The sequence below is a fragment of the Tistrella bauzanensis genome, assembly GCF_014636235.1.
GTDB lineage: Bacteria > Pseudomonadota > Alphaproteobacteria > Tistrellales > Tistrellaceae > Tistrella > Tistrella bauzanensis.
On record NZ_BMDZ01000012.1, the window covers coordinates 1 to 56620 of the forward strand.

Here is a 56620-nt window from a genome sequence, read left to right on the forward strand (position 1 = left end):
GCGAGACCCCCGCCAAGCTCCCAAGCCGTCAGCAGACGGCGTCAAACCATGGGTAGCGGGCATTCGGCAACAGCCTCTTATGCGATCGCCTTTCGAACGTGGATTCCCGCAAGATGTGGTGCCGATCTAGCGCGTCCGCGACCATGGAAATAGCTTACCGCGTGCTGAATTCCGAATAACTGGAGTAAGCACGCTCTCCTCTTGCTGCGTTCGTTTTGGCTATGATTGTCCGTTCAATCCGCTTCTGGAGATACTGACAAACGGGCTCGAATTCCTCAATCGATAACAAGCGCCATGGCGCTCCGAAATTGTTCTCGACGTTCTTAGAAATGGCTCCATAGTTGAATTTCGACGCCCGCGTCCGATTCGCGCTCGCGAATTTATTATAGCGTTCGATCAGATATTGCACATAACGACTAGCCTCCTGATCAAATCCTATTGTTCCAGGAGGAGCGTTGATCTTCACTGACTGACGACTTGTTCGAATGTGAACTTCATGGGCCTGAATTGCGCCGGGACTGTTGATAGCGACATTGCCTGTGTTCTGTGCAACTGCAATCCGGTTCATGTCATTCAGAAGGATATTTGCGAAGACCATGTCACTGGCTCGTTCCGGACGGCCAGCGACCTTTTCGTGAATTGACTTCATACCTTGGATAGTGTCAGTCGTATAGATTTGGTGTTCCGAGTCAACGACCTTGTGGTGATGCGCACAAAGGAGAATCAAATTGCTGAATCCGTTACGATCACGATCTGATAGTGAATGATCGTAACGCGGGCCGCCTGGTCTTCTGGCTGTGATGTGGCAGATCTCCCCTGTAACCGTCCCGGCCTTGTCGACGATTGGCAACCCGCACCCAGGGAATGCGCAGATGTTTCCGGACAAGGCGAATAATCGCTTTATCGTCTTATCCGTGATCTCTGCCATTGCCGCTCCTTAGAGTCCGCCTCGAAACTGAAAAAGAGATGGATAGCGAGACCCGTTTGTGATTCCAAACGGTTGTCAAAGCCTGTTTGGAGAACCGCATGTGGGCACCTGCCACCCGTCGGTAGTATAGCTGCGATGCCCTGCGTTATGGAAGCGATCTGAGCGGCGCGGATTGGGCAGTCATCGCCCCGTTCATGCCCCCGCCAGCCCGGACAGGCCGCCCGCGTCAGTGGCCGATGCGTGAGATCGTGAACGCAATCTTCTACGTCCTGCGCGGAGGAATCGCGTGGCGCCTGTTGCCGAAAGACCTTCCGCCGGTGACGACGGTCTATGGCTGGTTTCTGCGCTTTCGTCGCGATAGAGTATTCGAGATCATCGATCATCATCTCGTGATGCGCGACCGCGAACGGGTCGGGTGTGAGGCCGGCCCGTCGGCTGCGATCATCGGCAGCCAAAGCGTCGAAACGACGGAATCCGGCGCCCCGCGCTCTGAATATGACCGACACCTAACTCGCGGAGGCCACAACGAGCCAGATCCGCGGGCGAATGAAGATCCAGCCACCACCCAGATCTGGAACGTCCGCGTGCTGTCGCATGGCGCCGGCGGGCGCATCGTTTGCGGGGAAGTGAACGCCAAAAATAGCTATGTCGGTTTTGTTCGGTTCGCCGGCACTCCAATGGAGGTGCAGCTTGAGCCGACCGCCGGTAGCAACTACCTCGCCCGGTCGATGGCCGCCGGCGTTGAGGGTGCCTGCAGTCAGTCACAGGCAAGGTGACAAGGCATACCAAAATCGGTGCCAAACCGTTTCGCGCGCTACAGTCGCGCCCCGTGCGGAAGCGTGGAGTGAAATCGCGTTCGCATGCAGGCACATGACCCGAAGCCCGCCGGCGAGACATTCGCGGGCCGTGAGGCTCACCCCGCAGCCTGCCGCCAGCGCGCCACTGTCAGATATCGCGTCAGGTTGCGCGCGCCATTGGCTGCGGCCTTCAGGTGGCGGTCGCGGTCGTCCGGGGGCAGGTCGGGGCTGTCGGCGATGGCGATGGTGAGGCTGACCAGATAGGCCTGAAACGCGGCGCCGGCCGGTGATGTGGCGGTCAGGTTCAGCGCGTGGGTGGCGATCGCGTTGCGCCATGTGTCGAGCGCCACGCAGATCTCGGGCTCGTTTTCCGGCACAGACCAGTGATCCAGGATCTGATCGTCAAGAATGGCCCAATCGGCGGCCAGCGCCGCGACCGGGCAGGGGGCTGTCTGAGCTATCTCGTCGTCAGGGGCGTGGGGCCAGCTTGGCTTGGTCATGTCGCGGTGTTCCGCTCGATCGTGCCGGAGGGGCGCGCCTTGTGATCACGGCGACGGGCCGTTGATGGCCAGGACAGAAAGTAATTCTTTTCCGGGCATCCGTACAGAGATACGTAAGATATTTTCTTACATATCGTCGCTTAATGGCCCGCGCTCCGCCAGCGGGGTTATTTCCCGGTCCCCGCTGCCAGAAAGGCGGCGACGATCTCGGCGACATGCTCGGCGGGTTGGCCGCGCAGCTTTGCGATATGGCGGCAGACGGTGCGCACCAAGCTGGCCTTGTCTTCCGGGGAGAGCGCGAATCCGCCTTGTCGGACCCATTTTTCAACCGCCAGAGCGGCTGTATAGACCTCGTCGAGGGTGGGTGCTTCGCGCCGTACAGCGGCGTCGGCGATCTCGCTGCCGTCAAGCAGTTGCCACGGTTCCACCTTGAGCGCGCGTGACAGGCCGCGCAGCTTATCGGGGCTGATGCCGCCCTTGCCCTGTTCGAGATGGTGGACCGTCTGCCGCGTCGCGCCGATGGCGTCCGCAAGCTGCTCTTGGGTCAGCCCGGCCTGATCGCGCCAATAGCGGATGCGATTTGGTATCAACATGCGCGGACTATGCGCTGTGGCCCCAGGCGTGGCGAGTTGTAAAATAGCGGACATAAATCATTATATATGTAAGAATTTTTATTGCATCTCTCACCCAGAGATGCTCCACGCTCCGTCCAAATGTGCGGCGACTTTCAAACAATAAAGCAAACCGATCCCGGCGCAGCCGGGACACCGCGCTGCTCATGGCCCCCCACCCATTGCCAGCTATGGGCACTGACCGCCGGTGTTGTCCGCGTCCGGCCTAGTCATCCGCCCACCTCATCCCCCCGGGCCAAAGCCAGGAAAGCCGCGACCATGCCGAGGTCGGCCATGTCGGGGAGGCAGGACAGGCGGACATCGGCTTCCAGGCCGTCGCCTTCGAGGGGGCGGTGTTTCAGGCGGTTGTCGCGGCCGAGTTCGCCGTCGAAGACGATGCCATAGCCGAGGCCGGCGGCGGTGGCTTCGCGGATCATTTCGCGGCTGCCGAGGCTGGCGGCCATGCGGATGGGGATGCCGGCTGTGTCGGCGGCTTTCAGGAACAGCTGGCGGGTGACGGAGCTTGGCTCGCGCAGCAGCAGGGGCAGGTTGGCGAGGGCGTGGAGGGGGAGGGGGTCCGGGGTCGCGGCGAGGGGGTCGCCTTCGGGCACCAGCAGGGTGAGGCGCTGGCGGTCGAGCACCACGCCGGCGAGGCGGGGGTCGGGGTCGATATGGCTGGCGGCGATCAGGTCGACGCGGCAGGCGAGCAGGTCTTCGATGAGTTGTTCGGTGTTGCCGGTGGCGAGCCGCAGCTCCACGCCGGGGTGGGCATCGGCGAAGCGCTTGGCGAGGCCCATGATGGTGGCGGGGGTGCTGAGGCCCAGGCGGACGATGCCGCCGCCGATGGCGGGGTTGCCGGCGACTTCGGCGGCGGTGCGGTCGACCAGCAGCATGATCCGGCGGACATGGGCGAGCAGGGTTTCGCCGGCGGCGGTGGGCACGGCGCCCTGGCCGCGGCGCAGGAACAGCCGCACGCCAAGCTCGGTCTCAAGCCCGCGGATCTGCACGGTGACGGCGGGTTGGGTGACGCCCAGCGCCTTGGCGGCGGCGGAGAAGCCGCCTTCCATGGCGACGGCGTGGAAGGCGCGCATCTGGTTGAAATTCATCGGTCCCCGCTGTGGCCATGCCGGCCGTGCCCTGTGGCTGTCAGTACCAGATTCCATAAGTCACATTCATAAGCATGTCATGTGCCATGTGTATTGTTTATGGAGAAGCCGGGTTATGGCGAAGCCGGGCACGACAAGAGGCCGCTTCGTCATCTGCATCCGATCCTCTCCCCAAGGAGCCAGTCACATGCGCCCCATCCGTCAGCGCGCGGCCGCTTTCGGCCTCGCCGGTCTTGCCCTGCTCAGCGTGTCGGCGCCGGCGGTGGCCGCGACCGAGTTCGATCTGTGGCACGCCCATTCGCCCGACATTACCCTGGGCAAGACCATTGCCCGCTATGCCGATGAGTTCAACGCGTCGCAGCCGGACTATAAGGTGCACGCGGTGTTCAAGGGCAATTATGACGATGTGATCAATGGCGCGATCGCGGCGGCGCGCGCCGGCAAGGCGCCGGCGATCGTGCAGGTCCATGCGCCGGCGGCGCCGACGGTGATCTATTCCAAGGCGGCGAAGCCTGTGGACGAGGTGATGCGCGAGGCCGGCATGGATGTCGACTGGAGCCGCTATATCCAGCCGGTGATCGCGGCCTATCAGGAGAATGGCCGTCAGATCGCGATGCCGTTCAACACCTCGACGCCGCTGATGTGGTTCAACCGCGACCTTCTGACCAAGGCCGGCGTCGCGGCGGTGCCGGTGACCTGGGACGATCTGGAGGCGGCGGCGGTGAAGCTGAAGGCGGCGGGGGTGGATTGCCCGGTGGTGCCGTCGTGGCAGGAATGGACGCTGATCAAGAACTACGCCTTCATCCAGGACATTCCGGTGGCGACGCCGGCCAACGGCATGAACGGCCCCGGCGCGCGGCTGTCGGTGAACGACCCGAAGATGGTGGCCCATCTCGACCGGTTGCAGCGCTGGGTGAAGGACGGGCTGATGCAGTATCAGGGCCGCCAGTGGACCGGCGCGCATGAGGCGTTCTATGCCCGGCGCTGCGCGATCATGCTGGAAAGCTCGGCCGGTTATGGCGGCATCTCGCAGAAGGCCAAATTCCAGTTCGGCGCGGCGCTGCTGCCGGTGGAGGCCGGCACCGCCGACCCGAAGAACAGCTTCATCGGCGGCGCCGGGCTGTTCGTGATGAACGGCCAGACGCCCGAGGTCTACAAAGGTGTCGCGGCGTTCCTGGCGTTTCTGGCCGAAACCCCGCGTCAGGTCGACTGGCACAAGGTCTCGGGCTATGTGCCGATCACGCTGGATGCCTATGAGGCCGCGAAGGCCGAGGGCTATTACGAGAAATTCCCCCATCAGGAACTGGCGATCCGCCAGTTGACCCGCGGCACGCCCACCGACAACACCCGGGGCATCCGGCTGGGCTATCTGGTCCAGATCGACGAGATCCTGAACGAGGAGCTTGAGAACATCTGGTCGATGAAATCCACCGCCGCCGAGGCGATGGACAGCGCCGTCAGCCGCGCCAATCCGCTGCTGGAGCGGTTCGAGCGCACGATCGCGCAGTAACCGGCCCCCTCCATCCACAACCGACACCGACACCCGGCGATGCCGGCGCGTCACCGGTCGCGGAATCGCGGCCGCTGGCGCGCCGGTCATCGGCCTTGTGCCGCCCGAACCCGTCTGGTCCCTGATGTCTGCGTCGTCTGTTTCAACCAATCCGGTCTTCCGGGGCCGCATGCTGCCCTGGCTGCTGCTGGCGCCACAGCTCGCGGTGCTGGCGCTGTTCTTCTTCCGCCCGGCGGCGGAAGGCTTGCGGCAGGCGTTCTATCTGTCCGACCCATTTACCGGTGATGGTATTTTTGTTGGTTTAGACAACTTTCGTATGCTGTTCGCCCAGGCCGAATATGCCGACAGCATCCGGGCCAGCCTGATCTTCGCGGGGCTGGTCGCGGGGGTGTCGATGGCGATCGCCTTCGCGCTGGCGGCGGCCGCCGATCGGGTGCTGGGCGATCGGCCGGGGCTGCGCTCGCTGATCATCTGGCCCTATGCGGTGGCGCCGGCGGTGGCGGGGGTGCTGTGGCTGTTCCTGATGCATCCGGGCTTCGGGGTGCTGGCGCGATTGCTGCATCAGGCCGGCATCGCCTGGAACCCGCTGCTCGACGGCGCCGATGCCATGGCGCTGATCGTGGCGGCGGCGGTGTGGAAGCAGATCTCCTATAACTTCGTGTTCTTCTTCGCGGCGATCCGCTCGGTGCCGCGCTCGTTGATCGAGGCGGCGGCGATCGATGGCGCCGGGCCGTTCCGGCGGCTGCGCGATGTGGTCTGGCCGCTGATCTCGCCGACCAGTTTCTTCCTGCTGGTGATGAACCTGATCTATGCCTTCTTCGACAGTTTCGGCATCGTCGACGCCATCACCAAGGGCGGTCCCGGCGGTGCCACCCGGCTGATGGTCTACAAGGCCTATCGCGACGGCTTCCAGGCCCAGGATCTGGGCGGGTCGGCCGCGCAGTCGATCATCCTGATGGCGCTGGTCGGCGTGCTGACGGTCATTCAGTTCCGCTGGATCGAGAAGCGGGTGGCCTATGCGTAAGCGGCAGGCGCCCTCTCTCCCCGGCGGCATGGTCCGGCGCGATCCGGTGTTCCGGGCGCTGGCCATCTGCCTGTTCAGCATCGGCGCGGTCGCCATGCTGTTGCCGGTCTGGTATGCCGCCGCCATCGCCTCGATGACCGAGGATGGCCGGCTGACCCTGTTCTCGCTGCCCGGGCCGGGGCTGATTGTCACCATCGCCGGCGTGCTGGCCGATCCGTCGGTGCAGCGCCAGTTGTTCAACAGCCTGATCATGGCGGTGGGCATCACCACAGCCAAGATCGCGGTGTCGCTGACCGCCGGCTTCGCCATCGTCTATTTCCGCTTTCGCGGCCGCAATCTGGCGTTCTGGGCGATCTTCTTCTCGCTGATGCTGCCGGTCGAGGTGCGGATCGTGCCGACCTATGCGGTCGCGGCCGATCCGCTGGGGCCGCTGGTGGCGGGCCTGCGGCTGCTGGGCATCGAAATCGGGTTGTCGCCCAGCCTGCTCGACACCCATGCCGGGCTGATCCTGCCGCTGATCGCCTCGGCCACCGCCACCTTCCTGTATCGTCAGGTGTTTCTGAGCGTGCCGGGCGAACTGGTCGAGGCGGCGCGGATCGACGGCGCCGGGCCGCTGCGCTTTCTGCGCGACATCGCCCTGCCGCTGGCGGCGCCGGCCACCGCCGCGCTGACCGTGATCCTGTTCGTCTATGGCTGGAACCAGTATCTGTGGCCGCTGCTGATCACCACCGATGAGCGGATGGCGACGGTGGTGATGGGGGTGGCGCGCACCCTGCCCAGCGACAATGCCGAAACCCGCTGGGGGCTGACCATGGGCCGGGCGCTGGTGGCGATGGCGCCGCCGGTCATTCTGGTGATCCTGCTGCAACGCCGGCTGGTCGCCGGGTTGACCGATGTCGGCAAATAATGCTGTGGCGATGAAACTTGGAGCCTGCGGGCGCAGGGGGTATAGATGGGGCCGAACGCCGCCCCGGGGTGGCACAAGCGCCGCTTTCGAGGTTCCACCGCATGTCACCCTTCGACGTCGACCGTGCCGTTGACCGCCGCCGCCTGAAGCGCGGAATCACCGTCTGGCGGATCGCCGCCATCCTGCTGGCGGCGGTGCTGGGCGCGGTTCTGTTCGACGGCGGCGCCATCGACCGCGCCACCGGCCCGTTCCGGGGCGACCGTTTCGCCGAGCTTGAGATCAGCGGCTTCATCGCCCCCGATGACGATCTGTATGAGCGGCTGGACAAGGTGGCCGAGGACGACGGCATCAAGGCGCTGATCGTGCGGATCGACAGCGGCGGCGGCAGCACAGTGGGCGGCGAGCTGAATTTCGAGGCGCTGCGCCGGGTGGCGGAAGAAAAGCCGGTGGTGGCGGTGATGGAGAGCATCGCCGCCTCGGCCGCCTATATGACCGCCCTTGGCGCCGACCGGATCTTTGCCCATGGCGAGACCCTGACCGGATCGGTCGGGGTTTATCTTCAGGCGGTTGAGGGCACCGAGCTGATGCGCAAGCTTGGCATCGAGGCCGAGCTGATCAAGAGCGCGCCGCTGAAGGCCCAGCCCAATCCGATGGAAGAACTGACCGACGAGGGCCGCGCCGCGCTGCAGGAGGTGGTGGCCGACAGCTATCAGTATTTCCGCGGTCTTGTCGCCACCCGTCGTGCGCTGGAGGGCGAGGCTCTGGACCTTGCCGCCAGCGGCCGGATCTTCACCGGCCGTCAGGCGCTGGCCGCCGGTCTGGTCGATGCGCTGGGTGGCCGGGATGCGGCGCTGGACTGGCTGGATGCCGAAAAGGGGCTGGACGCGGCGCTGCCGATCGAGGATATCACCCCCCGGCCGGATGATGATCGCGGCCTGTTCGCCAGGGCAAGCGATGCAATCGTGCACAGCCTGCTGAAAAATACCGAACTGGCTGAACGGCTTAGTGTTGACGGGCTCGTGTCGGTTTGGCACCCTCGCCCCTGACTTGAACATGACGGATGCATGACTGCCGGCAGCTCTCTTCGCGGGGGCCGCCCTGGCCTGCAATGCAGTGCCGCCATATTCGGCCATCGATACCTGCGGCTCGCCAGAGCCCGGCCAGACATATCGTCTTACCCAAGGACCAAGCATAATCATGACCAAGTCGGAGCTGATCGCCCGCCTCGCCGCGAGCCATCCCCATCTTTATCAGCGCGATGTCGAGCAGATCGTCAGCACGGTGTTCGACGAGATTTCCGAGGCGCTGTCGCGTGGGGACCGGGTTGAACTGCGCGGATTCGGGGCATTCTCGGTGAAGCACCGCCGCTCGCGCACCGGCCGCAATCCCCGCACCGGCGATACGGTCAGCGTGCCGTCGAAATTCGTGCCCTTCTTCAAGACCGGCAAGGAACTGCGCGACCGCCTGAACGGCGAGTGATCACGACCGCGCTGCGGCAGGTTGTCGCGACCGCGCTGCGGCGGGGGGTGATGATCACATCGATGACGCGCGCCACATGGCGCGCGTTTTCGGTTATGATCGCATCTGTTGATGTTTCACCCGCCCCCGGAGGATGCCGGCCCGATGCTGCGTGCCCTGAAATTCGCCCTGCTTGCCCTGATCGCGGTGATCGTTGCCGCCTTTGCGATCGGCAACCGGACGGGTGTGGTTCTGTCGCTGTGGCCCTTCGGCCTGGAACTGGCGCTGCCGCTGTTTCTGGCGCTGGAGGCAACCCTGCTGCTGGGGCTGCTGCTGGGCGGGTTGATCGCCTGGTTGCGCGCCGGCCGGCATCGTGCCCGTGCCCGCAGGCTGGCCCGGCGGGTCGAGGAGCTGGAAGGCGAGATGCACCGGCTGCGCGCCGCCACGGCATCGACCCCGTCCGCCCCTGCCGCCCCTGCGGGGCCGGCCCTGCCGGGCACAGCCGGTTCCGATCTGCGCCTGCCCGGCCGCAGCGCCGCCTGACCCGCACGCCATAGCGCCGGTTGTCGGGCAGCCCGCGTCCCCAGGACTGATGGCTGCCGCCTGCGGCGATGCGCCCGGCATGCCGCCGATGCCGCCGCCCCAATCGCCACGGAGTTCTTCTCACCATGTCCGGCCGTTCCACCACGATCCGCGTCATCGATGCCGATGCCGTTCATGCGGCGCTCAGTTACGACGCGCTGATCGATGCGCTGGGTGCGGCCTTCGCGGCGATGCCCGACGACATTCCGCCGCGTGCCCATCATCACCTGCCGCCGGCCCGGCCCGGTGCCAGCGACGGCACCCTGCTGGTGATGCCGGCCTGGAACCCGCGCGCGATCGGTCTGAAGGTGGTGGGGGTGATGCCCGACAATCCGGGCGTCGGCCTGCCGACGGTGATCGGCAGCTATCTGCTGCTCGACCGCGAGACGTCGGCGCCGCTGGCGCTGCTGGACGGTGCCGCCATCACCCAGCGCCGCACCGCCTGTGCCTCGGCGCTGGCGGCGCGCCATCTGGCGCGGGCCGATGCCCGCACGCTGCTGGTGATCGGCGCCGGTGCCCTTGCCCTGCACCTGATCAGGGCCCATGTCACCTTCCGGCCGGGCCTTGCCCGCATCCGCGTGTGGGCGCGGCGCGCCGATGCCGCCCAGGCGGTGATCGACGCACTGACCCCGGCGGAACGCGCGGCGCTGGACGTGGCTGTGGTATCCCCCGATGCCCTGGACGCGGCGGTGGCCGATGCCTGCATCATTTCGGCCGCGACCCGGGCGACCGTGCCGCTGATCCGGGGGCAGCTGGTGGCGCCCGGCACTCATCTGGACCTCGTCGGCGCTTATATGCCGGCGATGTGCGAGGCCGATGCCGAGGCGGTGGCACGCGCGGATGTGTTTGTCGACGGCCGCGACGGTGCCGCGGCCGAGGCGGGCGATCTGATCCAGGCGGTGGCCGCCGGCCGCTTCGCCATGGACCGGATCGCCGGCGATCTGGCCGATCTGTCGTCGGGCCGTCATCCCGGGCGGCGGGATGGCGGCCAGGTGACGCTGTTCAAATCGGTCGGGCATTCGCTCGAAGACCTGGTGGCGGCCGAACTGGCCCTGCGCCGGGCCACGGGCGGCGCCTGATCACACACCCGGGCACCTGGTCCGGCGGCAACGCCCCCTGGCCGGTGCCCATGCGGCATTCGCGGTGGAAATCGGGTAGGCCCTTCGCGGCCGGCTCTGGTATAAGCCCGGAGGTTTGCGAAATACCGGATGGACATGAGCAAGATCAATCGCCCACGCTTCGATAATCCGCTGTTCGTCGCCATCGACACCATCGATGTGCAGCGCGCGGCATCATTGGCCAAGGCCGTCGCCGCCAGCGCAGGCGGCATCAAGCTCGGGCTCGAATTCTTCATGGCGAACGGCATCGACGGTGTTCACCGCGTGCGCGCGGCAGCACCCGATCTGCCGCTGTTCCTGGACCTGAAGTTTCACGATATCCCCAACACCGTGGCAGGTGCCGTGCGCGCCGTGGCACCGCTGGCGCCGGCGCTGCTGACCATCCACGCGTCGGGTGGCCCCGCCATGATCAAGGCGGCGCGCGAGGCGGCGGCCGAAGCCGCCATACGGCTTGGCATCGACCGGGCGCCGGCGGTGGTGGCGGTGACCGTGCTGACCAGCATGGACGACACCGACCTGATGTCGGTGGGGCAGCGCGGCCCGGCCAGCGACCAGGTGTTGCGGCTGACCGATACGGCGCTTGCCCATGGCGCCGCCGGCATCGTGTGCGCGCCCACGGAACTTGTCCGGCTGCGGGCGCGTTTCGGTGCACAGCCGCTGATGGTGGTGCCGGGCATCCGCCCGGCCGATGCCGCGCGCGGCGATCAGAAGCGGGTGATGACCCCGGCCGATGCCCGCGCCGGCGGCGCCGATGTGCTGGTGGTGGGGCGCCCGATCACCGAGGCGGCCGATCCGGCCGCCGCCGCCGCGGACATCGCCGCCGAGATCGCGGCCGCCGAACTGACGGGAGCCGCCTGACCGATGACCGGCGCCGGGCCAGAGACGGACAGGGCAGGGGCGATCAAGATCTGCGGCCTGAAGGACGCGGCCGCGATCGATGCCGCCATCCGGGCCGGTGCCAGCCATCTTGGCTTCGTGCATTTCGGCCCCTCGCCGCGCCATGTCGACCATACCGATCTGGCCCGGCTGGCGGCGACGCTGCCGGCTGACGGGCCGAATGCCCCGCTGACCCGTGTGCTGCTGACGGTGGATGCCGACTGGCCGGTGCTGGATGCGGCGGTGGATGCGCTGGCCCCCGGCCTGCTGCAACTGCATGGCCACGAGACGCCGGAGCGTATCGCCGTGGTGCGTGCACGCTATGGCCTGCCGGTGATCAAGGCGGCGGGCATCGCCGATGCGGCCGACATCATGGCCTTGCGCCCGATGGCATCGAAGGCCGATCTGCTTCTGCTGGACGCCCGCCCCCCCGTCGATGCCGACCGCCCCGGCGGGCTGGGCCGGTCCTTCGACTGGGATCTGCTCGCCGGCCCCGATTTCACCGCCGCCACCGCCGGCCGCCCGTGGTGGCTGGCGGGTGGCTTGACGCCCGCCACCGTCGCCGACGCCATCATCCGCACCCGCGCCGATGGCGTCGATGTCTCGTCCGGGGTGGAGACCGCCCCGGGGGTCAAGGATCCGGCGGCGATCACCGCCTTCGTCGCGGCCGCCCGCGCCGCCTTTGCCCGGAGGCCAGAGGCCCCCGGCGCCGTCACCAGGGGAACCGGCGCGCCCGGTTCCGACTGAAGCCCAGGAACAGCCGGTTCATGTCGCACACACCCAACACCTTCCGCGCCGGCCCCGACGAGCATGGCCGCTTCGGCCTGTTCGGCGGCCGCTTCGTGGCCGAAACCCTGATGCCGCTGATCCTGGAACTGGAGCAGGCCTATGACGCCGCCCGCCGGGATCCGTCCTTCGCGGCCGAGATGGCGCTGTTCCAGCGCGATTACGTCGGCCGGCCCAGCCCGCTTTATCTGGCGGAGCGGCTGACCGAGCATCTCGGCGGCGCGAAGATCTATCTGAAGCGCGACGAGCTGAACCACACCGGCGCCCATAAGATCAACAATGTGCTGGGCCAGTTGCTGGTGGCCAAGCGCATGGGCAAGAAGCGGATCATCGCCGAGACCGGCGCCGGCCAGCATGGCGTGGCCACCGCCACCATGTGCGCGCGGCTGGGCATGGATTGCGTGGTCTATATGGGCGACACCGACATTGTCCGTCAGAAGCCCAATGTGTTCCGCATGCGCCTGCTGGGTGCCGAGGTGCGTGGCGTGTCGTCGGGCACCGCCACCCTGAAGGACGCGATGAACGAGGCGCTGCGCGACTGGGTGTCGAATGTCGACGATACCTTCTATTGCATCGGCACGGCGGCCGGCCCGCATCCCTATCCGATGATGGTGCGCGATTTCCAGTCGATCATCGGCGAGGAAGCCCGCGCCCAGGTGCTGGAGCGCGAGGGCCGGCTGCCCGATCTGCTGGTGGCCTGCATCGGCGGTGGATCGAACGCCATCGGGCTGTTTCACCCGTTCCTCGACGATCCCGCCGTGCGGATGATGGGTGTCGAGGCGGCCGGCCATGGCATCGACAGCGGCGCGCATGCGGCCTCTCTGGCCGGCGGCACCCCTGGTGTGCTGCATGGCAACCGCACCTATCTGCTTCAGGATGCCGACGGCCAGATCCAGAACGCCCATTCGATCTCGGCCGGGCTCGACTATCCCGGCATCGGCCCGGAGCATTCCTGGCTGCGCGATATCGGCCGGGTGGAATATACCGCGATCACCGATGACGAGGCGCTCGATGCCTTCAAGCTGTGCGCGCGGCTGGAAGGCATCCTGCCGGCGCTGGAGCCGGCCCATGCGGTGGCCCAGGTGATCAAGACCGCGCCGACTCTGGGGCGCGACGCCATTCTGGTGATGAACATGTGTGGCCGCGGCGACAAGGACGTCTTCACCGTCGCCGAAGCGCTGGGAGTGGATCTGTGAGCGCCCTGACCGATAGCCTGCCCGTTTCCCCCGCCGCGTCACCGGCTGCGTCTTCGGCCGCCCTGGCCGGCGGCAGCGCCCGCATCGACCGGCGCTTCGCCAGCCTGAAGGCCGAAGGCCGCGCCGGTCTGGTCACCTTCGTCACCGCCGGCGATCCGGATCTTGAAACCGGCGCCCGGGTCATGGCCGAACTGGCCATGGCCGGCGCCGACGTGATCGAGCTGGGCGTGCCCTTCACCGACCCGATGGCCGATGGCCCGGCGATCCAGCGCGCCGGATTGCGCGCGCTGGCCGCCGGCGTGACCATGGTCAAGGTACTCGATATGGTCCGCGATTTCCGCCGGACCGACACCGACACCCCGGTCGTGCTGATGGGCTACTACAACCCGATCTATGCCTATGGCCCGGAACGCTTCGCAGCCGATGCCATCGCCGCCGGTGTCGACGGATTGATCGTGGTTGATCTGCCGGCCGAGGAAGAGGACGAACTGGTCCGCTTCACCGACCCGGCGGGTCTGGCGCTGGTCCGGCTGGTGGCACCGACCACCTCGGCCGAGCGTCTGCCCCTGGTCGTGGGCCGGGCGAGCGGCTTCCTCTATTATGTCTCGATCACCGGCATCACCGGCACGGCCGCCGCCGATATCTCGAAAGTGGCGCCGTCTGTCGCCAGAATTCGCGCGGCAAGCGAATTGCCGGTCGCGATCGGCTTCGGTATAAGAACCCCTGAACAGGCGGCTGCCTTTGCCGCTATCGGTGACGCGGTCGTCGTCGGCTCGGCGATCGTGCAGGAAGTGGAACAGGCGGTGCTCGACGGCGCGCCCGCGACCGCCCCCGACCGGGTGCGGGCGCTGGTCAGCCGGCTTGCCGGCGGCGTGCGCGGCGCGGCCACGCCGGCCGCATCCTGACCGGTCCGTCCCCGATGATCCCATCCCTCTTGTCCGGCATCCGAACGGAGAGCCCCATCGCATGAGCTGGCTGTCGAACTTCGTCCGCCCCAAGATCCAGGCGCTGGTCCGCAAGCCCGAGACGCCGGACAATCTGTGGCACAAATGTCCATCCTGCGAGCAGATGATCTTCCACCGCGATCTGGTGGAAAACCTGCATGTCTGCACCCATTGCGGGCATCATATGCGGCTGCCCGCGAAGCAGCGGCTGGCGATGCTGTTCGACGACGGCGCCTATGACCGGATCGACACCCCCAAGGTGACCGCCGATCCGCTGCGCTTCCGCGACCGCAAGCGCTATACCGACCGTCTGCGCGAGGCCCAGGCCAAGACCGACGAGGCCGATGCCATCCAGGTGGGCGAGGGCCGGATCGGCGGCGTGCCTGCGGTGTGTGCGGTGTTCGATTTCGAGTTTCTCGGCGGATCGATGGGGCTTGGCGTCGGCGAGGGGCTGGTCAAGGCGGCGGCGGTGGCGGTGCAGAAGAAGCGGCCGCTGATCGTGTTTCCGGCATCGGGCGGCGCCCGCATGCAGGAAGGCGCGCTGTCGCTGATGCAGATGGCCCGCACCACAGTGGCGGTCGACCGGGTGAAGGAGGCCGGCCTGCCCTATATCGTGGTGTTCACCGACCCCACCACCGGCGGTGTCACCGCATCCTTCGCCATGATCGGCGATATCCATATCTCCGAGCCCGGCGCGCTGATCGGCTTCGCCGGCCAGCGGGTGATCGAGAGCACCATCCGCGAGGCGCTGCCCCAGGGCTTCCAGCGCGCCGAATACCTGATGGAACACGGCATGCTCGACATGGTCGTGCCGCGCAAGGAGCTGAAGGCCACGCTGGCGCGGACGCTGAAGCTGCTGCTGAAGCTGCCGCATGTGGCGCCGCGCCCCGGCACCGCCATCGACCAGCCCGAGCGGGCCAGCGGCAGCGTCACCACCCGCACCGTCACGCCGTCGAAGGTGCCGTCGGGCAAGGATGCCATGGCGAAGCCCGGACCCGCGGCCACCAAGCCGGTGCCCGCCGGCCAGGCCGAGGGCAAGCCCGCGGATGGCAAGGCCGTGGCGCGCGCCGAAACGGCGCCGGCCGCCCCGGCCCCGGCTGACCCCAAGGCGGGCTGACCCCGCGCCCACGCAAGGCCCCCCTCTTCTGCAAGCCCCGCCGTCGCAGCCGGAACCGTCGTCATGGACCAGAGCGCACAGATCCTGGACCGGCTGGGCCGGCTGCATACCACTGAAATCGAGCTGGGTTTCGGGCGCATCCGCCGCCTGCTGGCCGATCTGGGCGATCCGCAGGACCATCTGCCGCCGGTGATCCATATCGCCGGCACCAATGGCAAGGGATCGGTGGTGGCGGCCCTCGGCGCCATCGCCCGTGCCGCCGGGCTGCGGGCGCATGCCTATACCTCGCCGCATCTGGTGCGGTTCCATGAACGCATCGCGCTGGCGGGTCAGCCGATCGCCGAGGCCGATCTGGTCAGGCTGCTGCTGCGGATCGAGGCGGTGAATGCCGGCCGGCCGATCACCTTCTTCGAGATCACCACGGCCGCCGCCTTCCTGGCCTTCGCCGAGGCGCCGGGCGATCTGGTGATCCTGGAAACCGGGCTGGGCGGCCGGCTGGACGCCACCAATCTTGTGGCGCGGCCGGCGGCGGTGGGCATTACCCGCATCGCCTTCGACCATATGGAATTCCTTGGCGACACGCTGGCGCTGATCGCGGCCGAGAAGGCGGCGATCCTGAAGCCCGGCTGCCCCGCCGCCACCGCCGACCAGCACCCTGCGGCCGGTGCCGTGATCCGTGCCGCGGCCCAGGCCGCGGGTGCGCCGCTCGTTGAAGGCGGCCGCGACTGGCAGGCGGCCATTCGGGGGGGTGACATGCCGGGGGCCGGCCGGCCGGCGGTCGTTGGCGGCCCTGCCGCCGGTCTTGTGATCGAAGGCGGCCCTGCCGCCGGGGACTGGCCGGCCCCGGCGCTGGCCGGCGATCATCAGGCCGGCAACATGGCGCTGGCGCTGGCGCTGGCCCGCATCGCCGGCTTCGCCGTGCCCGGCCTTGCCCCGATGGCCGATGAAGCCGCCATGGCCGAAGGCCTGCGCCGGGTGGTTCATCCCGGTCGCCTGCAACCGGTGACCGATGATCTGCACCGGGCGCTGCCGGCGCTGGACCCCGCCCGCCGTCACCGGATCTGGATCGATGGCGCCCATAATCCCGATGCCATGCAGGCGCTGGCCCGCCAGATCGCCGGCCCGTGGTCGGATGCGCCGGTGCTGATGGTGCTGGGCCTGCTGGCGCGCAAGGATGCCGATGCCGTGCTCGACAGTCTGGCACCGCTGGGCAGTGCCATCCGGCTGCGCATGGTGCCGGTGCCCGGCGGCCCGGGTCATGATCCGGAGCATCTTGCCGCCGCCGCCCGCGCGCGCGGCCTGGATGCCGCCGCCGCCGCCGACTGGCGCCAGGCCGTCGGCGATGCCGCCGGCGACCCGCCATCGCGCATCCTGATCTGCGGCTCGCTCTATCTGGCCGGCGCGGTTCTGGCGGCGGTCGATGCACCGCGCCCGGCGGCGATATCCGCCGCCTGACCATCCGTCCCGCCCCATCTGCCGTCCACAATCCGACACGCGAAGGAACTCTGCGTCGTGACCGTCATCGAAACCCGTCTGGTCGATCTGGACCACATGACGATCGCCTGCGCCGAGCTGGCACCGGAGGTGCCGGAGGGGCTGCCGGTGCCAGACGGATGTCCGGTCATCTTCATCAACGGCCTGTCGATGCAGGCCACCGACTGGCCGGCGGCGCTGCTGGATGCCGTGCGCCGGACCCACCCGGTGGTGGTGTTCGACAACCGCGATGCCGGGCTGTCCAGCGCCTTCGGCCCCGTGGTGCTGGGCGATCAGGGCGCACCGCCGGCCACGCCCTACACCCTCTATGACATGGCGGCCGATACGGTGGCCCTGCTCGACCATCTGGGGTATGACCGGATGCATCTGGTCGGCTATTCCATGGGCGGGCGCATCGCCCAGATCATCGCCGCCAACCATCCCGGCCGGGTGGCGTCGCTGGCCTGCATGATGTCGTCGGGTGGCCAGCGGCGGGTGGAGGCGGCGGCGGAGGTGCGCGACGCTTTGGGGGCGGCCCGTGCCGAGAGCCTGCTGCGCGCGCCCGATGTCGCGCTGTTCGTGGCCCAGTCTCGCCTTCTCGACGGCACGGCGCTGACGGCCGGCGATGACGAGCACCGCGACCGGATCGAGGCTGCCGTCGCCCGCAGCTATCGGCCGCTGGGCACCGGCCGGCAGATGGCGGCGGTGGAGGCGGCGGGGGACCGCGCGGACCTGCTGGGGCGCATCACCTGTCCCACCCTGTTCATCCATGGCACCGCCGATCCGGTGGTGCCTTTCGCGCAGGCCGCCCAGGGTGCTGCCCGCATCGCCGGCGCGCGGCTGCATCCGATCGAGGGGCTGGGCCATCTGCCGACCCGTGCCGCCCTGGACCGGATCATCGCGCCGCTGGTGGCGCATATCGGGCTTGCGGGCTGATCTGTCCCGCGCCCCTTGCTCGATGCCGGTCAACAGGCTAGAACGCCCCGATGACAGCACCATCCGGGAATAGGCCCTGCCGGTCGCTCGACACCGGCGGTGCCGGCGGTTCGCCGCGGCCGATCCGCCTTGCGCGTGAGGCGGATACCACGGCGTTTGCCCGCGGGCTGGCGCCGGTTCTGCGCGATGGCGGCATGGTGCTGCTGGATGGTGATCTGGGGGCCGGCAAGACCGCCTTTGCCCGTGCGCTGATCCGCAGCCTCGCCGGCGCCGACATCGATGTCCCGAGCCCGACCTTCACCCTGGTGCAGAGCTATGCGCTCGACGGCGTCGAGGTCACCCATGCCGATCTCTACCGCATCGACGATCCCGACGAGATCGACGAACTGGGGCTGGAGGATGCCGCAGCCGGCGGTCTGGTGCTGGTGGAATGGCCTGAGCGTGCCGGTGGCCGGCTGGATCGCGACGCGCTCAGGCTCCGTTTCTCCATCGCCGATGATGGCGCGCGCGTGGTCACGATCGATGCGCCGGGCGACTGGACGGCGCGGCTCGGGCGTCATACCTGTGAACTTCCCGCGGATGATGCCGGTGATGCTGAGGCACCCGATGCGTCCGGCCCATCCGCCCCGTCACGGAATGATCGATGACCGACGTCCCACCCGTCACCCCACCCGCCATCCCGGTGGTCATGGCCGCCGGCGCCGAGCCGGAACCGCGTGATCTGGAGCGGGCGCGCTTCATCGCCCGCGCCGGATGGCGCGGTGCCGAGCGGGTGGTCCTGGCCGGCGATGCCTCGTTCCGCCGCTATGACCGGCTCCGCCTCGACCGCCAGACGGCGGTGCTGATGGATGCCCCGCCCCCGCACGAGGATGTCGGGCCGTTCCTGAAGGTCTGCGCGCATCTGAAGGCGCTGGGCCTGTCGGCACCGACGGTGCTGGCCGCCGATGCCGATACCGGCTTCGTGCTGCTGGAGGATCTGGGCGACGATCTGTTCCGGGTGGCGATCGACCGCGATCCCACGCTGGAGACGGCGCTCTATGCCAGTGCCGTCGATCTGCTGGCCGATCTGCACGACCGGCCGGGCGCGGCGGCGCTTGACGTGCCGGTCTATGGCCCTGATGTGCTGCTGACCGAATCGCTGCTGCTGATCGACTGGTACTGGCCGCTGGCGCTGGGCCGCACGGCCACGGATGCCGAACGCCAGGGCTTCATCGCCGTCCTTGAACCGCTGCTGGCCACGGTCGGCGTGCCACAGGTTCTGGTGCTGCGCGATTATCATGCCGAAAACCTGCTCTGGCTGCCCGGCCGTCGCGGCACGGCGCGGGTGGGCGTGATCGATTTCCAGGATGCGTTGATCGGCCATGCGGCCTATGACCTGGTGTCGCTGCTGGAAGACGCGCGGCGCGACGTCGCTCCCGATCTGGCCGAGGCGATGGTCGGTCGCTATCTGGCGCGCCGGCGTGGCCTCGCTGGCGACAGTGCCGCCGGTGATGCCGATGGCGGCGCCGGTCATACCGAGACCTTCCGCACCGCCTGCGCGGTGCTGGGCGCCCAGCGCAACATGAAGATCGCCGGCATCTTCGCCCGCCTGCATCTGCGCGACGGCAAGCCCCGCTATCTGGACTATCAGCCCCGGGTGTGGCGGATGATCGAACACGATCTGCTGCACCCGGCTCTGCACCCTCTGGCCGAATGGCTGGACGAGCATCTGCCCTGGGACGCCCGTGGTCGCACCACGGCGGTTCCGCCCGGCCCTGTCGAAGGAGACCCCGCATGACCACCTCCGATCTGTCCGGTCATTCTGGTCTGTCCGGGTCTGCGACGGCAGATCATTCCAAGCCGGCGGCGGGGCGGCCCGGCAGCGGCGGCATGCCGGCCAGCGCCATGGTGCTGGCGGCGGGGCTCGGCACCCGCATGCGGCCGTTGAGCGATGATCGCCCCAAGCCGCTGGTCGAGGTCGCCGGCCGGCCGCTGATCGACTGGACGCTCGACCGGCTGGTCGAGGTGGGCGTGCCGCGGATCGTGGTCAACACCCATCATCACGCAGCCAGGCTGTCGGCGCATCTGGCGGGGTTGCGGGCCGAACTGGCCACGCGCTCAGGGGGTGCGATCGAACTGCTGGAAAGCCACGAGGACACGCTGCTCGAAACCGGCGGCGGTGTCGCGAAGGCGCTGCCGCTGCTGGGCGACGCGCCGTTCTTTGTGTCCAATTCCGACCAGATCCTGCTGAACGGCCCGACCCACGCCTGCGAGGTGCTGGCGCGCGCCTTCGACCCGGAACGCATGGACGCGCTGCTGCTGCTGGTGCCGATGCCCTATGCGCTGGGTTATGGCGGCACCGGCGATTTCGTCATGGACCAGCTGGGTCAGTTGCGCCGCCGCCATGAATGGGAAGTGGCGCCCTATCTCTATTCCGGCCTGCAGATCCTCAGCCCGGCGCTGTTCACCGACCTGCCCGACGGGCCGTTCTCGCTCAACCTTTTGTTCAACCGGGCGATCGAGCGTGAACGCCTGTATGGCGTGGTGCATGATGGTGTCTATATGGCCGTCGGCACGCCACAGGCGGTGCGGCTGGCCGACCGGGTGGTGCGCGGCCGCCATGACCTGATCGGCTGATCCCGTAACCGGCTGACGCCGAGGGGGCGGGCACCGGCGGTCGCGGATGCAGGGGGATCGCCGGTATGAGCACCAGATCATGAGCGCCAGATCATGAGCGACAGCACGATGTCGGCCGCCGGCCGCCGGGGCCGCAGCGCTGCCCTTGCCTGCCGGTTTCCATCCGGGGTGTGGCGGGTGCCGGCGGGCATTCCGTTTCTGGATGTGCTGGCTCGCGGGCTGATCGATGCCGCCGGCGGCGATCCTGAGCGGCTGGGCCGGATGACCGTGCTGCTGCCCACGCGCCGGGCGATCGACGAACTGGCCCGTGCCTTTCTGGTCGCCGCCGATGGCCGCGCCGCTCTGCTGCCCCGGCTGAAGCCGCTGGGCGATGTCGAGGCCGACGAGCTGATGCTGGCCGAGGCCGGTGATCCGGGGGCCGCTGCCGACATCCTGGCCCTGCCGCCGGCGATGTCGCCGCTGGCCCGGCGGATGCGGCTGGCGCGGCTGATCGAACGCTGGAGCGCGCGCGATCATGGCCAGAGCCTGACGCTGGACGAGGCGACCCGGCTGGCCGATGCCCTGGCCCGCCTGCTCGATGAGGCGCTGGTCGAGGATGTCGACCTTGCCCGGCTCGACCGGCTGGTGCCCGAGGCCCTGGCCCGGCACTGGCAGGAGGTGCTGGCCTTCGTCGACATCATCCGCCGTTTCTGGCCCGAGATCCTGGCCGAGTCCGGTGCGATCGACGCCATCGACCGCCGCAACCGGCTGTTGCGCGCCGAGGCCGCCCGGCTTGCGGCCGAGCCACCCGCGGACCCGGTGATCATCGCCGGATCGACCGGCAGCCAGGCGGCCACACGGGCGCTGATCCGGGCGGTGGCCGGTCTGCCCCAGGGCGCCGTGGTTCTGCCGGCGCTGGACGAGACCCCGGATGCCGACACCCTGGTGGCGATCCGCCAGGATCCGACCCATCCGCAAAATGCCCTGACCCGGCTGGTCGACGAGCTGGGGCTGACCGCCGCGGCCATACCGGTATGGCCGGCGGTGACCCGCGACCAGATCCGCGCCGGTCGCGACCGCCGCATCCTGCTGGCCGAGGCTTTCCGCCCGGCCGAGACCACCGACCGCTGGGCCAACCTGTCGGTGGTGGGACCGACGTCGCTGGACGGGCTGGACCGGCTGGACGCGGCCGATCCGCGTGCCGAGGCAACGGCGATCGCGGTCGCCATGCGGGCTGTGCTCCAGACCCCTGAGCAGACCGCGATCCTGGTCACCCCCGACCGCCGGCTGGCGCGGCGGGTGACCGGCGAGCTGCGCCGCTGGGGCCTGAACCTCGATGACAGCGCCGGCCGGCCGCTGATGGCGAGCGGGCCGGCGGTGTTTCTGGATCTGATCGCCCGGGCCGCCGCCGAGCGGCTGGCGCCGGTGCCGCTGCTGGCGCTGGTCAAGCATCCGCTGGCGGCGGGCGGCCTGCCGCCAGGGCAGTTTCGCGCCGGCGGCCGGTTGCTGGAACGAACCCTGCTGCGCGGCCCCAGGCCAGCCCCCGGTATGGCCGGGCTGCGCGCGGCGCTGGATGGCGCGCTGGCGGATACCGGCGCCCGCGATCATGGCCGCATCCAGGCCGTGGCCGCGACGCTCGGACCCTGGATCGAGCGGCTGGACGAACGCATCGGCGATTTCGCGGCGATGATGACCGATGGCGAGGCAGGGTTCGACGAGTTGCTGGATGCCCATGTCGCCGCCGCCGAAGCCCTGGCCGAGACCGGCGCCGCCGATCTGGCCGCCACCGCCGCTGCCGCCACCACCGCCACCATCGCCGACGACATCACCCCGGCCCTGGCCCAGACCGGCGCCGAGCGGCTGTGGCGCGGCGAGGCCGGCGAGGCGCTGATGCAGGCGCTGGCGGAATTGCGCGACGAGGCGGGCATTCTGGGGGCGATACCGGTCAGCCGCTATCCCGCCCTGCTGTCGGCGCTGCTGTCGGATCGCACGCTTCGGCCGCGCTGGCGCAGCCATCCCCGGCTTCAGGTGCTGGGGCCGCTGGAAGCCCGGCTGCTATCGGCCGATCTGGTCATTCTGGGCGGGGCCAACGAAGGCGGCTGGCCGCGCGATCCCGGCCCCGACCCCTGGCTGAGTCCGGCCATGCGCCGGCAGGCGGGTTTCCCGCCGGCCGAACGCCGCACCGGCCTTGCCGCCCACGACATGTGGTCGCAACTGGCGGCGCCGCGGGTGCTGGTCACCCGTTCGGCCAAGGTCGACGGCACGCCCACCGTGCCGTCGCGCTGGCTGCTGCGGCTGGATGCGGTGATCGCGGGGGCCGGCCTTACCCGTGCGGATAGCGCCGCCCGCGCGGCGCTGCCCTATGCCGGCTGGGCGCGGTCGCTGGATGTGGTGGCCCCGGCCGTCCGGCCGGGGCCACCGGCACCCTGTCCGCCGGTCGACAGGCGGCCGCGCCGGCTGTCGGTCACCCAGATCGAAACCCTGATGCGCGACCCTTACGCGGTCTATGCCCGCCATGTGCTGGGGCTGGAGGCGCTGGACCCGGTGGATGCCGATCCGGGGGCTGCCGAGCGCGGCCGCTTCATCCATGCGGTGCTGGACCGGTTCGTGCGCGAGGTGTCGCGGGCGCCCGCGCCTATGCCCGTGGATGCCGAGGCCCGGCTGCTGAATCTGGGCCGGGCGGTGACCGCCGATCTGCGGCTGCCGCCGGCGGTGATCGCCTTCTGGTGGCCGCGGTTCGAACGCATCGCCCGCTGGTTCGTGGGGGTGGAGCGGGCGCGTCGGACCGGTCTTGCGGCCAGTCATACCGAGATCCGCGGATCGGTCGTTCTGGACGCACCGGGCGGACCGTTCCGCCTGACCGCGGTGGCCGACCGCATCGACCGGTTCGCCGATGGCAGTTTCGCGATCCTGGACTACAAGACCGGCAGCCCCCCCAGCGGCCGCGACATCCAGCGCGGCATTGCGCCGCAATTGCCGCTGGAAGCCCTGATCCTGGACCGGGGCGGGTTCGACGGCATCCCCGCTGCCACCGTGTCGGAACTGGCCTTCTGGCGGCTGTCGGGGCGTCGTCCGGCCGGGGCGGAGATCCAGGTGTTGAAGCCGGGCCAGACCGCCGACGCGCTGATCGCTGAACACGGCGCCGGCTTTCAGCGGCTGATCGCCACCTTCGATCGCCCCGATCACCCCTATATGGCCCGGCCGCGGGCCTGGGCGGCGCCGCGCTATTCCGATTACGTCCATCTGGCCCGGGTCAAGGAATGGCAGGCCGGCGACGATAGCGGCGAGGAGGGCTGAGCGGATGTCGGTTGACCAGGCACTGGCGGCTGATCCGACCCGGTCGGTCTGGGTGGGCGCATCGGCCGGCACCGGTAAGACCAAGGTGCTGACCGACCGGGTGCTGCGGCTGATGCTGGCCGGTGCCGCCCCCGAACGCATTCTGTGCATCACCTTCACCAAGGCGGCGGCGGCCGAAATGGCGCTGCGGTTGTCGGGACGGCTGGCGCGCTGGGCGACCGCCGATGCCGGGCTGCTGACCGACGAATTGTTCGCCCTGCTGGGCCGGCGCCCGGCCGGCACCGAGCTGGCGGTGGCCCGCCGGCTGTTCGCCCGGCTGCTGGATGCCCCCGGCGGCATGAACATCCAGACCATCCATTCGCTGTGCCAGTCGCTGCTGCGCCGGTTTCCGCTGGAAGCCGGCCTGCCGCCGCATTTCGAGCTGATGGACGACCGCGACGCCGCCGAACTGATCGCCATGGCGCGCGAGCGGCTGTTCGCCGAGGCGGCATCCGATCCGGTGCTGGGGGCGGCGGTGGACCGGCTGGCGACCCTGTTCGATGCCGATGCCTTCGCCGGGCTGATGACCGCGGTGATCGGCGACCGGCACCGGCTGGGACGGATGATCGGGGGCGCGGGGTCGGTCGATATGGCCTGTGCGGCGATCGCGCGGGCTCATTTCGTTGACCAGGACGCCACGCCTGAGGGCGAGCTTGCCGCCGCCTGCCGGTCTGGCGGCTTCGATGAGGCCGGCTTGCGGGCGGCGGCACAGGCACTGCTGGCATCGACCGGCAAGGATGACGTGGCGCGCGGCCGCAGGCTGGCCGCCTGGCTGGCGGCATCCGAGGCCGAACGGGTTGCCCGGTTCGAGGACCGGATCGGCGCCACCATGACCGCGAAGAACGAGCCCCGCGCCCGGCTGATGGTGAAGGCGGCGATCGAGGCGGCACCGGCCGCCTTCGCGGCGCTGCGCGTCGAACAGGACCGGATGGTGGAGCTTGAGGATCAGCGCCGCGCGGCGGCGACCGTCGCCGCCTCGGTGGCGCTGATCCGGGTGGGTGCCAGGCTGGCGGCGCTGTATGACGACCTGAAACGCCGCCGTGCCCGGCTGGATTTCGACGATCTGATCCTGGGGGCCGGCCGGCTGCTGAACACCCCCGGCATTGCGCCCTGGGTGCTATACAAGCTGGATGGCGGCATCATGCACCTGCTGCTCGATGAGGCGCAGGACACAAGCCCCGAACAATGGACGGTGGTCGAGCGGCTGACCGAGGAATTCTTCGCCGGCGACGGCAACCCGCATGATCAGGCGGGCCATGATGCCGATGGGCTGCCTCTGGCCCGCACCGTGTTCGCGGTGGGCGACCCCAAGCAGTCGATCTATCGCTTTCAGCGCGCCGACCCGGAAGGGTTCCGGCGGATGCAGGCATTCTTTCAGGCCCGGGTGTCGGCGGCCGAGCGCGGCTGGTCGGTGGTGGCGCTGCGCCAGTCGTTCCGATCGGTGGCGGCGGTGCTGGCGGCGGTGGATGCGGTGTTCGCGACAGCCCCCGCCAGCGATGGCGTGGTGGAGCCAGGCCAGGTGCTGCGTCATGAAGCCGCCCGGATCGGTCAGGCCGGGATCGTGGAGCTGTGGCCGCTGGCGGTGGCGGAAAAGCGCGACACCGATGATGTCTGGCTGGTGCCCGAGGTGCGCGAGCCCGAAGATGATCCGATGGCGCGGGTGGCCGATGCCATCGCCGGCACCATTCGCGGCTGGCTGGACCGGGCCGAGATGCTGACCGCCGCCGGCCGCAGGCTGCGGCCGGGCGATGTGCTGATCCTGGTTCAACGGCGCAATGCCTTTGTCGGCCGCATGGCCCGGGCGCTGAAAGCCGCCGGCGTGCCGGTGGCCGGTGTCGACCGTATGGCGCTGGTCGATCAGATCGCGGTGGCCGATCTGGTGGCGCTGGGCCGCGCCCTGCTGCTGCCGGAAGACGATCTGACGCTTGCTGCCGCGCTGAAAGGCCCGATCCTGGGGCTGGACGAGAACGCGCTGTATCGGGCGGCGGTGGATCGCGCCGATCCGAAGGGTGCCCGGCTGCCGCTGATCCACGCTCTGCGCCGGCGGGCCGCCGGTGATCCGGCCCTGGCCGCCGCCGCCCGCCTGCTGACCGATCTGGCGCGGGCCGCCGACCGTATGGGACCGTATGATTTCTATGCCGATCTGCTGGCGGCGCGGGGCGGGCGCACCGCGCTGGTTGCACGGCTGGGGCCTGAGGCCGAGGATGCGATCGACGAATTCCTGAACCTGGCGCTGGCTTACGAACAGACCGAGCCACCCAGCCTGGAAGGGTTTCTGGCCTGGGTGGAGCGTAGCGCCGTCGAGGTCAAGCGCGATCTGGAGCAGGGCCGCGACGAGGTGCGGATCATGACCGTGCACGGCGCCAAGGGCCTGCAGGCGCCGGTGGTGTTCCTGCCCGACACCACCCGCATGCCGCGGCCGCCATCGGGGCCGGTATGGCTGGACGGGCCGCCGCCGATGCTGCTGGTGGCGCCGGCGGCGGGGGATGCGTCCGACATGGTGCGGGATGCCCAGACCGTGACGGCGCGGGAGGACCGGAAGGAGTACCGCCGCCTGCTGTATGTGGCGATGACCCGTGCGGCCGACCGGTTGTATGTCTGCGGCTGGCATGGCAAGCCCGAGGCGCCCGACGAAAGCTGGTATGGCCTGACGGCGCGGGCGCTGGCCGGCGAAGGGGATGCCCGGCCTGTGGACATGGTACTACCCGGCGGCATCACCGGCACAGGCTGGCGGCTGACCGGCGAGCAGATGGCCGCACCCCCGGCCATACCAACCCTGGCGACCGGTATGGCTGTGGCCGAGGGGCCATCTTTGCCGGCGGCGCTGCATCCTGATCGCGATCTGCCGGCCGAACCGGTGCCGCCGCGGCCGCTGAGCCCGTCGCGCCCCGATGACGACCCGCCGCCGGCACGGTCGCCGCTGGGCGATCAGGGCGCCATCCGCTTCCGGCGCGGCCGGCTGGTGCACCGGCTGTTGCAGGTGCTGCCCGATCTGCCGCCTGATGCGCGCGCCGATGCCGCCGCCCGCTTCCTGGCCGCCCCCGCCCACGGGCTGGCGGCGGGCGATGCGGCGGCGCTGGCCGGCGAGGTGATGGCCGTGCTGGACCACCCGGATTTCGCGGCGATCTTTCAGCCCGGCTCGCGTGCCGAGGTGCCGCTTGGCGCCCTGGTCGGGTCGCGCGTGGTGTCGGGCGCGGTCGACCGGCTGCTGGTGACGCCCGACCGCATCCTGCTGGTCGATTACAAGACCGACCGGCCGCCGCCGGCCGAACCCGAGCGGGTCGCCCGTCATTATCTGCGCCAGATGGCCGCCTATCGTGCGGTGTTGCAGCGGATCTATCCGGGCCGCGCGATCGAGACCGCCCTGGTCTGGACCGACGGGCCGTCGCTGATGCGCCTGCCGGACACACTCCTCGATCGCTGGGCGCCGGCGGAGCAGGAGGCGGCGGGGGGCGGCGTTTCCACCCAGGATTGAATGTCGTGCCGCCGACGGATTGCCGGCCTGCGCGGCGTGCACAGGTCCAGGGCAACGAGTCCAGGTTAACGCGCTTGCAGAGCCGCCATGAGGTATTGTGTGTCCCACGTGGCAAGTTTGCGCCTGGCCTTGATGGAGAGCTTACCTGGTATGGCGCGGATGAGATTGAGGGCGAGATGTCGGACCATGGCCATGTTCGTGGCGCCGTGCCCGCGTCTGAGCCGGGATTGATCCTCCTTGAACTGAACGTCGAGCACCCAGTGGAGGCCGTTCTCGATGGCCCAATGTGCTCTGGCTGCATGGGCGAATGCCTCTGCGGAGAGGATCCTTGATGATATGTAGCAGCGGCGCTCGACCTTGATTTCGTCGGCGGTCTCGATGCGTGTCTCGATCATTGCGATGGTTTTGAGCCCTTTGAAGCGGGGCTCGTCGGGATAGCGCCGACTGCCGCTCATCCAGTCGACCCGCTGGGAGACCAGATGGCGGCGGGTTTCGATGCGGCCGTGACCTTTGTCGTGCAAGATGAGCGCATCGATCTCATCGGCGGGTGCGGTGTCGAAATAGAGCTGGATCTCGGCATGGGCGGTCTTCTGGTTGTCCTTGGTTGCCAGCAGATAGTCGCCACCAAGATCGACGATCTTTTCAGCGATATCGGACTGGCAGCCCATGGCGTCGATGGAAACGAGGCTGCCAGCAAGCGCTCCGGATGCGGCCAGTTCCTCCAGAAGCAGGGGTATGGCATTGATCTCGTTTGATTTATCGGCCACCGCACGTTGCCCCAGCACAAGATTGTGGGTGGTGGCATAGGCCGAGACGAGGTGCAGCGCCGCTTTGCCGCGGCCACGATCATGGCTGCGCCGCGAGGTCTTGCCGTCGATGGCAATCTGACCGACTGCCTCAGGCAGACGCTCGGCCACGAAGCCCAGAAAGCAGGACGAAAACAGATCCGGCCCGATCCGGTTCATCACCACGCGCAGCCAGTCCGCGCAGGGAATGCCGAAATGATAGGGCTGAAGGCGACGCAGGAAATCGAGATGCTGCTTTCCCCACAACACGATGTCGTCGTAATCATCGCAGGCAGCCATCGTCCCGCAGACAACCAGCAGCAACACTTCTTCTAGCGGATACATCACCTTGCACGGTTGGCGATCGTCCTTGATCGTCGAAAAATGCTCCAGAAGGCTCTTGCGGCGCGGCGTTGCGATGTCGCTCATGGCGTCCCCCGAGATCTGTGGAAGCCTGTTGAATCACGCCAAACTATCGTGCGCCAGAGATTCCGATCACCGCGTTAACCTGAACTCGTTGCCCTGTGCACAGGTCGGTGTGCTTGACCGGCCCCGCGCGGCTTTCTACATTGAGCCAAGCGCGCCCGCCGGCCGCTGCTCCGACATGCGACCCCATGATGGTCATGGGCGGGGAGCGGCACACGGACGGACCGTCATCAGACCATGCGGCCCGAGGGGTCCATGGCGGGCCGTGGCGGCCTTTGCCCCAGCCGATGCGCTGGGGCGGCACCGCGGCTGCACACGATTTGAGGGGATAGCTCCCATGGCCATCGCGACCGTCACCGACAGCTCGTTCGAGCAGGACGTGCTGAAGTCCGAAACGCCCGTCCTGGTCGATTACTGGGCCGAGTGGTGCGGCCCGTGCCGGATGATCGCCCCGGCGCTGGAGGATCTGTCGAAGGAATTCGATGGCAAGCTCACCGTCGCCAAGCTGAACATCGACCACAACCCGCAGACCCCGTCGAAATACGGGGTGCGCGGCATCCCGACCCTGATGGTGTTCAAGGGCGGTCAGATCGCGGCCACCAAGGTCGGCGCGCTGCCGAAGAGCGAACTGGCCAAGTGGATCCAGTCGGTCGTCGGCTGATCGTAACGCCATCGCCCGACCTGTCCGATGCCTGATCTGCCCGATGCCCGCGGCGACATCATCCCTGATCCGGATGGTGGTGCCGCGGGCATCGGCGTGTCTGGTGTGGAGGCTGGCGTCTCAACCCTGCTGGATGCGATCTATCGCAGCCATCTGCGACCGGCGGCGCGCGCAGCCGGGGGAGAATGGGGCGGCGGGTCGACCCTCGACCGGCTGCACCGTCGGCCGGAGCGGCTGCTGGACCTGGCCCGCCGCCATGACCTGATCCCCGATCCCGGCCGGGTGATCCTGGTGACCGGATCGAAGGGCAAGGGCAGCACCGCCCGGCTGATCGCCGCCGGCCAGACCGCCGCCGGCCGCCGCACCCTGCTGTTCACCTCGCCCGAAGACATGACCCCGCTCGACCGCATCCGGATCGATGGCACCGTGATTGCAGCGGCCGACGCGATCGGCGCCTATCAGATGCTGCGGACAAGCCTGCGGGCCGTGGAGGCATCGCTGCCGGCGGGCGAGGCCTTGTCGCCCTTCGGTCAGTTCCTGCTGCTGGCGCTGGCCCATGCCCGTCGATCGGCGGTCGACCGGCTGGTGCTGGAAACCGGGCTGGGCGCCGCCGACGACGAGGCGGGGCGGCTGGCGGCGGCAATCGGCGTGGTCACCGCCATCCTGCCCGAGCATCTGGACCGGCTGGGCCCCGACATCGACGATGTCGCCCGTGCCAAGCTGGATATCCGCCATCGCTGCCGCCGGCTGATCCTGTCGGATCAGGCGGCGGCAGCGGGCCGGCGGGCCGGCATCGATATCGGGGATGCGCTGGTGCTGGCACAGCCTGGCCCTGGCCCTGGCCCTGGCCCGATCGACGATCCGGCGGTGGCGGCGGCCGGCCTGCCGCCCTGGCTGGCCCATGATCGGGCGATGGCGGCGGCTGTGCTGGCGGCTGATGGCATCGACCCGGCGGCCGTGGCCGTGGCGACGGCGCTGGATGGCGCGGCGGGGGCCCTGCCATCCTGGGGCGAGGCGGCATGGGCCGGCCGGGTCGTGGCCTGGGAGGCGGCGGTGCAGGCGGCGAGCCTGGACCCGGCGCGGCTGCGCCTTCTGGCGGCGCAGGGCTTCCGCGCCCTGCTGTCGGTGACCGACGACAAGGACGTGGCCGGATTGGCGACCAGCCTGAACGCGGCGGGGCTTTCCCCCTGCGGGGTGGTGCTGCAGGGCCGGCGCGGCGCCTTGCGCGCGGGGGCCGGCGCCCATCGGCGGCTGCTGGCGCTGTCGGCGCCTGGCGGGCCCTTGCAGCCGGCACCCTGGGGACCATTGGATTACGACGACGTCCCGGCCATGGCCCGGTTGTTATATGATGTGAGCGGCCCGGATGACCGGGCGGGCGCCGGCGGGGGCAAGGTGATCGCCATCGGTACCCAGAGTTTCGTGCGGCTTGTGCGCGCCGCGATCAGGAGCGGCCGATGATTGATCAACCGGTACCCCCGCGCCGCGGCGGCAAGCAGCTTCTGCCCGCCACGACGGATACGCCGATGGCGGGACAGCCGGCCCTGAACAGCGAGGAGGCAGCCGATCCGCGCGGGGTGAAGCGCTCGTTCGCCGGTCTGAAAGCGGCGGATGCGCAGGATCTGCTGGACCAGATGGACCCGGTGGCTGCCGGCATCGTGGCCGCGGTCGCCGCCCGCATGGCCCGCGATCTGCTGCAGGCCGGCAGCTTCGAGACGGTGTTCGAGGGCATGTCGGCCGGTCTGGTCGCGCGTGGGGTGCCGGTGAAGCGCGCCTATATCGCCTTCCGCACCCTGCATCCGCTGATCGCCGCGGTCTCGTTTCTGTGGCAGCGCGGCCAGCCGGTGGAACGGATGGTGATGTCGCATGAACTGGCCGGGCTTTCCGAGGTGTGGAAGCGCTCGCCGTTCAATTACATGCTGACCAACAACGTCCCGCGCCTGCGCCGCCGGCTGATCGACCCCGACACGCCCCGCGATTTCGCGGTGCTGAACGACCTGATCGCCGAGGGCACCACCGATTACCTGGCTGCCGCGACCGCCTTTGGCGGCGGGGCCGAGGGCAATGGCGTGATCGCGTCGTGGACCACCGATGCCGCCGACGGGTTTTCCGATCTGGACCTGTCGGTGCTGGACGCGCTGCAGGTGCAGCTTGCCCTGGCCTGCCGGCTGGCCTTCACGGCCCAGGTGGCGGAAACCGTGGCGATGACCTATCTGGGCAACCACGCCGGCCGCCGGGTGCTGTCGGGGCAGATCCGGCGCGGCGACGGCGAACTGATCCCGGCCGCGATCTTCCTGTCGGATCTGCGCGGATCGACCGGCATGGCCGAGAAGCTGGGCGTGACCCGGTTCATGGAACTGGTGAACCGCTATTTCGAATGTGCCGCCGAACCGGTTCTAGGCGCCGGCGGCGAGGTGCTGACCCTGATGGGCGACAGTGTGCTGGCGATCTTTCCGCTGGCCAGTTTCGGCGATGATGTTGAAGCCGCCTGCGACGCGGCGCTTGCCGCCGCCCGCGATGCCGAGCGCCGGCTGGAGCAGTGGAACCGCGCGCGGCGCGCCGATGGCGAGGTGGCGATGGATTTCGGCATCGGCCTGCATCTGGGGCGGGTGATGTTCGGCAATATCGGCACCGCCGAGCGCCTGCAGTTCACCGCCATCGACCGGTCGATCAACGAGGCGGCGCGGCTGGAGGGCCTGACCAAATCGATGGGCCACCGGATCATCGCCAGCGGCCTGTTCGCGAGGCGGGCCAGTGCCGCCTGGCGGTCTCTGGGCCACGTGCAACTGCGCGGTTCGGCGCGCGAGCAGGAGGTTTTCACACCCGCGCCGGCCGCCAACCGTCTGGCCCTGGCCGCCGGCCTCGATGTGCCGGGAGGGCCTTGCGCCACACCGCCACAACTGGTGGTGCATGCCGATTGGAGTGTGGATGCCCGCAAGCGCTGGATGGCGGTGGCGGCGCGCCAACCCGATGGTGGTTATCTGGCCGGACCACCCGAACCGGTAGGGCCGGTCGACAGCCTGATCGACAGGCTGATCGCGCGTGCCGGGGGCGGCCGGGTGATGCTGGGGCTGGATGTGGTGCTGGGCCTGCCGGCCGGCTATGCCGAGCGGATCGGTGTCACCGGCTTCCGCGAGGCGATCGCCCGCATCGCCAGCGATCCGGATTGGGCGGCGGCCCTGGACCCGGCGGCGACGCTGGACGAGGTGTCACTGTCGCGACCGTTCTTTCCGCGCCGCGCCGGCCCCCGATCCATGGGCATCGGCAAGGGTGGCCCGGCGGCCCTTGCCGCCCGGCTGGGGCTGGGCGGGCCGGATGATCTGCGCCGGATCTGCGACCATGCCACCACCGCGCGCCGCGCGGCGGCGCCGCTGTTCTGGACCATGGGGCCGGCACAGGTGGGGCGGGCCGCCGCCCATGCCTGGCGGCATCTGCTGCTGATGAAAGGTGATGCCGGGCGGCTGGGCCTGTGGCCGTTCGACGGGCCGCTCGACAGCCTGCTGGCCAGCCATGCGGTGACGCTGGTCGAGGCCTATCCGGCCGAATTCCACCGCCATCTGGGGGTGCGCATGGGCCGCAATGCCGGCGATGGCCGGGGCAGCAAGCGCAACCGCAATGATCGTGCCGCCAACGCGCCGATGCTGATCGAGGCGGGCCGCCGCATGGGCCTGACCCTGGATATCGACCTGATGGCCGAAATCGGCGACGGCTTCGGTGACGTCGCGGCCGGCGAGGACCGCTTCGACGCGGTGATCGGCATGATGGGCATGTTGCAGGTTCTGGCCGGCGACCGCCCGACCGGCGAGCCGCGTGTGGCGCCGGTGGTGACGGTGGAGGGCTGGATCCTGGGCCAGTCGCCGGCCGAGCTGAAGCTGCCCGAGGACAGGTTCAACTGAGGCCGGGTTCGGTTGGCCGGCCGAGGCCCGGATCAGGTGGGCCGGATCAGGTGGGCCGGATCAGGTGGGCCGGATCAGGTGGGCCGGTGCGGATCAGGCCAGTTGGGGCAGGGTATAGACCTCTTCCTCGGCGGCGAGGCCGCGTAGCTGAAAACGGCCGAGGGGCGTGAGCGGTCGGCCGATCATGGCCACGGCATCGGCAATGGTGGATGAAATCGCCACCGTCCGGCCCAGATCGCGGGCCAGAACCTCCAGCCGGCTGGCCTGATTGACCGCCTGGCCGATAACGGTGAAGTCCAGCCGGTCGGGCGCGCCGATATTGCCATAGAGCACCTCGCCCGCATGCAGGCCAAGCCCATAGCTCAGCGGCTCGTCGCCGCGTTCAGCGCGGCGCGCGTTCAGTGCGGCCATACCGCGTTCGGCATCGCGCGCGGCATCCAGCGCCGCACAGCCAGCGAACGGGCAGGCCCCATCATGCAAATGGGTGGGAAACACCGCCAGCACGCCATCGCCGATCAGCTTCATCACTTGGCCGCCATGGGCGGTGATGGCCGTGGCCATCACCTCGAAATGCTCGTTCAGGGTGGCGATCAATACTTCGGGCGGCAGGCGTTCGGACATGGCGGTGAAGCCGCGCAGATCGGAAAACCAGATCGCGGCGTTCATCCGTTCGACATCGCCGCGCTTGATGGTGCCGGCCAGCACCCGTTCGCCCGGATCATCGCCCAGATAGGTCTTCAGCAGGGTGCGGACCTGTCCGCGCTGGCTGACGATTTCAACCGCGAGCGTCAGGATCGGCAGCAGCGCCGATATCCGTCGCAGATCGCCTTCGGTGAAGCCGCCCGGGGTGAGCGTCGCCACCGACAGCGCATTGGGCGTGCCGTCATGGAAGGCGATCGGCAGCATCACGTAATCGGTGAAGCCTTCGGCCTTCAGGTCGGCCAGGATCGGGAAATCGCCGGTCTGGGCGCCGGGGCCGGTCAGGCGGCGGCGAACCCCGGCGCCGTGTTCCACCACCAGCTGAAAAGGGCTGCGTAGATAGGCCTCGGTCAATTCGACGCCATGGACGCGGTGCACCGCCTCGACCGGCCGGTCGGGGCGCCATTCCACCGACACCCCCCGGAATTGCGGGTCCAGCAGCCGCAGATGCAGGCTGGCGCGATCGATCGGCACGCCAGCCGCCGCCAACCGGCGCGCGACCCCGTCGATCAGCTCCGCCACCGGCAGTCTGGGGCCTTCCTGGGCCAACCATTCGGCGATCGGATCGGGACCGAGCATGGCCGGCGCCACCGTGGCACGGCGGATGGGGGTGGCCGTGCGCAGCAATGCGGCGTCGTCGAGGCGTTCGGCTTCCATCATCGATCCGATGTCCTGCTTCCGGCGGCGAGGTTCAACACCCGGGTGATCAGCCTGCGCACCGTGGTAAATTTCTGATCTGTATATCGGTCGGGTATATTGGATGTGCAATGCGCGCCGTCGAGGGGAAGTGACATGAAGACGCAGGCGGGTGGCGGAGATGACACGGCGGCGCCGGTGCCGGTGCCAGTGCCGGTGCCAGTGCCAGTGCCAGTGCCAGTGATCGAGCGTCTCGATCAGGGATTGTCCGATCAGGATCTGGCGGCGCTGGCCGATATTCTGGTCGCGTGTGTCGCGGGTGGGGCCTCGGTCAGCTTCATGGCCGGGCTGGACCATGCCCGCGCATGTGCGTTCTGGCAGAGTGTGGCAGGCGATGCGGCGCAAGGCGGCCGGGTGTTGCTGGTGGCGCGGCCAGAGGCCGGCGCGGCCCCCACCGGCACGATCCAACTGGTGCCCGCCAGGACCGAGAACCAGCCGCACCGGTCGGATATCGCCAAGCTGCTGGTGCATCCGCGGGCCCGCCGCCAGGGGATTGCCGGCCGTCTGCTGGCTGCCGCCGAAGCGGCGTCGCTGGCCATGGGCCGGCGGCTGATCACGCTGGATACCGATGCCTTGAGCGATGCGGCCCGGTTCTATCCGGCCCATGGCTATCAGACCACCGGCATCGTACCCGGCTATGCGCTGATGCCTGACGGGGGGCCATGCGATACGCTGTTCCTGTGGAAATGGCTGGATGCGGCCACAGACGCTCCGGCGGAGGCGGCCGGAGAGAAGGATCTTGATACTGGACCAATTTAGTGCCAAATCGTTGGCGAGCGCCGTGGCCCCGGATCCGATGCGAACCGGTCGCAGATCCGCGCCCCGCAAGGTCGGGGGCCGACGCGATGGATACGAAGCCCGCAGCACCCGATTGCGGCCGCCAATGAGGACCAGGTCCGATGTTCATCCAGACCGAGCGGACGCCCAATCCGCTGACCCTTAAGTTCCTGCCCGGCCGTGACGTGGCCACGGGTGGTGCCCAGTTCGCGCGCGGTGACGATACCAGCCGCTCGCCGCTGGCGACCACGCTGCTTGCCATCGACGGCATCGAGGGCATTTATCTGGGCACCGATTTCGTGTCGGTGACCAAGTCGGACGCCGCCGACTGGATGCTGCTGAAGCCGATGATCCTGTCGGACATCATGGAGCATTTCACCAGCGGCCGGCCAGTGCTGACCGAAGAGGGCGCGGCCGAGGCCGCCGCTGCCGGCGGCGCCGGGGATGACGAGGTCTCGGCCACCATCCGCGAGCTGATCGACACCCGCGTGCGCCCCGCCGTCGCCCAGGATGGCGGCGACATCGTGTTCGAGGGCTTCGAGGACGGCATCGTCTATCTGCAGATGCATGGCGCCTGCTCGGGCTGCCCCAGCTCGACCATGACGCTGAAGAACGGCATCGAGACGATGCTGAAGCACTATGTGCCCGAGGTGATCGAGGTTCGCCAGGCCTGATGCCGGTTGGCCTGATGCGGGTTGGCCCGATGCCGGTTGGCCCGATGCCGGTTGGCCCGACGCCTGGACTCTGACGCCATATGGATCACGAACGACGCCCGCCCTGGCGCACCTGCCGGGCGGGCGTCGTGCCGTTCAGTCCTCGGCACCTTCGACCGGTGCCGGCAGGGCGGTGTTGATCAGCCGCCAGGCATCGTCATAGGCGACGGTGGCGGCATCGGCCGAGGCCGGGTCGCCCGCGCGCCGGACCTCATCGATCGCCACCTCGATCCGGGCGGCGGCATGATGCAGCCGCTGGCTGGCCCGGGTTTCCACCGGCATGCCGACCAGCCCTTCCAGCCAGTCGACCACATCCTCGATCAGCGCGCGGTCGTCGTCGGCGTCGCGGGTGGGCAGGTCCATCGCATCGAGCGCGTCATCGGCAACCACGGCGATCCGCGCCCAATCGGCACCGATCTGGCCCAGAGCCGCGATCACCGTGTCGCTCAGGCCCGAATGCGGGCTTTCGGCCATGCGGCGGGTCAGGGCCTCGCCTTCACGCGCCGCGCGCGCCATGTCCTGAAGCGCGATCTCGATCTCGGCGGCAAGGCGTTCATCTTCGGCGGACATCGCAGCCTCCTCATCGCTCAGCATGGGCACTTTCCCGGCCGGCGTATCGCGCGACCGCGTATCACCGGCGATGCTGCGGTCGCCGGCCAGCGATCGCACCGGGCTGGTGCCGGGCAGGTCGGCGGCCGGGCGATCGGGGGTCATCACCGACACGGCACCGGCGCGCACACCGAATTCGGCCGGCGTGCGGGTCAGGATCTCGCCATCGACATTGACCCGCTTGGGCTTGGCCGGGGTCTCGACGCGCACCGTTCTGCCCGACAACCGATGAACCCCCATCCAGGGTCCGGCGGTGCCCAGCCGCAAGGCCGGCAGCATCAGGGCCATCCGCCAATGCGATACCGGCTCGATCACATAGACGTCGAGCATGCCATCATCGATGGTGGCGGCGGCCGATACCGTCAAGCCCCCGCCGTGATGGCGGCCATTGCCGATCGCCACCATCACCGCCCGCATCTCGACGTTTCTGCCATCGACCGTCAGCCGCACGCGGAAGCGGCGGTGGCGGGTCATCACCCGGAACAGCGCCGGAATATAGGCGCCGATGCCCAGCCGGCGCTTTTCGTGGCTGTCGAGCGCATCGGCCACATCGACCGACAGGCCGATGCTGGCCACGTTGAAGAAACCGCGGCCATCGATGGTGCCGATATCGATCGATCGCCGGCGTCCGGTCAGCGCCACCTCCAGCGCTGCGGCCGGATCGAACGGAAGGCCCAGCGTGCGGGCAAGATCGTTGGCGGTGCCGAGCGGCAGGATGCCCAGGGTCAGCCCGGTATCGGCCATGGCATCGGCCACCGCCGACAATGTGCCGTCGCCGCCGCCCACCAGCACCAGCGCCGGCGGATCATCGCTGCCGGCGGCGGCGCGGATGGCCCCGGGAAAGGCGTCGGGGCTGTCCAGATCGGGCATGTCGGGGCAGAAGCCCGCCTTCCGCAGCCGGGCCAGCAGGCTGTCGGGCGTAAGGTTGCCGCCCAGCCGGTCGCGCTTGCCCGGCGGGATCAGCACCAGCACCCGGCCGCCCACCGACGGGCGGTTCGGCGTCTGTGGCGGCGGTGCGCCGCCGCCCGGGTCATGCATGGCCATAGGCCGGGATCAGCGCGCCGCTGACCGCCGCGGCCTCGGCCGAGGTCAGGAACAGGATGACGCGGGCCAGGGCTTCGGGTGTGACCCAGCTGCCATGATCGGCATCGGGCATGGCCGCGCGGTTGGCAGGGGTGTCGATGATCGACGGCAGCACCGCATTGACCCGGATCTTCCGGGGCAGCAATTCCTGCGCCAGGCTCTGGGTCAGCGACATCACCGCCGATTTGGACGCGGCATAGGCCGCCATATCGGCGGCGCCGGCCACGGCGGGGCGGGCGCCGATGGTGACGATGCTGCCGCCACCGGCGGCCCGCAGATGCGGCAGGGTGGCGCGCACGGTGTGATACAGGCTGCGGGCATTGGTCGACAGCAGGGCATCGAAGCGGGCGCCGTCGACATCGGCGACCGGCCCCATATCGAAGCCGCCGGCGATGGCGATCACGCCGTCGAGCCCGCCCAGCATGCCGGCGGCGGCATCGGCGGCGGCCATGGTCTGCGCCTCGTCGGCCAGATCGGCCGCCACCAGCACCACCCGTCCGTCAAAGGCTGCCTCGGCCGCGGTGCATTCCGCCGGCAGAAGATAGCTCGCGGCCACGGCGGCGCCACGCGCCAGCGCCATGGCGGCAACCGCGCGGCCCAGCGCGCCGGTGCCGCCGGTGATCAGCAGCTTGCGTCCTTCGATCGACATGTCGGTGCGTCCCCTCCTGCCTGACGGTGTGGAATGATGGATCGGTTGCGGTGGCTCAGGCCGGCATCAGCCGGGTGCCGGCGGCGCTGTCGGACAAGGCCGGCAGGCGTCGGGCATCGAACAACTGATAATGCCACCATTCGTGCCGATAGAAATCCCAGCCGGCGGTGGTCATGATGCCCATCAGCAACAGGCGGTTGCACTCCGCCTCGACCGACAGGCCGGTGGCGCCGTGATAGGACATGGTGGAGAAGTCGTCGAAGGGCGTGCCCATGTCGAGCGCCCGGCCGGCGGCGTCGATCAGGGTCAGGTCGACCGCGGCGCCGCGCGAATGCGGCGATCCGCGGCGCGGATCGGCCACGAAATCGGGGTCGGGGGTGTGCTCCCACAATTTCCACTGCGCCTCCGACGGGCGGAAGGCGTCGTAGATGCGGAAGCGCAGACCATGGCGGGCGGCGATGGCGATGGCGCGGCGCATCGCCGCGGCGGCTTCCGGGTGCAGGAAGCAGGCGGCGCGGCCATAGATCGGCCGGCCGGTGAAGTTGGCGGGCGTGGCATAGGCGATGTCCAGCTCGACACCGTCCCGATCGCTCAGGATTTCTTCTAACATCTCATGATCCGTCCGTGCTATGCGGCGAGGGCACCCTAGCACAGAGCATATTGCACTGGGCAGCATGTGCTTCGACACCGCCATGCCCATGACCCCGTTTGGCCGATGAGTGATTTCCGCAGATGACCACCGGCAGTGCTGCAACGACATGCCTGACCATCGATACCTGCGCCGGCGCCATGTCGGTGGCGGCGGGGCGGGGTGGTATGGTGCTGGCGCGGGTGTTTCTGGGCGATGCGCGGGCGGCGGCGGAAAAACTGGCGCCGGCGGCACGCGACGTGCTGGCCGCGGCGGGGCTGGCCGCGGACGCGATCGACCTGATCGCGGTCACCCGCGGTCCCGGTACCTTCACCGGCGTGCGGATCGGTCTGGGTTTCGCGCGTGGCCTGGCGCTGGCCAGCGGTGCCGCCCTGCTGGGGGTGACGTCGCTGGAGCTGCTGGCGGCGGGGGCCGTGGCCACATCCGGTGCCGGCGCCGCCGGCCGGGATGTCATGGCGGTGATCGATGCCCGGCGCGGCGAGGTTTATGTGCAGCGCGTGGACGCGCAGGGCCGTGCCGGCACCGCCGAGGCGTTGACGCCTGAGGCCGCCGCCGCGGCACTGATCGCCCGGCCGGCCCTGGTGGTGGGGGCAGGGGCCGCCCTGTTGGCGCCGCTGCTGCCGGGCGATCTGGCGGCACGGCTGATCCGCAGCGACCTGCCCCATGGCCATGGCCAGCCCGATGCCGCCGATCTGGTGGCGCTGGCCGATGCGCATAGTCGCCGGCACGGCCTGCCCGACCCAAGGGCGCTGCCGCCATCGCCACTGTATCTGCGCGCGCCCGACGCGCTGCCGCCGGCACCGAGCGGCATCGAGACGCCGTCATGACCCCCCCGCCCGTCATGCCCCCTCCGCCCGTCACGACCCCGTCGCCCGCCGGCGCGTGCCTGCGACCGATCGCCGCTGTCGAGGCGGCGGTGATGGCCGATCTGCATGCCAAAGCGTTCAACGAGCCCTGGGATAGCCCCTGGGATGCGGTGGCGATCGCCCGGCTGCTGGATCTGGACACGGTGGCCGGGCTGGCGGCATGGCCGGCAAGGGATGGGGACATACGGGATGGGGGCACATGGGATGTGGGCACCGATGCGCCGACCGGCATGGTTCTGATCCAGGCTGCGGCGGGTGAGGCGGAAATCCTGACCATCGCGGTCGATCCCCGGGCTCGACGCCAGGGGCTGGGCCTGCTGCTGCTGGACGGGGCCGCGATCTGGGCCGCGGCCCATGGCGCCGAACGGCTGCTGCTTGAGGTCGCGGCGGATAATCCGGCGGCACGGGGGCTTTACCAGAAAGCCGGCTTCACAACGGTGGGCCGGCGGCGCGGTTACTATGCCCGTGGTAAACAGGTGCCGGCCGATGCCGAAGTCATGGCACTGGCCTTGACGGTCGACGACGCGCCGGTGCAGATCTCGTGATCATCCCCTGACCTTGAACAGCAGCCGCCAGACGCCGGGGCTGCCGGCTTCCTCGTTCAGCGCCACGATCTGATGGCCCAGTTCCACGACGGAGCGAGGTACGTTTTCCAACGGCTCGCCGCCATTCAAGCGGACTTCGCCAATTTCGCCCGCAGACATCTTCCCGATCATTAATTTTGTTTTGACAAACGTCATCGGGCAGACATGATGCGTGACGTCGAGAAAGCGATCTGCACTTGGTTTCATTGTGAACCGTCCGGTCGTCGTCTCGGAATGCGAGGTGCCGACGCATGTCGGCCGGGCACCCCCCACGGGTGCCCTGGTGCGGACCTGAGCCACGCCGGCATCGTGCTTCCGATGTTCATCCTCGTCACCGTCATCCTGGTCAAAGGATCGCGCCGTCGTTCGCCCTCAGCCGACACGGCCGCTTTGATCTCCGCCCGAGACACCGAGGTCCAGACCCTACCATGGCCGAAAATCCGAGCCCGCTCGATCTTCTCTCGCTGACGGCACAGATCGTGTCGTCGCATGTCGCGAACAATACCGTGTCGGCCGGCGAACTGCCCCAGCTGATCGGCGAGGTCTATCAGAGCCTCGCCGGGCTCGGCCGCGAGCCGGAGCCGCGCGAGGAAGAGCAGCGGCCGACGCCCGCCGTCGCGATCCGCAAGTCGGTGCATGACGAGTACATCATCTGCCTTGAGGACGGCAAGAAGCTGAAAATGCTGAAGCGCCATCTCAAGACCGCCTATGACATGACGCCGGAAGAGTATCGGCGCCGCTGGGGCCTGGCCGACGACTATCCGATGGTCGCCCCCGGCTATGCCCGCCAGCGCAGCGACCTGGCCAAGCGCATCGGCCTTGGTCGTCGCGGCCGCGGCGATCAGGACTGACCACGGCTGCCATGGCAGGATAATGGGCTGCGGGCGCAGAAATTGCGCCCGCCGCTTGTCGTTGCCCGCCGGCTGTCCGATAATGATGCCAGCATTCCGATACTGTGGTACCGGCCGTTCGATGTCGGTACCGGTTGTTCGGGAGTGGTGACCGTGACGGTGCCGCCGGTTCGGGCGGTGCCGTATATGCGTCGTTCGGGTCCGGTGTCTTGCGCAGGTGAGACGATCCGGACTTGACGCGCATGCGGTCGTAGGTTGGGGCATATGCAGTGCCCCACGGCGATCGCGCCGCGACGGCGGCCCCGTCCGGGACCGCGCAGAAGCGCCAGGCGCAGACCATCCGTGTGTAGTGTCCCCTGTCCACCCAAGGAGCCAGGCCATCTTGGAGATGTCGCGACTGGAGCGTCTGTGTCTCGATAAGGGTCTGAAGATGACCGACCAGCGCCGGGTGATCGCCCGCGTGCTGTCGGAAGCCGATGACCACCCGGATGCCGAAGAACTGCACCGCCGTGCCAGTGCCATCGATCCCCGCATCAGCATCGCCACCGTCTATCGGACGGTGCGGCTGTTCGAGGAGGCGACCATTCTGGAACGGCATGATTTCGGCGACGGTCGAGCGCGCTATGAAACCATTCCCGAAGAGCATCACGATCACCTGATCGACATGCGCAACGGAACCGTGATCGAATTCCAGAACACCGAGATCGAGCGTCTCCAGCAGGAGATCGCCCGCAAGCTCGGCTATCGCCTGGTCGATCATCGTCTGGAACTTTACGGTATCCCGTTGGACCAGCCCTTGGACGACGGCTCGGACAAGGGATCGGCCTGACGGATGGCGGTGACGTGCCAGCCCGACGCCGTCCGACCGGCCGCCGGACCGGCACGCCGCCGCCCCTGCCACTCTGCCTCGCCTCCCCCACATGGCCGGCGATCCCTCGCCGCGAGACTTCAGGGCATGTTCGGATGACCGCCATTCTCAACCCCGACCTCGGCCTTCGTTCCGGCAATCTGCGGGTCTGCCTCGCGGATGGCGCCGACGACATCGAGGCGGCCCAGCGCCTGCGCTATCACGTCTTCTACGAAGAGCGTCACGCCAAGCCCAGCCCGGAAATGGCCGCGGCCAAGCGCGATCTCGATGCGTTCGACGACGTCTGCGACCATCTGCTGGTGATCGACGATGCGCATCCGAGCGGCCGGCCGACGGTGGTCGGCACCTACCGGCTGCTGCGCCGGTCGGCCGCCGATGTCCATGGCCGCTTCTATACCGCCGACGAATTCGACATCAGCCCGCTGCTGTCGGTGGATGGCGAAGTGCTGGAACTCGGCCGGTCCTGCGTTGCCGCCGAATACCGCAACCGGGCGACCATGCAGTTGCTGTGGCGCGGCATCGCGCTGTATCTTGAGCATTACGACATCCAGCTGATGTTCGGCTGCGCCAGCCTGGACGGCACCGACATCGACACGTTGAAGACCCAGCTTGCCTATCTCTATCACCACCACTTGGCGCCCGAGGCGCTGCGGCCGGTGGCGGTGCCGGAACGCTATGTCTCGATGGATCTGGTGGCGAAGGACGATCTGCCGGTGGCCCGCGCGCTGGCCCAACTGCCGCCGCTGGTGAAGGGCTATCTGCGGCTGGGCGGTTTCGTGGGCGACGGCGCCGTGGTCGACAAGCAGTTCAACACCACCGACATCTGCATGATCGTCAAGAGCGACCTGATCACCGGCCGGTATCGCGACCGCTATGAGGGCGGCTCGGGCCGGGTGCGGCCGAAGGTCGGCGACGAGGGCGTATGACCGGCTGGTTCCGCGCAGCCCTGCTGCTGCCGATCTATCTTGCGCTGACGGCGGCGCTGATCCCCGTGCAGGCGCTGCTGGTGGCGTTGAAGCTGTCGGCGGCCAACCGGTTTCCGCGGTTCTATCACCGCCTGACCTGCCGGTTGATGGGCTTCGACATCGATATCGTCGGCACCCCGGTGCGCGACCATCCGGCGCTGTTCATCTCTAATCACACGTCATATCTGGACATCTCGATCCTGGGGGCGGTGATCAACGGTTCGTTCATCGCCAAGAGCGAGGTGGCGGACTGGCCGCTCTATGGTCTGCTGGCCAAGCTGCAGCGCACGGTTTTCGTGCAGCGCCAGCGCAGCCGCACGGCCGAGCAGGCCGATGAGGTGGCGAAGCGGCTGGAGGCCGGCGACCGGCTGATCCTGTTTCCCGAAGGCACCAGCAATGACGGTCTGCGGGTGCTGCCCTTCCGCACCGCGTTCTTCTCGGTCGCCGACCGGCGGCCGCGTGGCCGGGCGCTGGTGGTGCAGCCGGTGTCGCTGGCCTATACCCATGTCCGCGGCATGCCGATGGGCCGCCGGCTGCGTCCGGCCTATGCCTGGTATGGCGACATGGATCTGGCGGGACATCTGTGGAATGCGCTGACCCTGGGCCCGGCGCGGGTGGAACTGATCTTTCACCCGCCGGTTACGATCGATGATTTCCGCGACCGCAAGGCCCTGGCGCGGCACTGCGAACAGGCGGTGTCGGCAGGCGTGGCACAGGCGCTTGCCGGACGGTCGACCGCGGCGCTGGCCCTGATCGGTCAGGCCCTGGCCCAGCGCGGCCCGGCGGTGGAAGGCGGCGCGATCGAAGTGGCGGAAGAGGACGAGCCGCTGGACCCGCAGGAAATCGACGCAGCCGATCCCGACGAGATCGCGGCCCATGCCGCCGCAGCCGGACCCGGCCCGGAGGCGGGTGTCCGGTGAGCGGCTTGAAGCGGCGGGACCGCGACTGATATCCTCTGAGACGGATCACGGCCCGTTCACATCATCGATGAACGGATACAGAATCAGGGACGGGGCCGATCGCGGCGCCGCATCAACGTGAAGGCCCGAGGCGAGGGTGACGAAGAAGCTGTATATCAAGACCTATGGCTGCCAGATGAATGTCTATGACAGCGAGCGCATGTCTGATGTTCTGGCCGCCCAGGGCTTTTCGTCGACCGAGGTGGCGGAAGACGCGGATCTGGTGATCCTGAACACCTGCCATATCCGCGAAAAGGCGGCGGAGAAGGTCTATTCCGATCTGGGGCGGCTGCGCGCGGCCGGCGGGCCCGATGGCCGGCTGATCGCGGTGGGCGGTTGTGTGGCCCAGGCCGAGGGTGCAGAAATCCGCGCCCGCGCGCCATTCGTCGACATCGTCTTCGGACCGCAGACCTATCATCGGCTGGCCGACATGGTGGAACGCGCCACCCGTGGCCAGGCGGTGGTCGAGACCGATTTCCCGACCGAGGCCAAGTTCGATCACCTGCCGGGCGCCACACCTGGCCGCCACGGCCATACCGCCTTCGTGGCGGTGCAGGAGGGCTGCGATAAGTTCTGCACCTTCTGCGTGGTGCCCTATACCCGTGGCGCCGAATACAGCCGTCCGGCGCAGGCGATCCTGGACGAGATCCGGGCGCTGGCGGCGCAGGGCGTGCGCGAGGTCACGCTGCTGGGCCAGAACGTCAATGCCTATCACGGCGCCGCTCCGGCGGCGTCGGGCGGCGGTGCGGGTGGTTCCGATGGAGACTGGACGCTGGCGCGGTTGGCGCGTGCGATTGCCGCGATCGATGGCATCGCCCGCATCCGCTATACCACCTCGCATCCGCGCGACATGGGCGGAGACCTGATTCTGGCCCATCGTGACGTGCCCGAGCTGATGCCCTATCTGCATCTGCCGGTGCAGTCGGGATCGGACCGCGTTCTGAAGGCGATGAACCGCAAGCACACCGTGGCGGATTATCTGAAGGTCATCGACCGGCTGCGGACGGTGCGCCCCGACATGGCGATGTCGGGGGATTTCATCGTCGGCTTCCCCGGCGAGACCGATGCCGATTTCGAGGCGACCCTGCAACTGGTGGAACGGGTGGATTACGCCTCGGCCTATTCGTTCAAATACAGCCCGCGCCCCGGCACCCCGGCCGCCGAACTGGGCGATCAGGTGCCAGAGGACGTGAAGTCGGAGCGATTGCACCGGCTGCAGGATCTGCTGTCGGCGCAGCAGCGCGGCTTCAATGCCCGCATGGTGGGCCGGCGGCTGCCGGTGCTGCTGGAACGGCCCGGCCGCCATGCCGGACAGATGGTCGGCCGCTCGCCCTATATGCAGGCGGTCGTGGTGGAGGCGCCCGCGGATGCCGCGGGCCGGATGGTGGAGGTCGACATCGACGCGGTCAATTCCTTCAGCCTGAACGGGCGCATCGCCGGCGGCGAGTGGTCGCCACAGCCCCTGTATCCGGCATCGCCGACCGTTGCCGCCACCCCTGTCGCCGGTTCCGGCCTTTGACGGCCCGGCGCAGCGACCGTGGACCCCGCGGCCGGGCGGCCGCAGGGCCCGCCGAGCGCGGGTCCGCCGCCGATGCCGATGCGGTGATCGTGGATTTCGACGACAACCATCTTCTGGCCCTGCTGGTTGGCGAGCATGACGAGCATCTGGTCCGCATCGAGGCCCAGCTTGGCGTGCACATCGCCACGCGGGGCAACCGGCTGGCGATTTCGGGCAACGAGGCCGACCAGGACGCCGCCGCCGCCGTGCTCGACGGGTTGTATGAGCGGCTGAAGCGCAATCTGATCGTGACCATGGCCGAGGTCGATGCCGCGATCCGCATGGTGACCCAGGCTGCCACCGCAGCCCTCGGCGCCGAACCGGTGGAGATTCCTGCCGCACAGATGCCGGTCTCGCCCCCCGATGCCGCTCATGCAGTGGCGCAGGCGGCGGGCGGGCATGGCAGCGCCAGCAGCAGCCATGGCAGTGCTGCGCATGCGCAGGCCTCCGCCCAGGCCGGTGCCTATATCACCGGCGAGGTGGTGATCAAGACCAAGAAGAAGCGGATCACCCCGCGATCGATGCGCCAGGGTGCCTATCTGTCGGCGATCCGCGATCATGACCTGGTCTTCGGCATCGGCCCGGCCGGCACCGGCAAGACCTATCTGGCGGTGGCCATGGCGGTGGCGCTGTTCCTTGAAAAGAAGGTCGACCGGATCATCCTGTCACGACCGGCGGTCGAGGCCGGCGAGCGGCTGGGCTTTCTGCCCGGCACGCTGGAAGAGAAGGTGAACCCCTATCTGCGGCCGCTCTATGACGCATTGCAGGACACCCTGCCCGACGAGATCGTGGCCAAGCTGATCGAGACCGGCAAGATCGAGGTGGCGCCGCTGGCCTTCATGCGCGGCCGCACGCTCGCCAATGCCTTCGTCATTCTGGATGAGGCGCAGAACACCACCGCCGTGCAGATGAAGATGTTCCTGACCCGGCTGGGCGAGAACAGCCGCATGGTGATCACCGGCGACCTGTCGCAGATCGACCTGCCGGCCGGCACCACATCGGGCCTGTCCGACGCGCTGGCGGTGCTGGGGCATCTGGACGAGGTGCCGGTGGTGACCTTCGATGACACCGACGTGGTCCGCCACCCGCTGGTCGCACGGATCGTGCGGGCCTATGCCGCCCGCGATGATGCCCGCCGCCGCCCGAAGCGCATCGATCGCGGCCCCGTGCGGGTGCCGCCGGTGCCGGAGGCCGCGGGCCGCCCGGAGACCGAGGCATGACGAGCGAGGACATGCCGGCCATGGATGGCGACGACACATCGGTCGAAACCCTGGCGGTGCTGGGCGGCCGGATCGAGATCGTGATCGAGCAGGCAAGCCCGCTGTGGTCGGATATGGCCTGGAGCCTGCCGGCCGGCCGGGTCGACGGCCCGTTGAGCGAGGCGATCGGCCGGGTGGCCGCCGCCCTGCTGGCCGCGGCCGCGCCGCATCTGCTGGAGGCGCTGGGCGAGCGGGTGGGCGAGGTGTCGCTGACGCTGGCCGATGACGCGGCAGTGCAGACGCTGAACCGCGACTGGCGCGACAAGGACCGGGCGACCAACGTGCTGTCGTTTCCGGCCGAGGATCTGGGTGCCGACGACCGGGACGCGGTGGCGGAGGCGCTGGAGGCCCTGCCGCCCGACGCGCCGCTGATGCTGGGCGATATCGCGATCGCCGCCGAGACCGTGCTGGCCGAGGCGGAGGCCCAGGGCAAGCTGCCGCGCGCCCATCTGCTGCATCTGGTGGCCCACGGCCTGCTGCACCTGATCGGCCACGACCACGAGACCGAGGAGCAGGCCGCCGCCATGGAGGCGCTGGAGACCACCACGCTGGCAGGCTTCGACATCGACGACCCCTATACGCTGATCGATGGCGCGCCGGATGCCTGACAGTCTGCGGACATAGCGGCGGATCGGGTGCCGGCGGCAGGGCGGCGCAATCATGGTTGCCACCATTGCATGGCCGGTATGGCGATGCTGCATGGCGCATGCGATGGATGATTGACTGTGTACCCGCCTTCGACGGAAACTTGGATTTCAAGCGGATGGCCACTGGTCTGGCGGGCGGGCGTATCGCGTGCCGGGAGTGGTGATCAACCGGACCGCGATGATGGCCGGAGCGCGTGGCAGGTGCCGCGCAGCATCAGGATCGCTGGCACATGGCCGACGCCATGCCGCACAAGGATCGCTCCACCAGCGCGCGGCCCATCGGGCAGGAAGCGATGAGCGACCAATCTTCGTCTAGACGGCCCCGCACGGGCGGGGCCGGCAACAACACCTTCGGACACCTGCTGTTGTCATGGCTTGGCGGCGGCAGATCCCGTGAGCGGGATGACCTGCGCGACAGTCTGGTCGATCTGGCCGAACGCGCTGAAGGCGATGAGGACGAGCGCGCGGCGCTGGACCCCGCCGAACGCCAGCTGGTCACGAATGTGCTCAAGCTGGGCGACCTGACGGTCGAGGATGTCATGGTGCCCCGCGCCGACATCATCGCGGTCGAGATCGGCACCCCCCTGGACGAGCTGTTGCGTCAGATCGCCGAGGCCGGACATTCCCGGCTGCCGGTGTATCGCGCCACGCTCGACGAACTCGTCGGCATGGTGCACATCAAGGATGTGGTCGCCCGGCTGGGAGAGCGCACCCCGATCGAGGTCGCCGGCATCGTCCGCGAGGTGCTGTTCGTGGCGCCGTCGATGCGGGTTCTGGACCTGCTGAACCGTATGCGCACCACCCGCATCCATCTGGCGATCGTGGTCGACGAATATGGCGGGACCGATGGCCTGGTGACCATCGAGGACCTGGTCGAGCAGATCGTCGGCGATATCGAGGACGAACATGACGACCAGCCCCAGAGCCGGCTGGTCGAGATCGAGGACGGCGTCTTCGAGGCGGATGCCCGCCTGGATGTCGAGGAGCTGGAAGCCCGGCTCGACCGGGTTCTGGTCGATGATGACGAGGACGTCGACACCCTGGGCGGGCTGGTCTTCGCCCTGACCGGGCGGGTGCCTGCGGCGGGCGAGACCGTCGAGCATCCGGCGGGGCTGGTATTCGAGATCCTGGACGCCGACCCGCGCCGGATCAAGCGGATGCGCATCCGCGTCACCGCCGACGAGGCATCGACGGCCGCGTGACCGGGCCTGTGTCGACGCGCTCCCCCCTGTTCCGTCGCCTGCTGGCCGGCGCCGACCGGCTGGCTGGTCTGCGCCCGCGATGGCGGCTGCTGATTGCCGCCATGGCCGGCGGGGTGTCGACGGCGGCCTTGCCGCCGGCAGGGATCCTGCCCCTGGGCATGCTGGCCTTCACCGTGCTGGTTCTGCTGCTCGACGGTGTGAGCCACGGCCCGGCGCAGGATGGGGCGCCGGCAGATGGCGGAACCGCACGCAGCCGGCCCGGCATCTGGCCGGCCTTCTGGACCGGCTGGGCTTTCGGGCTGGGCCAGTTCGCGGCCGGGCTGTACTGGATCGGCGTCGCCTTCTTCGTCGACGCCGCCAAATTCGGCGCGCTGGCGGTGCCGGCAGTGCTGGGGCTGGCGGCCGGGCTTGGCATTTTCACCGGTCTTGTCGGGGTGGCGCAGGCGCGGCTGGGCGGCCGGGGGCCCGGACGGATCGCGATCTTCGCGGTGCTGTGGGTGGCCGCGGAATGGCTGCGCGGCCATGTGCTGACCGGATTTCCCTGGAATCTGGCCGGCAGTGCCTGGCTGGCGGTGCCACCGGTGGCGCAGGCGGCCTCGGTGGTGGGCATTTATGGGCTGGGCCTGCTGGCGGTGCTGGTGTTCACAAGCCCGGCTTTGCTGGTGACGCGCGCGGCCGGTGAGCGGCGGCCGGCCCTGGCGCTGGCGGTACTGGTTCTGCTGGTGGTGGCGGGCAGTGCCGGATGGGGTATGGCGCGGCTGTCGGAGACCGCGACGGCGATGGTGCCGGATGTGCGGTTGCGGCTGGTGCAGGCGGCAATCGACCAGCGCGAGAAATGGCGTGGCGGCATGCGGGCGCAGCATATGCGTGCCCAGATCGACCTGACCCGCGGCCCGGGCTTCGACCGCATCAGCCATGTCATCTGGCCGGAAACCGCGGTTGGCTATTATCTGGAACAGGATGCCGAGCCCCGGATGGCGCTGGCGGCGGCGGTGCCGTCGGGCGGGCTGCTGATCACCGGGGCGCCGCGGGTGGAGTGGGTGCGGCCGCCGGCCGGTGCGGCCGACGGGGCCGAGCCGACGCCATTGATCTATAACAGTGTGCTGGCGATCGATGGCGCCGGGCGCATCCAGGGTGTGTATGACAAGGCGCATCTGGTGCCGTTCGGCGAATATGTGCCGCTGCGCAGCCTGAACCCGTTCCCCAAGCTGACCGAGGGGACGATGGATTTTTCGGCCGGCCCCGGCCCCGCCACACTGGCGCTGCCCGGCCTGCCGCCGGCAAGCCCGCTGATCTGTTATGAGGCGATCTTCCCCGGCGCGGTCACTGCCGGGGCCGACCCCGCCACCCGGCCGGGCTTTCTGCTGAACGTCACCAATGACGGCTGGTTCGGCCTGACCGCCGGTCCCTTCCAGCATTTCGCCGCCGCCCGGATGCGGGCGATCGAGGAAGGCCTGCCGCTGGTCCGTGCCGCCAATAACGGCATATCGGCGATCGTCGACCCGCTGGGGCGGATCGTGGCGCTGTTGCCCCTGGACCGGCGCGGCGTGCTGGATGGCCCGCTGCCGGTGGCGCTGGCACCGACCATCTATGCCCGGATGGGCGACGAGGCCGCCGGCATCGCGGCCCTGCTGGTGATGGTGGCAGGTTTTCTGACCACACGCCGCAATACCGGTGCTGCCTGAGCATTCACAGGATCTTGATATATTTTCGCATGACCTTCTCGTTATCTTGCAGTGTCTGATTGCTGACTTTTCTTCCTGAGGAAATCCCGCAGGACGGTTGGATCAGCGATCTGATTTTCCCCCGGAGAGTCAGTAGACTACTTTGCGATGTCGAGTCTGCGGGATAAGCAACTGATGCGTGTTCAACCTGTCACTGGAGGCGAGTGTGACCGGGAATGCAACCCGGAATACGCGTTTCATGCAGCCCCATGCGCGCGCCGGGGTTGACCCATGCCATGGCGTGATGTCATCTATCCGGCTGGTAACAGGTCGGAAACGAGGCCTGCGGGGTGCGAGGAGGGATGACGCGGATGGTGACGAGACTGAACCCGATTGACGCTCATGTCGGTGGACGCGTGCGGTTGCGCCGGCAGCTTCTGGGGCTCAGCCAGGAAAAGCTGGGGCAGCGGGTGGGACTGACCTTCCAGCAGATCCAGAAATATGAACGCGGCACCAATCGCATCGGCGCGGGCCGGCTGTTCCTGATCGCCCATGCATTGGATGTGCCGGTATCGTTCTTCTATGATCAGGCAGAAGCGGTGGCGGGAGGACGCGGGCTGATCAGCGTCGACGACGGCTTCGACTGGGCGGTGATGGAAGGCCCGGACGCCCAGATGCTGGCCTTCGACTTCGCCCGCATTCCCGATGCACGCACCCGCACCCGTGTGATTGATCTGGCGCGGTCGATGAGCGACGCGATCGGCACCGGTGCCTGAAAAACGTGCTTGATTCCGGAAGCACGTCGTGGAAGTTTCATCCGAGGGTTTGAGCAAAACCAATGCGCGAAAATCACATGTCCCGCAAGCGTGACCTGTGAGAGCGTGGGTATGCCAGATCATCCGTGGTCGGATTTGTGCCGCTTGCCGCCACGTTAAACAGTGCGCTAAGTGGGCTTGGTGGGCGCATTCCCGTGTCAACCCGCCGAGAACCCAGACGCACGGAGTCCATCGTAGGCAACCGGCGGGCTGAAAGCCCGCGAGGTTGCCCGGACCGTGGTCGGAGCCACGGTTCGTCGTCGGTTCTTGAGGGGTTGAAGACGCGTCATGGCCCGCAGCAACTACCTGTTCACCAGCGAGTCGGTCTCCGAAGGCCATCCAGACAAGATCTGTGACCGGATTTCGGATGCCGTTCTCGACCATCTTCTGTCTGCCGACCCGTTCTCGCGGGTCGCCTGTGAAACGCTCGCGACCACCAATCGGGTGGTGATTGCGGGTGAGATCCGCTCCAAGGGCGACACCTCGCCCGAAACCATCGAGCAGGTGGCGCGCGACGTCATCCGCGACATCGGTTACGAGCAGGACGGCTTCCACTGGCGGACCGCCAGGATCGAAGTGCTTCTGCACGATCAGTCGGCCGATATCGCGGTCGGCGTCGATGCCGCCGGCAACAAGGATGAGGGCGCCGGCGACCAGGGCATCATGTTCGGCTATGCCTGCCGGGAAACCGACGCGCTGATGCCGGCGCCGCTCCACTATGCCCACACCATCCTGCGCAATCTGCGTGCGGCCCGCCGCTCGGGCGACGTGGCGCTGCTTGGCCCCGACGCCAAGAGCCAGGTGACCCTGCAATACGAAGGCGGCAAGCCGGTGGGCGCCACCTCGATCGTGTTGTCGACCCAGCACATCGCCGGCGTCACCCAGGACGAGGTGAAGGCCGCCGTGCGGCCGATCATCGAGGCCTCGCTGCCTGCGGGCTGGATGTGCGACGACGCCCATCTCTATATCAATCCGACCGGCAATTTCGTGATCGGCGGCCCGGATGGCGATGCCGGCCTGACCGGGCGCAAGATCATCGTCGACACCTATGGCGGTGCAGCACCCCATGGTGGCGGCGCCTTCTCGGGCAAGGATCCGACCAAGGTCGACCGGTCGGCCGCCTATGCCGCGCGCTATCTGGCGAAGAACGTGGTGGCGGCCGGGCTGGCCGATCGCTGCACCATCCAGCTCTCTTATGCTATCGGCGTGTCGCATCCGCTGTCGGTCTATGTCGACACCCACGGCACCGGCACGGTTGACGAGGCCAGGCTGGAAGCGGCGATGCGCGAGGTGATGAACCTGACCCCGCGCGGCATCCGCGAGCATCTGCAGCTGAACAAGCCGATCTTTGCCCGCACCGCCTCCTATGGCCATTTCGGGCGCGAGCCCGAGGCCGATGGCGGCTTCTCGTGGGAGAAGACCGATCTGGTGGAGGCGATCAAGCAGCTTGTGCTCTGATCCTGATCCATGCGATCAGCAAGGGGCGGCATCCGGAGATCCGGGTGCCGCCCGCTTTTTTGTCGACAGCCCACCCCTCTGACCAGCCCGGACACCGGACAGCCGATGACCGTTTCAAGCCATAAGCCCGCCGCCCCGCCCGCCGCCACGACCGTCTCTGATGCCGATGACGCCGACAGCCATGGCGACAGTGTTGGTCGGCGCCACTTCGGCCGCCGCATCGGCCGGCCGCTGAAAGCCAATCGCAGCCGGGTGCTGGAGCAGACGCTGCCGGCGCTGGCGATTGCGCTGCCGCCGCGCGGCGAGGGCGGGTCGCTGTCGCCGATCGACCCCTATGCGCTGTTCGATCATCCGCCGGCGGCGCTGGCGCTGGAAATCGGCTTCGGCGGCGGTGAGCATCTGATCGCCAGGGCCGAGGCCGAGCCCGACACCGGCTTCATCGGCTGCGAGCCCTATATCGGCGGCATGTCGGCGCTTCTGGTTGAACTGGAGGTCCGCGGCCTGCGCAATGTACGGGTGCTGGGCGATGATGCCGCCCGCCTGCTGGACGTGCTGCCCGATGCCTGTCTCGACCGGGTCTATCTGCTGTTCTCGGACCCCTGGCCCAAGCGCCGCCACGCCAAGCGCCGTTTCATCCAGCCCGAGACGGTGGCGGCGCTGGCCCGGGTGCTGAAGCCGGGCGGCGAGCTGACGGCCGCCACCGATCATACCGATCTGTGTGCCTGGACACTGGCCCATGTTCGCGCCCATCCGGCCTTCACATGGACGGCACGCCGGCCAGGCGACTGGCAGCGGCGGCCCGACGGCCAGATCGAGACCCGCTATGAGGCCAAGGCCCGCGCCGCGGGACGGGTGCCGGTGTTCATGCGGTTTCTGAAGACCTGAGCATTTTTCTGGGGGGCTGCGTGCTTTTTCCGAAGATCCGGCGTGTTTCCAGCGCGGAATCGCTCTGGGCGGCCTTGTCTGGCCGCAGTGACACCCCCACGTTCGCTGAGGCGCCGATTGCAGGCAGGCGAGGTTGCGGCGGATGGACGGCGGGGCGCGGGCGCCCCCGGGGACAAACTCCTTGCGGTTCCGTTACATATGCGTATATTGACCGTCGTCCGCGTTTGCGGACCGCCGGCGATCCCGCCAGCGCCCAAGCCGACGAGCCTTCCGCCCCGGTGAGGGACCGGAGGGGTATCCGGCGTGGGCACGCCGGAGGTCGCGGTCACATGCAGCTTCCGCCGGGTGGGCCTTGGGCCCGCCTTTTTTTGTTTGTGCCGCGTCGGACCATCACCTGTGTCGGGCCAGTCGCCCGCGCCGGTCTGGCCTCGCCCCGCCACTGGAGGAGCGCATGGACGTCGTTCGTCGTATCACCGAGCTGATCGAGCCGGCCATCGGCGATCTCGGTTACGAGGTCGTGCGCATCGTGTTCCGATCGGGCACCAACGCCACCTTGCAGATCATGGCCGAGCGCACCGACGGTCAGTTGATGACGGTCGATGACTGCGCCGAGATCAGCAATGTCGTGTCGGCGCTGCTCGACGTCGAGGATCCGATCACCGAGGCCTATGCACTTGAGGTCAGCTCCCCCGGCATCGACCGGCCGCTGACCCGGTTCAAGGATTTCGAGCGGTTCGCCGGCTTTGAGGCCAAGATGGAACTGCGGCGCCCGCATGAGGGCCGCAAGCGGTTCCGCGGTCGGCTTGCCGGCGTGCGTGATGGCGGGCTGGTCGCGATCCGTCTGGATGACGGCGCTGAAGCGGCCCTGCCTTTCGACGAGATTTCGTCGGCGAAGCTGATCCTCACCGATGAGCTGATCGCCGCCGTCCAGGATAACCGGAGCTGAGTGCGCCCCATGGACATCAACTTCAACACCGGCCCGGTCCGGCACGAGCTGCTACAGGTCGCTGACGCGGTTGCCCGCGAGAAGTCGATCGACCGCGACAGCGTGCTCGAAGCCATGGAACAGGCGATCCAGACCGCGGGTCGGCGCAAATACGGCCAGGATCACGATATCCGGGCCACCATCGACCGCAAGACCGGCGAGATCCGTCTGTACCGCTATACCCAGGTGGTCGACGAGGTCGAGGACGAAGCGACCCAGACCACGGTTGCCGATGCCCGCCACCGCAAGCCCGACGCCGCCCCCGGCGATTTCCTGGTCGACCCGCTGCCGCCGATCGATTTCGGCCGCATCGCCGCCCAGACCGCCAAGCAGGTGATCGTGCAGAAGGTGCGCGAGGCCGAGCGCCTGCGCCAGTTCGACGAGTTCAAGGAACGGGTCGGCGAGATCATCAACGGCATCGTCAAGCGCGCCGAATATGGCAGCGTCGTGGTCGATCTGGGCCGCGCCGAAGCCGTGATGCGCCGCGATGAACTGCTGCCGCGGGAAAGCTTCCGGGTCGGCGACCGGGTCCGCGCCTATATCTATTCGGTGCGCGAGGAACCCAGGGGGCCGCAGATCTTCCTGTCGCGCACCCATCCGATGTTCATGGCGAAGCTGTTCGCGCAGGAAGTGCCCGAAATCTATGACGGCATCATCGAGATCAAGGGCTGCGCCCGCGATCCGGGATCGCGCGCCAAGATCGCGGTGACCAGCAACGACAGCAGTATCGACCCGGTCGGTGCCTGCGTCGGCATGCGCGGCTCGCGGGTGCAGGCGGTGGTTGCCGAACTGCAGGGCGAAAAGATCGACATCATTCCGTGGTCGCCCGATACCGCGACCTTCCTGGTCAATGCGCTGGCCCCGGCGGAAGTCGCCAAGGTGGTGCTGGACGAGGATACCCAGCGGATCGAAGTGGTGGTGCCGGATGAACAGCTGTCGCTGGCCATCGGCCGGCGTGGCCAGAACGTCCGCCTGGCATCGCAGCTGACCGGCTGGGACATCGATATCGTCACCGAGACCGAGGAGTCGGAGCGGCGCCAGGAACAGTTCCGCGAACGCTCGCGGCTGTTCATCGAGGCACTGAACGTCGACGAGGTGATCGCTCAGCTTCTGGTGACCGAGGGCTTCGAATCGATTGAGGAAATCGCCTTCGTGGCCGAGGATGAACTGTCGGGCATCGAGGGTTTCGATCCCGACGTCGCGGCCGAGCTTCAGAACCGCGCCCAGGTGTTCCTGGAAGCCCGCGACCGGCGCATGGACGACAAACGCCGCGAGCTGGGTGTCGAGGACGCGGTCGCCGAGATCGAGGGCATGACGCCGCTGATGCTGGCGCAGCTGGGTGAGAAGGGGGTGAAGACCCTCGACGACCTGGCCGACCTGTCGGGCGACGAGCTGATCGAGCTTCTGCCCGCCGGCACGCTGGACGAGGCCGAGGCCAACCGCATCATCATGGCCGCCCGCGCCCATTGGTTCGAGGACGAACCGGCGGCTGGCGAGGTGGCGGATGACGGTGACGCCGTCGGCGCCGAGGCTGGTGCTGGTGATGCGGCCGATGCCGGCGTCGACGGCGCCAAGGCCTGATATGAACGCGGCCCGGAACCCCATGGCGCCGGGCCATGAACGGAGCGATGATGGTGGTGGCGATCGATCCGGCAATGCCGGACGGCATGGTGGCGATACCCGACGCGGCGGCAGGCGACGACCTGCCGACCGATGCGGGGCCGCGCGACCGTGCGCCTGAACGCCGCTGCATCGTCAAGGGCCGGAGCGGATCGCCCGACGGGCTGATCCGTTTCGTGCTCGACCCCGAAGGGCGGGTGGTCGCGGATGTCGACGCCAGCCTGCCGGGACGCGGTGCGTGGGTGACTGCCGATCGGGCGTCACTGACCATCGCAATCAAGCGCCGGTTGTTCTCAAGAGCCTTCCGGACACAGACGCAGGTCGGCGATGACCTGATCGGGACGGTCGAGCGATTGCTAACTGCCCGGTGTTTGGAATATCTTGGGCTCGGCCGCCGGGCGGGAGCGGTTGTCGCCGGATACGAAAAAGTGCGGAGCTGGCTCGATGCCGGCACCGTCGGCGCCATTTCCCTGGCATCGGATGCCGGAGAGACGGCCGCCTCCCGCATGGGAGCGCTGA

General features: G+C 68.6%; 51 protein-coding genes, 1 pseudogene and 1 riboswitch (1 of these 53 cut by a window edge). Of the genes and pseudogenes, 42 read left to right on the forward strand and 10 right to left on the reverse strand.

Annotated elements, in window-relative coordinates; genetic code table 11:
- Nucleotides 1-154: 154 nt before the first annotated feature.
- Nucleotides 155-928 (reverse strand): HNH endonuclease signature motif containing protein, encoded by a 774-nt coding sequence (locus tag IEW15_RS07210; RefSeq protein ID WP_188576280.1) that lies wholly within the window; start codon nucleotides 926-928, stop codon nucleotides 155-157.
- Nucleotides 929-1068: 140 nt separating this feature from the next.
- Here IEW15_RS07210 and IEW15_RS25805 point away from each other — a divergent pair.
- Nucleotides 1069-1428 (forward strand): annotated as a pseudogene (locus tag IEW15_RS25805) (transposase); the annotation flags it as partial.
- A 413-nt stretch (nucleotides 1429-1841) separates the two neighbouring features.
- Here IEW15_RS25805 and IEW15_RS07220 read toward each other — a convergent pair.
- The 3 genes from IEW15_RS07220 to IEW15_RS07230 form a co-directional block, all read right to left on the reverse strand.
- Nucleotides 1842-2225 (reverse strand): hypothetical protein, encoded by a 384-nt coding sequence (locus IEW15_RS07220; RefSeq protein WP_188576284.1) that lies wholly within the window; start codon nucleotides 2223-2225, stop codon nucleotides 1842-1844.
- 167 nt (nucleotides 2226-2392) lie between these two features.
- Nucleotides 2393-2818, reverse strand: coding sequence for a helix-turn-helix domain-containing protein (locus IEW15_RS07225; RefSeq protein WP_188576286.1), 426 nt, complete (start codon nucleotides 2816-2818; stop codon nucleotides 2393-2395).
- Nucleotides 2819-3066: 248 nt separating this feature from the next.
- Complete coding sequence (locus IEW15_RS07230) at nucleotides 3067-3927, reverse strand: LysR substrate-binding domain-containing protein (protein ID WP_188576288.1); 861 nt, start codon at nucleotides 3925-3927, stop codon at nucleotides 3067-3069.
- 202 nt (nucleotides 3928-4129) lie between these two features.
- On the opposite strand from IEW15_RS07230, the gene ugpB reads away from it, so the two are divergent.
- From ugpB to addA, 19 genes are all read left to right on the forward strand, one after another.
- Nucleotides 4130-5452: a sn-glycerol-3-phosphate ABC transporter substrate-binding protein UgpB gene (gene ugpB / locus IEW15_RS07235; protein WP_188576290.1), complete on the forward strand. Its 1323-nt coding sequence runs from the start codon at nucleotides 4130-4132 to the stop codon at nucleotides 5450-5452.
- A gap of 124 nt (nucleotides 5453-5576) precedes the next feature.
- Nucleotides 5577-6476 carry a sn-glycerol-3-phosphate ABC transporter permease UgpA gene (gene ugpA, locus IEW15_RS07240; protein ID WP_188576292.1) on the forward strand — a complete coding sequence of 300 codons (900 nt, stop codon included), beginning with the start codon at nucleotides 5577-5579 and terminating at the stop codon, nucleotides 6474-6476.
- A gap of 28 nt (nucleotides 6477-6504) precedes the next feature.
- A complete protein-coding gene (locus IEW15_RS07245) occupies nucleotides 6505-7383 on the forward strand; it encodes an ABC transporter permease subunit (RefSeq protein ID WP_188576419.1) in 879 nt (292 codons plus the stop codon).
- Between the two features lie 101 nt (nucleotides 7384-7484).
- Complete coding sequence (gene sppA / locus IEW15_RS07250) at nucleotides 7485-8429, forward strand: signal peptide peptidase SppA (RefSeq protein WP_188576294.1); 945 nt, start codon at nucleotides 7485-7487, stop codon at nucleotides 8427-8429.
- A gap of 151 nt (nucleotides 8430-8580) precedes the next feature.
- Nucleotides 8581-8862, forward strand: coding sequence for an integration host factor subunit beta (gene ihfB, locus IEW15_RS07255; protein ID WP_188576297.1), 282 nt, complete (start codon nucleotides 8581-8583; stop codon nucleotides 8860-8862).
- 144 nt (nucleotides 8863-9006) lie between these two features.
- A complete protein-coding gene (locus tag IEW15_RS07260; protein ID WP_188576299.1) occupies nucleotides 9007-9384 on the forward strand; it encodes a lipopolysaccharide assembly protein LapA domain-containing protein in 378 nt (125 codons plus the stop codon).
- 125 nt (nucleotides 9385-9509) lie between these two features.
- Nucleotides 9510-10502 (forward strand): bifunctional Delta(1)-pyrroline-2-carboxylate/Delta(1)-piperideine-2-carboxylate reductase, encoded by a 993-nt coding sequence (lhpI, locus tag IEW15_RS07265; RefSeq protein WP_229707893.1) that lies wholly within the window; start codon nucleotides 9510-9512, stop codon nucleotides 10500-10502.
- Nucleotides 10503-10637: 135 nt separating this feature from the next.
- Nucleotides 10638-11399 carry an orotidine-5'-phosphate decarboxylase gene (gene pyrF, locus IEW15_RS07270; RefSeq protein WP_188576301.1) on the forward strand — a complete coding sequence of 254 codons (762 nt, stop codon included), beginning with the start codon at nucleotides 10638-10640 and terminating at the stop codon, nucleotides 11397-11399.
- Between the two features lie 3 nt (nucleotides 11400-11402).
- On the forward strand, nucleotides 11403-12164 hold the full coding sequence (locus IEW15_RS07275; protein WP_188576303.1) for a phosphoribosylanthranilate isomerase: 762 nt from the start codon (nucleotides 11403-11405) through the stop codon (nucleotides 12162-12164).
- A 20-nt stretch (nucleotides 12165-12184) separates the two neighbouring features.
- Entirely contained in the window at nucleotides 12185-13399 is a 1215-nt protein-coding gene (gene trpB, locus IEW15_RS07280) for a tryptophan synthase subunit beta (RefSeq protein ID WP_188576305.1), read from the forward strand.
- 62 nt (nucleotides 13400-13461) lie between these two features.
- Nucleotides 13462-14304: a tryptophan synthase subunit alpha gene (trpA, locus tag IEW15_RS07285; protein WP_188576423.1), complete on the forward strand. Its 843-nt coding sequence runs from the start codon at nucleotides 13462-13464 to the stop codon at nucleotides 14302-14304.
- A gap of 61 nt (nucleotides 14305-14365) precedes the next feature.
- Nucleotides 14366-15460 carry an acetyl-CoA carboxylase, carboxyltransferase subunit beta gene (accD, locus tag IEW15_RS07290; RefSeq protein ID WP_229707894.1) on the forward strand — a complete coding sequence of 365 codons (1095 nt, stop codon included), beginning with the start codon at nucleotides 14366-14368 and terminating at the stop codon, nucleotides 15458-15460.
- A 63-nt stretch (nucleotides 15461-15523) separates the two neighbouring features.
- The gene (locus IEW15_RS07295) at nucleotides 15524-16915 is read left to right on the forward strand and encodes a bifunctional folylpolyglutamate synthase/dihydrofolate synthase (RefSeq protein WP_188576307.1); all 1392 of its coding nucleotides are present in this window, start codon (nucleotides 15524-15526) and stop codon (nucleotides 16913-16915) included.
- A 57-nt stretch (nucleotides 16916-16972) separates the two neighbouring features.
- Complete coding sequence (locus IEW15_RS07300) at nucleotides 16973-17869, forward strand: alpha/beta fold hydrolase (protein ID WP_188576309.1); 897 nt, start codon at nucleotides 16973-16975, stop codon at nucleotides 17867-17869.
- Nucleotides 17870-17919: 50 nt separating this feature from the next.
- Entirely contained in the window at nucleotides 17920-18516 is a 597-nt protein-coding gene (gene tsaE, locus IEW15_RS07305) for a tRNA (adenosine(37)-N6)-threonylcarbamoyltransferase complex ATPase subunit type 1 TsaE (protein WP_188576311.1), read from the forward strand.
- Nucleotides 18513-19646 (forward strand): aminoglycoside phosphotransferase family protein, encoded by a 1134-nt coding sequence (locus tag IEW15_RS07310; protein ID WP_188576313.1) that lies wholly within the window; start codon nucleotides 18513-18515, stop codon nucleotides 19644-19646. Before tsaE ends, IEW15_RS07310 begins: the two co-directional genes overlap by 4 nt.
- Nucleotides 19647-19738: 92 nt before the next feature.
- The gene (locus IEW15_RS07315; protein ID WP_188576425.1) at nucleotides 19739-20485 is read left to right on the forward strand and encodes a nucleotidyltransferase family protein; all 747 of its coding nucleotides are present in this window, start codon (nucleotides 19739-19741) and stop codon (nucleotides 20483-20485) included.
- A gap of 93 nt (nucleotides 20486-20578) precedes the next feature.
- Entirely contained in the window at nucleotides 20579-23761 is a 3183-nt protein-coding gene (gene addB, locus IEW15_RS07320) for a double-strand break repair protein AddB (protein ID WP_229707895.1), read from the forward strand.
- Nucleotides 23762-23765: 4 nt separating this feature from the next.
- Entirely contained in the window at nucleotides 23766-27275 is a 3510-nt protein-coding gene (gene addA, locus IEW15_RS07325; RefSeq protein ID WP_188576315.1) for a double-strand break repair helicase AddA, read from the forward strand.
- 65 nt (nucleotides 27276-27340) lie between these two features.
- On the opposite strand, the gene IEW15_RS07330 is transcribed toward addA, so the two are convergent.
- Nucleotides 27341-28489, reverse strand: a complete 1149-nt coding sequence (locus IEW15_RS07330; RefSeq protein WP_188576317.1) for an ISAs1 family transposase — start codon at nucleotides 28487-28489, stop codon at nucleotides 27341-27343.
- Nucleotides 28490-28823: 334 nt separating this feature from the next.
- Here IEW15_RS07330 and trxA point away from each other — a divergent pair, with 334 nt between their 5' ends.
- Genes trxA through IEW15_RS07345 form a run of 3 tightly spaced genes read left to right on the forward strand, consistent with a single transcriptional unit; the run spans nucleotide 28824 to nucleotide 33040 of the window.
- Nucleotides 28824-29147 carry a thioredoxin TrxA gene (gene trxA, locus IEW15_RS07335; protein WP_188576319.1) on the forward strand — a complete coding sequence of 108 codons (324 nt, stop codon included), beginning with the start codon at nucleotides 28824-28826 and terminating at the stop codon, nucleotides 29145-29147.
- 27 nt (nucleotides 29148-29174) lie between these two features.
- Complete coding sequence (locus tag IEW15_RS26315; RefSeq protein WP_188576322.1) at nucleotides 29175-30605, forward strand: folylpolyglutamate synthase/dihydrofolate synthase family protein; 1431 nt, start codon at nucleotides 29175-29177, stop codon at nucleotides 30603-30605.
- Nucleotides 30602-33040: an adenylate/guanylate cyclase domain-containing protein gene (locus IEW15_RS07345; protein WP_188576324.1), complete on the forward strand. Its 2439-nt coding sequence runs from the start codon at nucleotides 30602-30604 to the stop codon at nucleotides 33038-33040. Before IEW15_RS26315 ends, IEW15_RS07345 begins: the two co-directional genes overlap by 4 nt.
- Nucleotides 33041-33133: 93 nt before the next feature.
- Here the strand turns inward: IEW15_RS07345 and IEW15_RS07350 are convergent, their stop codons facing one another.
- Nucleotides 33134-34399: an adenylate/guanylate cyclase domain-containing protein gene (locus IEW15_RS07350; RefSeq protein WP_188576326.1), complete on the reverse strand. Its 1266-nt coding sequence runs from the start codon at nucleotides 34397-34399 to the stop codon at nucleotides 33134-33136.
- Nucleotides 34400-34531: 132 nt separating this feature from the next.
- Between IEW15_RS07350 and IEW15_RS07355 the strand changes: the two genes are divergently transcribed.
- The gene (locus IEW15_RS07355) at nucleotides 34532-35194 is read left to right on the forward strand and encodes a GNAT family N-acetyltransferase (protein ID WP_188576327.1); all 663 of its coding nucleotides are present in this window, start codon (nucleotides 34532-34534) and stop codon (nucleotides 35192-35194) included.
- 140 nt (nucleotides 35195-35334) lie between these two features.
- Complete coding sequence (locus tag IEW15_RS07360; RefSeq protein WP_188576328.1) at nucleotides 35335-35886, forward strand: NifU family protein; 552 nt, start codon at nucleotides 35335-35337, stop codon at nucleotides 35884-35886.
- A gap of 135 nt (nucleotides 35887-36021) precedes the next feature.
- Here IEW15_RS07360 and IEW15_RS07365 read toward each other — a convergent pair whose 3' ends face one another.
- Genes IEW15_RS07365 through ddpX form a run of 3 tightly spaced genes read right to left on the reverse strand, consistent with a single transcriptional unit; the run spans nucleotide 36022 to nucleotide 38876 of the window.
- Nucleotides 36022-37578, reverse strand: coding sequence for a lipid kinase (locus tag IEW15_RS07365; protein ID WP_188576329.1), 1557 nt, complete (start codon nucleotides 37576-37578; stop codon nucleotides 36022-36024).
- Nucleotides 37565-38266, reverse strand: a complete 702-nt coding sequence (locus tag IEW15_RS07370; protein ID WP_229707896.1) for an SDR family NAD(P)-dependent oxidoreductase — start codon at nucleotides 38264-38266, stop codon at nucleotides 37565-37567. The genes IEW15_RS07365 and IEW15_RS07370 overlap by 14 nt, the downstream gene beginning before the upstream one ends.
- 55 nt (nucleotides 38267-38321) lie before the next feature.
- Nucleotides 38322-38876 (reverse strand): D-alanyl-D-alanine dipeptidase, encoded by a 555-nt coding sequence (ddpX, locus tag IEW15_RS07375; protein WP_188576330.1) that lies wholly within the window; start codon nucleotides 38874-38876, stop codon nucleotides 38322-38324.
- A 122-nt stretch (nucleotides 38877-38998) separates the two neighbouring features.
- Between ddpX and tsaB the strand changes: the two genes are divergently transcribed.
- A complete protein-coding gene (gene tsaB, locus IEW15_RS07380; RefSeq protein WP_188576331.1) occupies nucleotides 38999-39742 on the forward strand; it encodes a tRNA (adenosine(37)-N6)-threonylcarbamoyltransferase complex dimerization subunit type 1 TsaB in 744 nt (247 codons plus the stop codon).
- Between the two features lie 14 nt (nucleotides 39743-39756).
- Nucleotides 39757-40326: a GNAT family N-acetyltransferase gene (locus IEW15_RS07385; protein ID WP_188576332.1), complete on the forward strand. Its 570-nt coding sequence runs from the start codon at nucleotides 39757-39759 to the stop codon at nucleotides 40324-40326.
- Here IEW15_RS07385 and IEW15_RS07390 read toward each other — a convergent pair whose 3' ends face one another.
- Nucleotides 40327-40572, reverse strand: coding sequence for a sulfurtransferase TusA family protein (locus IEW15_RS07390; RefSeq protein WP_188576333.1), 246 nt, complete (start codon nucleotides 40570-40572; stop codon nucleotides 40327-40329).
- 221 nt (nucleotides 40573-40793) lie between these two features.
- Between IEW15_RS07390 and IEW15_RS07395 the strand changes: the two genes are divergently transcribed.
- The 15 genes from IEW15_RS07395 to IEW15_RS07465 form a co-directional block, all read left to right on the forward strand.
- Entirely contained in the window at nucleotides 40794-41216 is a 423-nt protein-coding gene (locus tag IEW15_RS07395) for a MucR family transcriptional regulator (RefSeq protein ID WP_188576334.1), read from the forward strand.
- Nucleotides 41217-41604: 388 nt separating this feature from the next.
- Nucleotides 41605-42045 (forward strand): Fur family transcriptional regulator, encoded by a 441-nt coding sequence (locus tag IEW15_RS07400; RefSeq protein WP_188576431.1) that lies wholly within the window; start codon nucleotides 41605-41607, stop codon nucleotides 42043-42045.
- Between the two features lie 134 nt (nucleotides 42046-42179).
- Nucleotides 42180-43010, forward strand: a complete 831-nt coding sequence (locus IEW15_RS07405; RefSeq protein WP_188576335.1) for a GNAT family N-acetyltransferase — start codon at nucleotides 42180-42182, stop codon at nucleotides 43008-43010.
- The gene (locus tag IEW15_RS07410; RefSeq protein ID WP_188576346.1) at nucleotides 43007-43969 is read left to right on the forward strand and encodes a lysophospholipid acyltransferase family protein; all 963 of its coding nucleotides are present in this window, start codon (nucleotides 43007-43009) and stop codon (nucleotides 43967-43969) included. Before IEW15_RS07405 ends, IEW15_RS07410 begins: the two co-directional genes overlap by 4 nt.
- 136 nt (nucleotides 43970-44105) lie before the next feature.
- Nucleotides 44106-45527, forward strand: coding sequence for a tRNA (N6-isopentenyl adenosine(37)-C2)-methylthiotransferase MiaB (gene miaB / locus IEW15_RS07415; protein WP_229707897.1), 1422 nt, complete (start codon nucleotides 44106-44108; stop codon nucleotides 45525-45527).
- An 89-nt stretch (nucleotides 45528-45616) separates the two neighbouring features.
- Nucleotides 45617-46786, forward strand: coding sequence for a PhoH family protein (locus tag IEW15_RS07420; RefSeq protein ID WP_229707898.1), 1170 nt, complete (start codon nucleotides 45617-45619; stop codon nucleotides 46784-46786).
- Nucleotides 46787-46806: 20 nt separating this feature from the next.
- Nucleotides 46807-47433 (forward strand): rRNA maturation RNase YbeY, encoded by a 627-nt coding sequence (gene ybeY, locus IEW15_RS07425; protein ID WP_408999443.1) that lies wholly within the window; start codon nucleotides 46807-46809, stop codon nucleotides 47431-47433.
- A gap of 269 nt (nucleotides 47434-47702) precedes the next feature.
- Complete coding sequence (locus IEW15_RS07430) at nucleotides 47703-48674, forward strand: hemolysin family protein (protein ID WP_306432592.1); 972 nt, start codon at nucleotides 47703-47705, stop codon at nucleotides 48672-48674.
- Between the two features lie 8 nt (nucleotides 48675-48682).
- A complete protein-coding gene (gene lnt / locus IEW15_RS07435; RefSeq protein WP_229707899.1) occupies nucleotides 48683-50359 on the forward strand; it encodes an apolipoprotein N-acyltransferase in 1677 nt (558 codons plus the stop codon).
- Nucleotides 50360-50709: 350 nt separating this feature from the next.
- Nucleotides 50710-51114: a helix-turn-helix domain-containing protein gene (locus IEW15_RS07440; RefSeq protein WP_188576349.1), complete on the forward strand. Its 405-nt coding sequence runs from the start codon at nucleotides 50710-50712 to the stop codon at nucleotides 51112-51114.
- A gap of 115 nt (nucleotides 51115-51229) precedes the next feature.
- A riboswitch (SAM riboswitch) is annotated at nucleotides 51230-51305 on the forward strand.
- Nucleotides 51306-51441: 136 nt separating this feature from the next.
- Nucleotides 51442-52611 (forward strand): methionine adenosyltransferase, encoded by a 1170-nt coding sequence (metK, locus tag IEW15_RS07445; protein WP_188576351.1) that lies wholly within the window; start codon nucleotides 51442-51444, stop codon nucleotides 52609-52611.
- 105 nt (nucleotides 52612-52716) lie between these two features.
- Nucleotides 52717-53496 carry a tRNA (guanosine(46)-N7)-methyltransferase TrmB gene (trmB, locus tag IEW15_RS07450; protein WP_188576353.1) on the forward strand — a complete coding sequence of 260 codons (780 nt, stop codon included), beginning with the start codon at nucleotides 52717-52719 and terminating at the stop codon, nucleotides 53494-53496.
- 451 nt (nucleotides 53497-53947) lie between these two features.
- Complete coding sequence (gene rimP, locus IEW15_RS07455) at nucleotides 53948-54442, forward strand: ribosome maturation factor RimP (protein WP_188576355.1); 495 nt, start codon at nucleotides 53948-53950, stop codon at nucleotides 54440-54442.
- Nucleotides 54443-54451: 9 nt separating this feature from the next.
- The gene (gene nusA / locus IEW15_RS07460) at nucleotides 54452-56062 is read left to right on the forward strand and encodes a transcription termination factor NusA (protein WP_188576441.1); all 1611 of its coding nucleotides are present in this window, start codon (nucleotides 54452-54454) and stop codon (nucleotides 56060-56062) included.
- 35 nt (nucleotides 56063-56097) lie between these two features.
- Nucleotides 56098-56620 carry the 5' portion of an RNA-binding protein gene (locus tag IEW15_RS07465; protein WP_188576357.1) on the forward strand. The gene runs 197 nt beyond the window's last position, so only the first 523 of its 720 coding nucleotides appear in the window; its start codon is at nucleotides 56098-56100; its stop codon lies beyond the right edge, outside the window.

What these genes read in the sequence shown, in the direction of transcription:
- IEW15_RS07210 (WP_188576280.1), bottom strand. Translation starts at nt 928, where the DNA reads ATGGCAGAGATCACGGATAAGACGATAAAGCGATTATTCGCCTTGTCC.
- IEW15_RS07220 (WP_188576284.1), bottom strand. Translation starts at nt 2,225, where the DNA reads ATGACCAAGCCAAGCTGGCCCCACGCCCCTGACGACGAGATAGCTCAG.
- IEW15_RS07225 (WP_188576286.1), bottom strand. Translation starts at nt 2,818, where the DNA reads ATGTTGATACCAAATCGCATCCGCTATTGGCGCGATCAGGCCGGGCTG.
- IEW15_RS07230 (WP_188576288.1), bottom strand. Translation starts at nt 3,927, where the DNA reads ATGCGCGCCTTCCACGCCGTCGCCATGGAAGGCGGCTTCTCCGCCGCC.
- ugpB (WP_188576290.1), top strand. Translation starts at nt 4,130, where the DNA reads ATGCGCCCCATCCGTCAGCGCGCGGCCGCTTTCGGCCTCGCCGGTCTT.
- ugpA (WP_188576292.1), top strand. Translation starts at nt 5,577, where the DNA reads ATGTCTGCGTCGTCTGTTTCAACCAATCCGGTCTTCCGGGGCCGCATG.
- IEW15_RS07245 (WP_188576419.1), top strand. Translation starts at nt 6,505, where the DNA reads ATGGTCCGGCGCGATCCGGTGTTCCGGGCGCTGGCCATCTGCCTGTTC.
- sppA (WP_188576294.1), top strand. Translation starts at nt 7,485, where the DNA reads ATGTCACCCTTCGACGTCGACCGTGCCGTTGACCGCCGCCGCCTGAAG.
- ihfB (WP_188576297.1), top strand. Translation starts at nt 8,581, where the DNA reads ATGACCAAGTCGGAGCTGATCGCCCGCCTCGCCGCGAGCCATCCCCAT.
- IEW15_RS07260 (WP_188576299.1), top strand. Translation starts at nt 9,007, where the DNA reads ATGCTGCGTGCCCTGAAATTCGCCCTGCTTGCCCTGATCGCGGTGATC.
- lhpI (WP_229707893.1), top strand. Translation starts at nt 9,510, where the DNA reads ATGTCCGGCCGTTCCACCACGATCCGCGTCATCGATGCCGATGCCGTT.
- pyrF (WP_188576301.1), top strand. Translation starts at nt 10,638, where the DNA reads ATGAGCAAGATCAATCGCCCACGCTTCGATAATCCGCTGTTCGTCGCC.
- IEW15_RS07275 (WP_188576303.1), top strand. Translation starts at nt 11,403, where the DNA reads ATGACCGGCGCCGGGCCAGAGACGGACAGGGCAGGGGCGATCAAGATC.
- trpB (WP_188576305.1), top strand. Translation starts at nt 12,185, where the DNA reads ATGTCGCACACACCCAACACCTTCCGCGCCGGCCCCGACGAGCATGGC.
- accD (WP_229707894.1), top strand. Translation starts at nt 14,366, where the DNA reads ATGAGCTGGCTGTCGAACTTCGTCCGCCCCAAGATCCAGGCGCTGGTC.
- IEW15_RS07295 (WP_188576307.1), top strand. Translation starts at nt 15,524, where the DNA reads ATGGACCAGAGCGCACAGATCCTGGACCGGCTGGGCCGGCTGCATACC.
- tsaE (WP_188576311.1), top strand. Translation starts at nt 17,920, where the DNA reads ATGACAGCACCATCCGGGAATAGGCCCTGCCGGTCGCTCGACACCGGC.
- IEW15_RS07310 (WP_188576313.1), top strand. Translation starts at nt 18,513, where the DNA reads ATGACCGACGTCCCACCCGTCACCCCACCCGCCATCCCGGTGGTCATG.
- IEW15_RS07315 (WP_188576425.1), top strand. Translation starts at nt 19,739, where the DNA reads ATGCCGGCCAGCGCCATGGTGCTGGCGGCGGGGCTCGGCACCCGCATG.
- addB (WP_229707895.1), top strand. Translation starts at nt 20,579, where the DNA reads ATGAGCGACAGCACGATGTCGGCCGCCGGCCGCCGGGGCCGCAGCGCT.
- addA (WP_188576315.1), top strand. Translation starts at nt 23,766, where the DNA reads ATGTCGGTTGACCAGGCACTGGCGGCTGATCCGACCCGGTCGGTCTGG.
- IEW15_RS07330 (WP_188576317.1), bottom strand. Translation starts at nt 28,489, where the DNA reads ATGAGCGACATCGCAACGCCGCGCCGCAAGAGCCTTCTGGAGCATTTT.
- trxA (WP_188576319.1), top strand. Translation starts at nt 28,824, where the DNA reads ATGGCCATCGCGACCGTCACCGACAGCTCGTTCGAGCAGGACGTGCTG.
- IEW15_RS26315 (WP_188576322.1), top strand. Translation starts at nt 29,175, where the DNA reads ATGCCTGATCTGCCCGATGCCCGCGGCGACATCATCCCTGATCCGGAT.
- IEW15_RS07345 (WP_188576324.1), top strand. Translation starts at nt 30,602, where the DNA reads ATGATTGATCAACCGGTACCCCCGCGCCGCGGCGGCAAGCAGCTTCTG.
- IEW15_RS07350 (WP_188576326.1), bottom strand. Translation starts at nt 34,399, where the DNA reads ATGATGGAAGCCGAACGCCTCGACGACGCCGCATTGCTGCGCACGGCC.
- IEW15_RS07355 (WP_188576327.1), top strand. Translation starts at nt 34,532, where the DNA reads ATGAAGACGCAGGCGGGTGGCGGAGATGACACGGCGGCGCCGGTGCCG.
- IEW15_RS07360 (WP_188576328.1), top strand. Translation starts at nt 35,335, where the DNA reads ATGTTCATCCAGACCGAGCGGACGCCCAATCCGCTGACCCTTAAGTTC.
- IEW15_RS07365 (WP_188576329.1), bottom strand. Translation starts at nt 37,578, where the DNA reads ATGGCCATGCATGACCCGGGCGGCGGCGCACCGCCGCCACAGACGCCG.
- IEW15_RS07370 (WP_229707896.1), bottom strand. Translation starts at nt 38,266, where the DNA reads ATGTCGATCGAAGGACGCAAGCTGCTGATCACCGGCGGCACCGGCGCG.
- ddpX (WP_188576330.1), bottom strand. Translation starts at nt 38,876, where the DNA reads ATGTTAGAAGAAATCCTGAGCGATCGGGACGGTGTCGAGCTGGACATC.
- tsaB (WP_188576331.1), top strand. Translation starts at nt 38,999, where the DNA reads ATGACCACCGGCAGTGCTGCAACGACATGCCTGACCATCGATACCTGC.
- IEW15_RS07385 (WP_188576332.1), top strand. Translation starts at nt 39,757, where the DNA reads ATGCCCCCTCCGCCCGTCACGACCCCGTCGCCCGCCGGCGCGTGCCTG.
- IEW15_RS07390 (WP_188576333.1), bottom strand. Translation starts at nt 40,572, where the DNA reads ATGAAACCAAGTGCAGATCGCTTTCTCGACGTCACGCATCATGTCTGC.
- IEW15_RS07395 (WP_188576334.1), top strand. Translation starts at nt 40,794, where the DNA reads ATGGCCGAAAATCCGAGCCCGCTCGATCTTCTCTCGCTGACGGCACAG.
- IEW15_RS07400 (WP_188576431.1), top strand. Translation starts at nt 41,605, where the DNA reads ATGTCGCGACTGGAGCGTCTGTGTCTCGATAAGGGTCTGAAGATGACC.
- IEW15_RS07405 (WP_188576335.1), top strand. Translation starts at nt 42,180, where the DNA reads ATGACCGCCATTCTCAACCCCGACCTCGGCCTTCGTTCCGGCAATCTG.
- IEW15_RS07410 (WP_188576346.1), top strand. Translation starts at nt 43,007, where the DNA reads ATGACCGGCTGGTTCCGCGCAGCCCTGCTGCTGCCGATCTATCTTGCG.
- ybeY (WP_408999443.1), top strand. Translation starts at nt 46,807, where the DNA reads ATGGATGGCGACGACACATCGGTCGAAACCCTGGCGGTGCTGGGCGGC.
- IEW15_RS07430 (WP_306432592.1), top strand. Translation starts at nt 47,703, where the DNA reads ATGGCCGACGCCATGCCGCACAAGGATCGCTCCACCAGCGCGCGGCCC.
- IEW15_RS07440 (WP_188576349.1), top strand. Translation starts at nt 50,710, where the DNA reads ATGGTGACGAGACTGAACCCGATTGACGCTCATGTCGGTGGACGCGTG.
- metK (WP_188576351.1), top strand. Translation starts at nt 51,442, where the DNA reads ATGGCCCGCAGCAACTACCTGTTCACCAGCGAGTCGGTCTCCGAAGGC.
- trmB (WP_188576353.1), top strand. Translation starts at nt 52,717, where the DNA reads ATGACCGTTTCAAGCCATAAGCCCGCCGCCCCGCCCGCCGCCACGACC.
- rimP (WP_188576355.1), top strand. Translation starts at nt 53,948, where the DNA reads ATGGACGTCGTTCGTCGTATCACCGAGCTGATCGAGCCGGCCATCGGC.
- nusA (WP_188576441.1), top strand. Translation starts at nt 54,452, where the DNA reads ATGGACATCAACTTCAACACCGGCCCGGTCCGGCACGAGCTGCTACAG.